Origin of the sequence: Acinetobacter sp. ANC 4648, from assembly GCF_002135345.1 — a bacterium.
GTDB lineage: Bacteria > Pseudomonadota > Gammaproteobacteria > Pseudomonadales > Moraxellaceae > Acinetobacter.
This window is the reverse complement of sequence record NZ_NEGI01000006.1, coordinates 57,672-115,342: the sequence shown is the minus strand read 5'-3', so window position 1 is coordinate 115,342 and position 57,671 is coordinate 57,672. Positions and strand designations below refer to the sequence as shown.

At 37.2% G+C, this 57,671-nt stretch carries 45 protein-coding genes, 1 tRNA gene, 1 other RNA gene and 4 pseudogenes (2 of these 51 cut by a window edge); 27 read left to right on the top strand and 24 right to left on the bottom strand.

Annotation, left to right across the window (positions count from 1 at the left end; all coding sequences use genetic code 11):
• The 3 genes from B9T27_RS11550 to B9T27_RS11540 form a co-directional block, all read right to left on the bottom strand.
• A protein-coding gene (locus B9T27_RS11550; RefSeq protein WP_086206972.1) for an AAA family ATPase crosses the window boundary here: on the bottom strand, window positions 1–1,168 show its beginning. Its footprint begins 2,435 nt before the window's first position; only the first 1,168 of its 3,603 coding nucleotides appear in the window; it begins with the start codon at window positions 1,166–1,168; its stop codon lies off the left edge, out of view.
• 8 nt (window positions 1,169–1,176) lie between these two features.
• Entirely contained in the window at window positions 1,177–2,430 is a 1,254-nt protein-coding gene (locus B9T27_RS11545) for an exonuclease SbcCD subunit D (RefSeq protein WP_086206971.1), read from the bottom strand.
• A 96-nt stretch (window positions 2,431–2,526) separates the two neighbouring features.
• Window positions 2,527–2,886 carry a hypothetical protein gene (locus tag B9T27_RS11540; protein WP_086206970.1) on the bottom strand — a complete coding sequence of 120 codons (360 nt, stop codon included), beginning with the start codon at window positions 2,884–2,886 and terminating at the stop codon, window positions 2,527–2,529.
• A 364-nt stretch (window positions 2,887–3,250) separates the two neighbouring features.
• On the opposite strand from B9T27_RS11540, the gene B9T27_RS11535 reads away from it, so the two are divergent.
• Window positions 3,251–3,697: an ABZJ_00895 family protein gene (locus tag B9T27_RS11535; protein ID WP_086206969.1), complete on the top strand. Its 447-nt coding sequence runs from the start codon at window positions 3,251–3,253 to the stop codon at window positions 3,695–3,697.
• Window positions 3,698–3,777: 80 nt separating this feature from the next.
• Window positions 3,778–4,689, top strand: a complete 912-nt coding sequence (locus tag B9T27_RS11530) for a TIGR01777 family oxidoreductase (RefSeq protein WP_086207071.1) — start codon at window positions 3,778–3,780, stop codon at window positions 4,687–4,689.
• On the opposite strand, the gene thiO is transcribed toward B9T27_RS11530, so the two are convergent.
• A complete protein-coding gene (thiO, locus tag B9T27_RS11525) occupies window positions 4,672–5,787 on the bottom strand; it encodes a glycine oxidase ThiO (RefSeq protein WP_086206968.1) in 1,116 nt (371 codons plus the stop codon). The genes B9T27_RS11530 and thiO overlap by 18 nt on opposite strands.
• 53 nt (window positions 5,788–5,840) lie before the next feature.
• Window positions 5,841–6,854 (bottom strand): porphobilinogen synthase, encoded by a 1,014-nt coding sequence (gene hemB / locus B9T27_RS11520; protein WP_086206967.1) that lies wholly within the window; start codon window positions 6,852–6,854, stop codon window positions 5,841–5,843.
• 118 nt (window positions 6,855–6,972) lie between these two features.
• Here hemB and B9T27_RS11515 point away from each other — a divergent pair, with 118 nt between their 5' ends.
• The 3 genes from B9T27_RS11515 (at window position 6,973) to B9T27_RS11505 (ending at window position 10,495) form a co-directional block, all read left to right on the top strand.
• Window positions 6,973–7,500, top strand: a complete 528-nt coding sequence (locus B9T27_RS11515; protein WP_086206966.1) for a thioesterase family protein — start codon at window positions 6,973–6,975, stop codon at window positions 7,498–7,500.
• Window positions 7,501–7,813: 313 nt separating this feature from the next.
• Window positions 7,814–8,962: an HlyD family efflux transporter periplasmic adaptor subunit gene (locus B9T27_RS11510; RefSeq protein WP_086206965.1), complete on the top strand. Its 1,149-nt coding sequence runs from the start codon at window positions 7,814–7,816 to the stop codon at window positions 8,960–8,962.
• A 6-nt stretch (window positions 8,963–8,968) separates the two neighbouring features.
• Window positions 8,969–10,495, top strand: coding sequence for a DHA2 family efflux MFS transporter permease subunit (locus tag B9T27_RS11505; RefSeq protein WP_086206964.1), 1,527 nt, complete (start codon window positions 8,969–8,971; stop codon window positions 10,493–10,495).
• A gap of 350 nt (window positions 10,496–10,845) precedes the next feature.
• On the opposite strand, the gene B9T27_RS11500 is transcribed toward B9T27_RS11505, so the two are convergent.
• A complete protein-coding gene (locus B9T27_RS11500; protein ID WP_086206963.1) occupies window positions 10,846–12,423 on the bottom strand; it encodes a sensor domain-containing diguanylate cyclase in 1,578 nt (525 codons plus the stop codon).
• Window positions 12,424–12,719: 296 nt separating this feature from the next.
• Window positions 12,720–13,078, bottom strand: a transfer-messenger RNA (tmRNA) gene (gene ssrA / locus B9T27_RS11495).
• Between the two features lie 129 nt (window positions 13,079–13,207).
• Between ssrA and glpK the strand changes: the two genes are divergently transcribed.
• The 4 genes from glpK to B9T27_RS11475 all read left to right on the top strand — a co-directional run bounded on the left by glpK (window position 13,208) and on the right by B9T27_RS11475 (window position 18,520).
• Window positions 13,208–14,689, top strand: a complete 1,482-nt coding sequence (glpK, locus tag B9T27_RS11490; RefSeq protein WP_086207070.1) for a glycerol kinase GlpK — start codon at window positions 13,208–13,210, stop codon at window positions 14,687–14,689.
• Window positions 14,690–15,095: 406 nt separating this feature from the next.
• On the top strand, window positions 15,096–16,289 hold the full coding sequence (gene sbmA / locus B9T27_RS11485) for a peptide antibiotic transporter SbmA (protein WP_086206962.1): 1,194 nt from the start codon (window positions 15,096–15,098) through the stop codon (window positions 16,287–16,289).
• 273 nt (window positions 16,290–16,562) lie between these two features.
• Entirely contained in the window at window positions 16,563–17,591 is a 1,029-nt protein-coding gene (locus B9T27_RS11480; protein ID WP_228146212.1) for a hypothetical protein, read from the top strand.
• 92 nt (window positions 17,592–17,683) lie between these two features.
• Entirely contained in the window at window positions 17,684–18,520 is an 837-nt protein-coding gene (locus B9T27_RS11475) for a hypothetical protein (protein ID WP_086206961.1), read from the top strand.
• A 283-nt stretch (window positions 18,521–18,803) separates the two neighbouring features.
• Here the strand turns inward: B9T27_RS11475 and B9T27_RS11470 are convergent, their stop codons facing one another.
• Window positions 18,804–19,382, bottom strand: coding sequence for a DJ-1/PfpI family protein (locus B9T27_RS11470; protein ID WP_086206960.1), 579 nt, complete (start codon window positions 19,380–19,382; stop codon window positions 18,804–18,806).
• A gap of 201 nt (window positions 19,383–19,583) precedes the next feature.
• Window positions 19,584–20,519 carry an aromatic amino acid DMT transporter YddG gene (gene yddG, locus B9T27_RS11465; protein ID WP_086206959.1) on the bottom strand — a complete coding sequence of 312 codons (936 nt, stop codon included), beginning with the start codon at window positions 20,517–20,519 and terminating at the stop codon, window positions 19,584–19,586.
• A 489-nt stretch (window positions 20,520–21,008) separates the two neighbouring features.
• Between yddG and B9T27_RS11460 the strand changes: the two genes are divergently transcribed.
• Complete coding sequence (locus tag B9T27_RS11460; protein ID WP_086206958.1) at window positions 21,009–21,527, top strand: hypothetical protein; 519 nt, start codon at window positions 21,009–21,011, stop codon at window positions 21,525–21,527.
• Window positions 21,528–21,582: 55 nt separating this feature from the next.
• On the opposite strand, the pseudogene B9T27_RS11455 reads toward B9T27_RS11460, so the two are convergent.
• From B9T27_RS11455 to gatC, 4 genes and pseudogenes are all read right to left on the bottom strand, one after another.
• Window positions 21,583–22,053: pseudogene (locus tag B9T27_RS11455) on the bottom strand (hypothetical protein).
• A gap of 335 nt (window positions 22,054–22,388) precedes the next feature.
• A complete protein-coding gene (gene gatB / locus B9T27_RS11450; protein ID WP_086206957.1) occupies window positions 22,389–23,840 on the bottom strand; it encodes an Asp-tRNA(Asn)/Glu-tRNA(Gln) amidotransferase subunit GatB in 1,452 nt (483 codons plus the stop codon).
• Window positions 23,840–25,318 (bottom strand): Asp-tRNA(Asn)/Glu-tRNA(Gln) amidotransferase subunit GatA, encoded by a 1,479-nt coding sequence (gene gatA, locus B9T27_RS11445; RefSeq protein ID WP_086206956.1) that lies wholly within the window; start codon window positions 25,316–25,318, stop codon window positions 23,840–23,842. The genes gatB and gatA overlap by 1 nt, the downstream gene beginning before the upstream one ends.
• A gap of 51 nt (window positions 25,319–25,369) precedes the next feature.
• Window positions 25,370–25,684, bottom strand: a complete 315-nt coding sequence (gatC, locus tag B9T27_RS11440; protein WP_086206955.1) for an Asp-tRNA(Asn)/Glu-tRNA(Gln) amidotransferase subunit GatC — start codon at window positions 25,682–25,684, stop codon at window positions 25,370–25,372.
• A 133-nt stretch (window positions 25,685–25,817) separates the two neighbouring features.
• Between gatC and B9T27_RS11435 the strand changes: the two genes are divergently transcribed.
• The 6 genes from B9T27_RS11435 to B9T27_RS14915 all read left to right on the top strand — a co-directional run bounded on the left by B9T27_RS11435 (window position 25,818) and on the right by B9T27_RS14915 (window position 30,567).
• Entirely contained in the window at window positions 25,818–26,858 is a 1,041-nt protein-coding gene (locus tag B9T27_RS11435) for a rod shape-determining protein (RefSeq protein WP_086206954.1), read from the top strand.
• A 15-nt stretch (window positions 26,859–26,873) separates the two neighbouring features.
• Complete coding sequence (gene mreC / locus B9T27_RS11430) at window positions 26,874–27,731, top strand: rod shape-determining protein MreC (RefSeq protein ID WP_086206953.1); 858 nt, start codon at window positions 26,874–26,876, stop codon at window positions 27,729–27,731.
• Window positions 27,718–28,215: a rod shape-determining protein MreD gene (gene mreD, locus B9T27_RS11425; protein ID WP_086206952.1), complete on the top strand. Its 498-nt coding sequence runs from the start codon at window positions 27,718–27,720 to the stop codon at window positions 28,213–28,215. Before mreC ends, mreD begins: the two co-directional genes overlap by 14 nt.
• A complete protein-coding gene (locus B9T27_RS11420; protein WP_086206951.1) occupies window positions 28,203–28,769 on the top strand; it encodes a Maf family nucleotide pyrophosphatase in 567 nt (188 codons plus the stop codon). The genes mreD and B9T27_RS11420 overlap by 13 nt, the downstream gene beginning before the upstream one ends.
• Before the next feature lie 40 nt (window positions 28,770–28,809).
• Window positions 28,810–30,264, top strand: a complete 1,455-nt coding sequence (gene rng, locus B9T27_RS11415; protein ID WP_086206950.1) for a ribonuclease G — start codon at window positions 28,810–28,812, stop codon at window positions 30,262–30,264.
• Window positions 30,265–30,393: 129 nt separating this feature from the next.
• Window positions 30,394–30,567, top strand: coding sequence for a PA1571 family protein (locus B9T27_RS14915; RefSeq protein WP_171263386.1), 174 nt, complete (start codon window positions 30,394–30,396; stop codon window positions 30,565–30,567).
• 23 nt (window positions 30,568–30,590) lie between these two features.
• On the opposite strand, the gene B9T27_RS11410 is transcribed toward B9T27_RS14915, so the two are convergent.
• Together B9T27_RS11410 and B9T27_RS11405 are read right to left on the bottom strand one after the other, a co-directional pair.
• Complete coding sequence (locus B9T27_RS11410; RefSeq protein WP_086206949.1) at window positions 30,591–32,000, bottom strand: WS/DGAT/MGAT family O-acyltransferase; 1,410 nt, start codon at window positions 31,998–32,000, stop codon at window positions 30,591–30,593.
• Between the two features lie 175 nt (window positions 32,001–32,175).
• Window positions 32,176–32,907, bottom strand: coding sequence for a phosphoadenylyl-sulfate reductase (locus B9T27_RS11405; RefSeq protein ID WP_086206948.1), 732 nt, complete (start codon window positions 32,905–32,907; stop codon window positions 32,176–32,178).
• A 193-nt stretch (window positions 32,908–33,100) separates the two neighbouring features.
• Between B9T27_RS11405 and thrH the strand changes: the two genes are divergently transcribed.
• The gene (gene thrH, locus B9T27_RS11400; RefSeq protein ID WP_086206947.1) at window positions 33,101–33,718 is read left to right on the top strand and encodes a bifunctional phosphoserine phosphatase/homoserine phosphotransferase ThrH; all 618 of its coding nucleotides are present in this window, start codon (window positions 33,101–33,103) and stop codon (window positions 33,716–33,718) included.
• A 75-nt stretch (window positions 33,719–33,793) separates the two neighbouring features.
• On the opposite strand, the gene B9T27_RS11395 is transcribed toward thrH, so the two are convergent.
• Both B9T27_RS11395 and B9T27_RS11390 read right to left on the bottom strand, forming a co-directional pair.
• Window positions 33,794–35,005, bottom strand: coding sequence for an OmpP1/FadL family transporter (locus B9T27_RS11395; protein ID WP_086206946.1), 1,212 nt, complete (start codon window positions 35,003–35,005; stop codon window positions 33,794–33,796).
• Window positions 35,006–35,343: 338 nt separating this feature from the next.
• Window positions 35,344–36,849 (bottom strand): long-chain fatty acid transporter, encoded by a 1,506-nt coding sequence (locus tag B9T27_RS11390; protein ID WP_086206945.1) that lies wholly within the window; start codon window positions 36,847–36,849, stop codon window positions 35,344–35,346.
• Window positions 36,850–37,641: 792 nt separating this feature from the next.
• Here B9T27_RS11390 and B9T27_RS11385 point away from each other — a divergent pair.
• Window positions 37,642–38,823, top strand: a complete 1,182-nt coding sequence (locus B9T27_RS11385; RefSeq protein ID WP_086206944.1) for a porin — start codon at window positions 37,642–37,644, stop codon at window positions 38,821–38,823.
• 51 nt (window positions 38,824–38,874) lie between these two features.
• Here the strand turns inward: B9T27_RS11385 and B9T27_RS11380 are convergent, their stop codons facing one another.
• Window positions 38,875–39,855, bottom strand: a complete 981-nt coding sequence (locus B9T27_RS11380; protein ID WP_086206943.1) for a LysR family transcriptional regulator — start codon at window positions 39,853–39,855, stop codon at window positions 38,875–38,877.
• Between the two features lie 103 nt (window positions 39,856–39,958).
• Here B9T27_RS11380 and B9T27_RS11375 point away from each other — a divergent pair.
• The 6 genes and pseudogenes from B9T27_RS11375 (at window position 39,959) to cntB (ending at window position 47,439) form a co-directional block, all read left to right on the top strand.
• A pseudogene (locus B9T27_RS11375) lies at window positions 39,959–41,070 on the top strand (tartrate dehydrogenase).
• 21 nt (window positions 41,071–41,091) lie between these two features.
• Window positions 41,092–42,634, top strand: a pseudogene (locus B9T27_RS11370) (BCCT family transporter); the annotation flags it as partial.
• Between the two features lie 118 nt (window positions 42,635–42,752).
• A complete protein-coding gene (locus B9T27_RS11365) occupies window positions 42,753–43,715 on the top strand; it encodes an alpha/beta hydrolase (protein WP_086206940.1) in 963 nt (320 codons plus the stop codon).
• Between the two features lie 50 nt (window positions 43,716–43,765).
• Window positions 43,766–44,881, top strand: coding sequence for a carnitine monooxygenase subunit alpha (cntA, locus tag B9T27_RS11360; RefSeq protein WP_086206939.1), 1,116 nt, complete (start codon window positions 43,766–43,768; stop codon window positions 44,879–44,881).
• Window positions 44,882–44,975: 94 nt separating this feature from the next.
• Window positions 44,976–46,427 (top strand): NAD-dependent succinate-semialdehyde dehydrogenase, encoded by a 1,452-nt coding sequence (locus B9T27_RS11355; protein ID WP_086206938.1) that lies wholly within the window; start codon window positions 44,976–44,978, stop codon window positions 46,425–46,427.
• 52 nt (window positions 46,428–46,479) lie between these two features.
• Complete coding sequence (cntB, locus tag B9T27_RS11350) at window positions 46,480–47,439, top strand: carnitine monooxygenase, reductase subunit CntB (protein WP_086206937.1); 960 nt, start codon at window positions 46,480–46,482, stop codon at window positions 47,437–47,439.
• Window positions 47,440–47,731: 292 nt separating this feature from the next.
• Here cntB and B9T27_RS11345 read toward each other — a convergent pair.
• Window positions 47,732–47,807, bottom strand: a tRNA-Arg gene (locus B9T27_RS11345).
• A gap of 74 nt (window positions 47,808–47,881) precedes the next feature.
• Entirely contained in the window at window positions 47,882–49,252 is a 1,371-nt protein-coding gene (locus B9T27_RS11340; RefSeq protein ID WP_086207068.1) for an amino acid permease, read from the bottom strand.
• Window positions 49,253–49,556: 304 nt separating this feature from the next.
• Here B9T27_RS11340 and prpF point away from each other — a divergent pair, with 304 nt between their 5' ends.
• Complete coding sequence (prpF, locus tag B9T27_RS11335) at window positions 49,557–50,744, top strand: 2-methylaconitate cis-trans isomerase PrpF (RefSeq protein ID WP_086206936.1); 1,188 nt, start codon at window positions 49,557–49,559, stop codon at window positions 50,742–50,744.
• A 539-nt stretch (window positions 50,745–51,283) separates the two neighbouring features.
• Window positions 51,284–51,868, top strand: a complete 585-nt coding sequence (locus B9T27_RS11330; protein WP_228146211.1) for a 1-acyl-sn-glycerol-3-phosphate acyltransferase — start codon at window positions 51,284–51,286, stop codon at window positions 51,866–51,868.
• A 141-nt stretch (window positions 51,869–52,009) separates the two neighbouring features.
• Here the strand turns inward: B9T27_RS11330 and B9T27_RS11325 are convergent, their stop codons facing one another.
• From B9T27_RS11325 to trpS, 4 genes and pseudogenes are all read right to left on the bottom strand, one after another.
• On the bottom strand, window positions 52,010–52,345 hold the full coding sequence (locus tag B9T27_RS11325; RefSeq protein WP_086206935.1) for a hypothetical protein: 336 nt from the start codon (window positions 52,343–52,345) through the stop codon (window positions 52,010–52,012).
• A gap of 444 nt (window positions 52,346–52,789) precedes the next feature.
• Window positions 52,790–54,496: a flotillin family protein gene (locus B9T27_RS11320; protein WP_086206934.1), complete on the bottom strand. Its 1,707-nt coding sequence runs from the start codon at window positions 54,494–54,496 to the stop codon at window positions 52,790–52,792.
• Between the two features lie 14 nt (window positions 54,497–54,510).
• A pseudogene (locus B9T27_RS11315) lies at window positions 54,511–55,169 on the bottom strand (YqiJ family protein).
• Between the two features lie 512 nt (window positions 55,170–55,681).
• Window positions 55,682–56,695: a tryptophan--tRNA ligase gene (gene trpS / locus B9T27_RS11310; RefSeq protein WP_086206933.1), complete on the bottom strand. Its 1,014-nt coding sequence runs from the start codon at window positions 56,693–56,695 to the stop codon at window positions 55,682–55,684.
• A gap of 201 nt (window positions 56,696–56,896) precedes the next feature.
• Between trpS and B9T27_RS11305 the strand changes: the two genes are divergently transcribed.
• On the top strand, window positions 56,897–57,671 hold the 5' portion of the coding sequence (locus B9T27_RS11305; protein ID WP_086206932.1) for a DUF808 domain-containing protein. The gene runs 152 nt beyond the window's last position; only the first 775 of its 927 coding nucleotides appear in the window; it begins with the start codon at window positions 56,897–56,899; its stop codon lies off the right edge, out of view.

Genomic DNA, 57,671 nt, shown 5'->3' with positions numbered 1-57,671 from the left:
TCAGTTTATTAAATTCTGCACCAATAAAATCCCTTTCTTGAATACAGCTCCGAATTTTCTTTAACGGATCCATATGGGTGATTTCAAAATTTTGTAGGGTTTTGAGCGCCGTTTCAGCCTGCTGATAGCTTTGCTGTTCATCGTAAAATTTTTTGGAAATGACCTCAAAAGACTGCTGTAACTGCTGAATTTGTGGTGCAAGTTGTTGCTGAGTTTTTATAAGTTGAGTCTGCTGAAAAACAACAGAGCGAATACTTGAGAATATTTCTAAATGGTTGAGTTGCTGACGTTCAGGTGCTAATTGTTGCTGGATAATGATTTGAGCATCATAATTTTTTTGTTTTTCTATAATTTGATAATCTAACTTCTGCTTTTCTTCAAACCAAAGTTGTTGTTTGGCTAATTTAGATTTTTCAGTATCTAACTTTTTATATTCAGTATCAACCGAGGTAAATTGCTGATTCAGCTCGGCAACAGCTTCATCTGATAAAATTTCAATATGGCCAAGCACATTCTCTAATTCTTTACGCTGATTGGCGATGGCTTTAGTTTTTTCATAGGCCAATTGACCAATTTTTCCAAAAATATTTGAATTGGTGAGATATTCCAGTAATTCACCACGTTCGTTATCACGGGCTTTTAAAAATACAGTGACTTCAGATTGGGCTAATAATACGGCACGAGTAAATTGTTCAAAACTCAATTGAGTAATTTTATTAATGGCAGCATCGACTGCTTTGGCTTTATCTGCAATTACAATACCGTCAGTTTCACATTTTAAATAGCGTTGTACACTTTGCAATTTACCATTGGCATTTTCACGGGCACGCTTAATTTCCCAACGTGCCAAATAGTGTTTTTGATCTTGTGCAACAAAACGAAGTTCTGCAAAACCATGTGCAGTACCTCGACGTAAAACAGTCAGTGGCGAGTTTGTTAAAAGCTCCGATCCATCAACATCTTGTAGCTTACCGTCACTATCTTTCAAACGTGGAATTTTATTAAACAATGCTAAACACATGGCATCTAAAATGGTTGATTTTCCTGCACCTGTTTTTCCGACGATGGCAACGAGTCCAGCACTGGCTAAAGGTTCAGTGTCAAAATCAATAAAATGTTCTCCAGAAAGAGATGCCAAATTTTTTATGCGAATAGATAAAATTTTCATGGCAATCCTTAAACCGAATGTTCATCTTCAAGTGTTTTCTGTGCATCATTTACCAAACTCATAAAGTCTTTTAAAACCTCATCATCTACTGAATAGCCTTGTTTCTCCCAAATTTGTTGAAATAATTTCTGTGGAGTGGGTGGCTCAAGGTTCATCGTTGAAGTCTCTGTATTGTCGGTATCATGATTTAAATATTGACGTGAAATACGCACCAGACGATAACGATCTTTGGGTAAAGCATCTTCAAACTGTTGTCTTAAATTGGGTTGTGGGGGAGTCAAAGTATGGTATTCGATATCGACATATTCACGATGGTCAATATTGCTAATTTCACCACTGGCTAAAGTTTTGAGTTTTGCAAAAACCTCATTTAGCTCACCTTTGATTTTATGCAGTTGCACACTACGAGGAATCGAGATTGCTTCAAATTGAAACCGTGATTCATCTTCTTTAGTTGGGTCAATAGTCACATCAACCACTTGATGCTTATAGTTAATTTCACTAAAGGAGAGTGGTATAGGCGAGCCACTATAGCGTATATGTGGATACTGAACTTTTTGTGGTTTATGTAAATGTCCAAGCGCGACGTAATCAATTATCTCATCAAATAAGCTAGTAGATAATGCTTCTTCATTGCCAATAATAATTGGGCGCTCTGAATCGGAGGTTTCGCCACCTTGCATATGCGCGTGTGACATTAAAATTAGGGCTTGATTCTCAGTTTTACGCTGTTTCGCTTCTGCAATGAGTTGTTGATGTAAGTAGGCAATCGCACTTTGGCTATTACTAGTTTGTTCATTAATACCAGTGATTTCTGCAGCGCGTAAAAAAGGTAGGCTTAAACACCAAGCGACAATATTTTTTTGTTCATCGTAAATGGGCAAAAGTAATCGGTCTAAATCGAGTTGATTTTCACTATTTTTTTGTACTACACCTATGGCTTTAGCATTGTATTTTTCTAAGAGTGGCTCAACCTGTTCAATCCGATAACCTGAATCATGATTGCCAGCAATCATGAGGGTTTGCATGTGTGGCGCAAGATCATGTGCATCAGCTAAGAATTGATACAGTTGTTTTTGAGCAGCGGAGGCAGGATTAATTACATCAAAAATATCACCTGCAATGAGCAGGGCATGTGGTTGTTTTTCTTTAATCTGAATTAGCAACCATGCTAAAAACTGTTCATGTTCATATTGGCGTGAATGGTTATAGAAGAATTGTCCCAAATGCCAATCAGATGTATGTAAAAAACGAACTGTCATAATTTTGTCCTATGCTCCGAAGAGCATAGTAGCGAAACTTAGCAATGCTATTCTAGTCTTTAAATTAATTTATCATATTAAAAGCTGGTGTTTGGCTTATTTCGCCTTTGCTGGGCATACACCATCTTCAGTGCCATTTTTATGGATTTCGTAGATGCAGCCATCATTCATACGAACTTCTTTAACAACATAGTAATTCTTCGCAGTTGGTACTTTATCAATATAACAAGATTCACCCTTTGGGGTTTCAGAACACCGTTTTAAATTTACATAAGAATCATCTTTATCCGTCGTATTTTCAATTATTTCACCTTTTTTGACTAACTCTGCATAATTGCGAGCTACTGCTTCCTGCATTTGATCAAGCTCTTCTTGAGTTTGTGTTTTTTGAGCATGAAGACTACTTAAACTCAGACAGAGTATTAAAAATGCTGAAAATTTTTGTAGCATGTTCATTATTTTAATTCCTTTTATGTATGTGGACACACTTAAACCAGATTCGTATTTTAGACCTACAGATGAAGTTGTAAATCGTAGATAAAATAAAGCCGACGATTCGAGTGATATTAAATCGTCGGCCAAAATACTTCATTCATTTTGATTTAGGCTGCTGTTCCAAATCTATGTTTGAAGTATGAGTTTATGGGTCTCATAGGAGCCAAGGTCAGCGAAGTTTTCTACGGATGCCGGTGTAAAAAACTTGATTGCTGTGATCCTTATAACTATATAACGGTATGACTTTTGAATTGGTTGACAAGAAAATCAAAAAAAATCAGAAAAACTTTCTATAATGTATTTTTAAGCTATTTCGGTCGTCATCATGGTTTCTCTAAACAAATATTATGTGTGGTTTTTTATACTTTGTTTCGTGTTAAGCCTTGTTTCTGGCGTGCTTATGGTATTTCTGCCGAATCAAATCGCAGGAATATTAACGGCAATGCCTTATTTGATTGCCATGATTATTGTCTTGTATCGGTTTTTAAAACAACAACAGCGTGCACCGACTCATCAAGAACGGAAAAAATTAACGCTTGGATTTACCCTAATATTTTGGGGGTATAACTTAATCGGGATGCTTGTAGGTGCAGTTTATTTTTCGAGAAATGATCCAGAGGTTTGGTCAACTTTTGTAATGTATATGCAAAGCACTCAATTTTTGTTGACCACGTTGATCATGATATTACTTTTTGCAATTCCTTTATATTTAATTACGTATTGGTTTTATGGTAAACAAGCACAAAGAATGGCAAATAAAATGTTTCCATAAAACCTATTTTAAAATGATTTGCTTAAATATTAAGCTTGGCTTATATCTAAGTTGAGATCAATAAGAGAGACAAACTTATGTTGAATCAGCAGACTGTTTTAGTCACCGGTGCTACAGGATTTATTGGTCAGCATCTTATTCAATATTTATTGGCACAGCATTATCAGGTCATCGGTCTCACTCGGCAGAAAAATAAAGCATCCAATCATCAAAAATTGAGTTGGGTTTCATCTTTCGAACAAATTAAAAGTAATAATATTGATTATGTCGTGAATTTAGCAGGGGAAAGTATTGGGCAAGCACGTTGGACTGATCATAGAAAAAAACAGTTAATTGAAAGTCGAGTGAATATGACTCACTGCTTATATCAATGGCTGGCTCAAGCTAATATTTTTCCAAAGCTGATTATTTCAGGTTCTGCCATTGGCTTTTATGGTATTGATCCATTAGAGAAATGGCAGGATGAGTGTGATGAAAATTCTCCATCGCAGCCGATTTTTATGTCAGAACTTTGCCAGCAATGGGAAAAAGCAGCTTTGAGTTATATAACACAAAATACAAAAATTATTCGCTTGGGAGTTGTATTTGGACAAGGTGGTGGAATTCTTCCAAAAATGTTACGGCCCATTAAATTAAATGCAGTCGGGAAAATTGGTTCAGGCCATCAACCGATTACTTGGGTGCATATTGATGATGTTATCAGAACAATTCAGTTCTTGTTTAAAAGTAGTTCTATCCAAAAGATTTATAATGTTGTCGCACCAGATCATATTCATCAATTGCAATTTGTAGAAATTGCAGCAAATATTTTAAAGCGGAAACCAATGTTACCTTTGCCGAGTTTTATGATGCGCCTGATGATGGGGGAGCAGTCACAATTAGTATTAAATGGGCAATATGTCAGACCTCAAGCATTACAGCGTGAAGGATTTGACTTTAAATATCCTAATTTAAGCATTGCTCTGCAACAAATTTTAGCTATTGACAGGTAGTTGAAGTCGATTAGTGCTGTAGGCAAGAGGCGAGATCAAAGTCGGTTGTTTTAAGATTAACTGTCTCAGTATGCGTGCAGATGCCGGCCCCATACACAAACCATTACGATAATGTCCAAAATTCGCCCATAAATTTTCGAATTCAGGCATTTGTCCAATATAAGGAATCCCAGTAGGTGAACTTGGGCGTAAGCCTGCCCATTGTTTAACAATCGGAAAATCAGCAAGCTCGGGTACCATTTCAACACAGGCTTTAAAAATATTTTGTTGGGTTTGTAGCGATGGTCGTTGGTCAAAGCCGATATGATCCATACTAGAACCGCAGACGACATGGCCATCTAAACGGGGAATAAGATACATGACTTTATTCATACACATGGTTGGTAACCAATTTTCTGGAGTTTTAAACAGTAGCATTTGTCCCTGAACTGGTTGAACAGGAATATTAAAATTTAATTGTTCTGACCAATGGTTTGACCATGCTCCAGTAGCAATCACATAGTGATCTGCATAAATTTTTTGTCCATTTTGTGTTTGAATAGATTCAATTTGTTGATTGTTTTTTTGAAATTTATCGATCCACGTATTTTCATAAAATTGTACTTGTGGATGCTGTTTCAGATAGGTGATGAGTGACTTTAATAAGCGCGGATTGCGGATATTGGCCAGTTGTGGAAAATAAAGGGCGTGTTTAAAGTGTCCTGAAACATGTGGATTCACTTTTTTAAGTTGTTCTTGTTGTAAATATTCACAATGTTGCATGGGTTGTTGGTGCTGATCTTTATAATTTAAACCAATTTCAAAATCATCTTCATCAAAGATCAGCATTCCAGTTTCATTGATTTGAAAATTAATGCCAGTGTGCGGTAGTAATTTTTCATTCCATTCTTGATAAAAAGTTTTACCAAATTGCGCCAATTGATTGACTGCTTGCGGATATCGCCATGGATACATGGGGGAGAGAATTCCCCCACCAGCCCATGATGCAGCATTACCAGCGTGTTGCTGATCAAAAATACTAATGCTACAACCTTCTTCTACAAGTTCAAGAGCAGACAATAAACCACTTATCCCTGCTCCAATAATGGCGATATGCATCATGCATCCAATTTTAAAAGGTGAGTCAGTACAGCTTTTTACAGAAATAACAATTAATGAATTTCTTTGAGTTTACGTGCTGCATCTTCTGCAAAATATGTCCAAATTCCATCTGCACCAGCACGACGGCAACACATCAGCGATTCCATGATTACGCTATCAGATAACCAACCATTTTGAATGGCGGCAGCTAACATCGCATATTCACCACTGACTTGATAAACAAAAGTCGGTATGCCAAAGGTATCTTTCACTTCACGCACGACATCTAAATATGGCATACCCGGTTTAACAATCACCATATCTGCACCTTCTTGAATATCGAGTGCAATTTCATGCAATGCCTCTGCACGGTTGCCAACATCCATTTGGTAATTATATTTATTGCCACCTTTTAGATTAGAGGATGAACCTACTGCATCACGGAATGGACCATAGAAACTAGAAGCATATTTGGCAGAATACGCCATGATACTGGTATAGATGTGGCCATTGGCCTCTAAAGCTTGACGGATTGCACCAATACGGCCATCCATCATGTCACTTGGTGCAATCACATCTGCACCTGCTTCCGCATGGCTTAATGCTTGTTTAATTAGACAATCAACCGTCTCATCATTAAGTACATAACCAGTTTCATCAATGATGCCATCTTGTCCATGGGTCGTATATGGATCAAGCGCACCATCGGTAATTAAAACCATTTCAGGTAATTCTTTCTTTAAAAGGCGTAAGGTGGTTTGTACTAAACCATCGGTATGCCATGCTGCTTCAGCATTTAGGCTTTTATCTTGTTGTGGTGTAACGGGAAATAAAGCCAGTTTAGAGACTCCAAGCTCAAGGAGGGTCTCCGCTTTTTTGAGTAATAAATCAGCAGAAAGACGCTGAACATTGGGCATACTCGGAATATCTTGAGTTTGATTTTGTCCTGGAAGTACAAATACTGGATAAATTAGATGGTCAGTAGTCAAATGCGTTTCGCTGACCATGGCTCTTAGTTTGTCATTCTTGCGAATACGGCGCATGCGAGTTGCAGGAAAAGCAGGACGATTGAACGTATAGGTCATAACAATCTCAGTGATCAGTATTAAACTTTTATATATTGTAGCCTTATAATCATATTTTTGGGAAACAGCAGTCAGTTTTTTCTCAATATCCGAATTTCGAGCAGGTTTTTAGTATTTTATGAGTGATTCTCCTAAAAGTGATTCGTCTAAAAGTGAATCACAAAAAAAATGGACCGGTAATATCCATTTAGGTTCCAAGGTCGATTTAAATGTGGTCTTAAACCAACTTACCCAAGCATTTAATGGTTCTCCTTATTTTTCGCATAACACCATGCAAATGCGGGTCGTTAATGGTGAAATTGAAGGCTATATTGAAATGAAACCCTTTTTGATTGGCAATGTGGCCTTTCAAATTCTACATGGTGGAGTTGCTGCGACTTTACTCGATAGCATTGGCGGAATTGTGGCAATGGGCGAATTATATCAGCGTTCAGAACCTGAAACTTTAGCGGATACGTTGAAGAAAGTCGCGCGTTTAGCAACCGTCGATATGCGTGTCGATTATCTTGCACCAGGACGTGGCGAGTATTTTATTGCCAAAGCAGAAACACTGCGTATGGGACGAAAAGGGTGTACCATGCGGATGACTATGACCAATAATGAAGGCAAAGCTATTGCGACGGCTATTGCCTCTTACGCCTATTAATTAATCGCTTGGTTTGTAACAAAATTTAAAAATAAGTCATCAAAAGGATATTTTGATGACTTATTTTTTCTTTAAAAAAAGAATAATATCGAGGATTATCAAATTATTTAATCGAAATAAACTCGAGAGTTATATTTTTATTCTCGTAATATGATTTTTAACTGTAAAATTAGCTCTCAAAATTTTAAGCAAATCGACTTTCTCATAAATCTCATCTCTCAGTCATTTTGAAGCAACTGATCAAAGTTTGTTTTTACAAAATGCTTTAGGAGGTGAATGTGACCAAGTCCATACCTAGACCTAGGAACATGCGATGACGGATGCTCAAAATACCACTGCACCCCCAAATGAATCAGCCGATACCGATGTAGCGATGAAATCCAAACGTAAAAAAATGTTGACGATTGTGACTTTGGTCATCATTGTTGCTGCGGTTATTTATGCAATTTGGGTTTTTATTTTTAGTGGTTCAGTGAATACAGATAATGCCTATGTTGGTGCTGAAACGGCTGAAATAACATCGATGGTCAGTGGTCAGGTTGCTGAGGTTCGTGTGAGCGATACCCAACAAATTAAAAAGGGTGACTTGCTGGCAATCATTGATAACCGTGATGCCAAAATTGCTTTAGCACAAGCACAAGCAGAATTGGCCAAAGCCCAACGTCAATATACGCAAAGTTCAGCCAACAGTAGCTCTTTAACTTCTCAAATTTTAGTGACTAGTGATGATATTAACAGTGCCAAAGCACAAGTTGCTCAAGCACAAGTTGCAGTTGAACGTGCACAGGCAGAATTGGCACGTCGGACACAGTTAGGCGCATCAGGTGCAATTTCTAAAGAAGAGTTAGCCACATCTCAAAGTGCATTCAATACCACGAAGGCAAATCTTGAAGTCGCGAAAGCAGGTCTAGCACAAGCTGAGTCGAAACGTAAAGCAGCTGAAAGTAATTTAGCGGCCAATGAAGCGTTGATTAAAGGTGCAAACAAAGCATCAACTCCAGATGTATTGGTTGCTCAGGCAATGGTAGATCAAGCATTGCTAAATTTGCAGCGGACTGAAATACGTGCGCCGTTAAATGGTGTTGTTGCACGACGTAGTGTTCAGGTTGGGCAGCGTGTTGCGCCAGGTTCAATTATGATGAGCATTGTGCCAATTTCAGATGTTTATGTTGATGCCAATTTTAAAGAAAGCCAATTGGAAAAAGTGCGTGTTGGGCAAAAGGCTATATTAACCTCTGACTTATATGGAAAGAGTGTTGAATATCATGGCACTGTTGTGGGCTTCTCTGGAGGTACTGGTGCTGCATTTGCTTTAATTCCGGCACAAAATGCGACAGGCAATTGGATTAAAGTGGTACAGCGTTTACCAGTACGCATTCAATTGGACTCGAAAGAATTAGCGAAACATCCATTGCGTGTAGGTTTGTCTATGGATGCAACCATCGACTTGTCTTCGAAGTAATCACTTATGAATAGCACAGCACTGTATGGTGATTTGAAAGGCGGCAAATTATTGCTCGCAGCTTTCGTATTGGCTTTAGCTAATTTTATGGTGGTTCTAGATATGACCATCGCCAATGTTTCTGTGCCACATATTACGGGAAGTCTTGCAGTATCGAGTTCGCAAGGCACATGGGTGATTACCTCTTATGCGGTTGCGGAAGCAATTTGTGTACCTTTAACAGGCTGGCTCGCTGGGCGTTTTGGTGCTGTTCGGATCTTTACCATTAGTTTGATTGGTTTTACAATTTTTTCTATATTTTGTGGATTATCCAATAGTCTTGCAATGTTAGTTATTTGTCGTATTGGGCAGGGGATTTTCGGTGGTCCAATTATGCCACTTACGCAAATGTTGCTGATGCGAATATTTCCACCTGAAAAACAATCTCAGGCGATGGGGATGTGGGCAATGACCACGGTTGTTGGTCCGATTCTTGGGCCAATTCTTGGGGGGACGATTAGTGACAACCTCTCTTGGCACTGGATTTTCTTTATTAATATTCCAGTCGGAATATTTTGTGCGGTTGGTGCAATGCGTTTATTAAAAGTCGCTGAAACCCCGATTGCAAAATTAAAAGTTGATAGTATTGGCTTAGCACTATTAATTCTTTGGATTGGTGCGTTACAACTTATGCTGGATTTAGGCCATGAGCGTGATTGGTTTAATAGCGGTTTTATCTGTGCTTTAGCGGTGATCATGGTAGTTGGCTTTGTGGTCTTTGTGATCTGGGAAATGACCGAAAAGCATCCTGTGGTGAATATTCATATCTTCAAACATAAAGGTTTTACCATTGCCACTATGTCATTAGCTTTTGCTTTTGGTGCATTTTTTGGCAGTATCGTGCTTATCCCACAGTGGTTACAGTTTAATTTAGGTTATACCGCGACATGGGCTGGTTATCTTACTGCAACTATGGGTTTTGGTAGTTTAACTATGTCACCGATTGTGGCAAAACTTGCAACTAAACATGATCAGCGTGCTTTAGCCAGTTTCGGGTTAATGATTTTAGGCGGAGTGACCTTAATGCGTGCATTTTGGACGACCGATGCTGACTTTATGTCTTTGGCGTGGCCACAGATTATTCAGGGCTTTGCCGTTCCATTCTTCTTTATTCCGTTAACTAATCTTGCTTTGGGTGCAGTGCGACCTGATGAAATTGCATCAGCCGCAGGGTTAATGAACTTTGTCCGTACTATGGCGGGGGCAATTGGTGCATCAATTGCAGTAACGATTTGGGATGATCATAGCAAATTGGCACGGAGTGAAATTGTATCGACTATGCATGTTGAGCCGACACAGCAGCAATTGGTTCAGCATGGATTAAGTTCTGAAAGTGCATTAGGGCTGATTTCTAGTTTAGTGGATAAAGAAGCACTGACATTGTCGGTGAATCATGTTTTTTTAATTTTTGCGATGATCTTTATTTTTGCAGGACTTATTATTTGGCTTTGCCCTAAACCAAAAGGAAATGTTGGAGCAGGGCATGCACATTGATTATCGTAAAATTTAATTATGGAAAAATAGAGTCTAGTAAGTAGTCACCTTGTTTTGGAAACGTGTTGAATTAGTTATTAAAAACTCAGTTTATTTGATAAATTGGGTTTTTAACTTTTTATGTTGCTCATAGACTTAAATGTCTAATAATATTTTCTTAGGGCTGTGAAATCTTGGCGATATTTTCTACTTTTATGAAGATCTAGCTATTCTCAGATTTAATATATGTTTAAAATCATGCTTTATTTTTTTATATAAAAACATAGGTTTTAAAATAGAGCTTAGATAAAAAAATAAAACTAAATCATTAATCTATTCTGATTATTTGTGGCATAGCTTCAATATAAATTTTAAACTTTGTAACGGATACAGTTACGTCCTTCGGTTTTTGCTTTGTATAAATATTCATCTGCTATTCTAAAAACCTTATTTATATCAGTTGATGTTTGAGGCCAATGTGCTATTCCCATAGAAATAGTCACTGCTGGAATATCATCTATCGGGCTTTTTTCTAGTATTTCTCTAACTCTTTCAGCAATATTAAGACTTAATTTCTGGTTGTGAATAGGAGAAATAATAATGAACTCCTCACCACCCACTCTACAACAAAAATCAATATCTCGAAAATTATCTTTAATGCGTTGAGCTGTTATTTTTAGGACTAAGTCACCTTGTTCATGTCCATATTGATCATTAATTTTTTTAAAGTGATCAATATCAATAGCAATAATTGCAAAAGGCACTTTTGATTTCATTAATTGATCGATATGTAATTCCATACCTCTTCGATTATATAAGCCTGTGAGAGGATCTGTGTTAATATAGTGGTTTAATGTAGATATTTTCCTTTTGAAATTATAAGAACTTTGCAGAAGTGATCGTTTAAAATTTCGAACTTCAAAATACCAAGGATCAACATTTTTGATTTGTTTATCTATATCTGGCTTATTCAGATTGCTGGCTATTGTGGCTAAACGATTTAAGGGAGTAGAAATTAAATCAGATATTCGCCAAATGATAAAAAAGACTAAAAGATAAAAAACAAACATATAGGCAATAATTTTATAAATTAAATTAGGTATTTTTTCTAAAAGTTTATTTGTTGGTTGCTGGGAAACGACAATCCAGTTCGTACATTCTACTTTAGCAAAACCAGCTAAATTATCGACACCCTGACTATTGGTTAATCTAATTTGTCCAGAATCATTGCTGGTCATGAAGTCTAACCCAGTATTATTTTCTGCCAGTGTTCCAATTCTATCTTTATTAGGATGGAAGATGATTTTTCTAGAATTATCTAATACATACATATAGCTGTCTTTATATCCGTACTTACTCGTGAGTAACTCATTCACGATATTTGGATCTTTTAAATAAATTGCTCCTCCAATAAAGCCAAGATAATTTTTATCTTTATCGAAAATAGGTTGTGAGATGAAAACAATTAAATTATTCCGTATTGAATAATAAGGACTAGTTATGACTGTATTTTTTGTTTTAATAGATTGCTGAAAGCCCAGTGTCGTATTAATTACATCTTTGTTTAATGCTATTTGAGATGGAGCATAATTTAAAATTTTTCCATTTTTATCAGAGACAATAACACTATTAAAAAAATTCGATTGAAATTTAAGTCGATCAACTTCAGATTGTACAAATTGAGTTTTATCAAAAGAATCGCCTAATAAGTTGGCACTATAACTGAGTTCTTTTAATATCATCTGAAACTGACTATTGGTATTATGGGCAATTTTAGATGCATACTCTTTATTGACTGATAGTGATATATCAATTAATTGTTTTTTTTGGATATAGTAATTTACGAATAATGAAGCTGTGAAAAGAATAATTACACAAAATATTGCTAAAAATAGAATTAGTTTTCTAAGATTTAATTTTAATGCAAATATGACTTTTTTCAATTTCATTAGATAATTTGTAAAATATCATTCGCTTGAACTTTATACTTTTTTTGTTTTATTCGCTATAAAAATATAATTATTTTTATAGCGAATAACAAGTCTTAATTTTATTTACTGTGGGGAGCTTATAAGTTTTTTTAATTTTATTTTGAATGAATTTATAATTTATGAGTATTTAAAATACTACACATTTAAATTAAATTTCATAGATCCGCTTTATTCTGAACATCGGAAATGTATTTTAATTATTAAATTAGGCATAAAAAAAAGCACCTAATTAGGTGCTTTTTTTTAAAGAATTTTGGTGGAGATGGCGGGAGTCGAACCCGCGTCCGCCAGCATTACGCTCGAGAATACTACATGCTTAGATATCGTCAATTATTTTAACCCGTTGTGACCCGACGAACAGGGTACTAAGGCGATCCTCTAAATTTAGTACAAAGCCCCGAGGCGTGGCTTTAATACGGACTTGTGTGCGTGCGCTTCAGTCGGACTCTCTAACCACAAGTATTCGGAGAGGCGGACAAGCTGCCCTTAGGCAGCTAGAGCGTATGATTCGTCGTTTGCGACTAAAAAATGCAAATTTGATTTACGAGAGAAAATGCGCTCTCGGCATGCATCTATGAGTTTCATCACCAGCGTCGAAGCCAGGAACATCCCCAAAGTACAAATTGATGATAGCATAATTGTAGAAAATTACTATGCATTTTATCATCATCAATCACAACATGATGCGAATAAATACAAAATTAAGGTAAGATCACTTTTTTTAAGAGTAAAAATAAAAAATATGAGCTATTTACTTGCACTCGATCAAGGAACGACATCTAGCCGAGCAATCATTTTTGATGAACATGGAAAAGTTCATGCAACAGCTCAAAGAGAAATCCAAATTAAAACCCCACATTCAGGTTGGGTTGAACAGGATGCACAGGAAATTTGGACCACACAAATTGCCGTGGTACAGCAAGCTATCGCATCTGCCCGATTATTAGCTAAAGATATTAAGGCATTAGGCTTAACGAATCAGCGAGAAACGACAGTTGTTTGGGATAAACGAACAGGTCGTCCACTTGCACCAGCAATTGTTTGGCAAGATCGTCGTGCTGTAGATTGGTGTAATCACCTACTACAAAAAAATTTAGCAGATAAAATTCATAAGACTACGGGTTTACGCATCGATCCTTATTTTAGTGCAGGTAAATTGGTGTGGTTACTTGATCATGTGGATGGCTTACGTGAATTGGCACGTCAGGGCCATGTTGCTTTTGGAACGATTGATAGTTGGCTTATTTGGAATTTAACCCAAAGTGCAGAACATGTCATTGAAATGAGTAATGCTTCTCGAACCATGCTTATGAATCTAAAAACACAGCAATGGGATGAAGAATTACTCGAATTATTTAATATTCCAAGGTCTGTTTTACCTCGAATTATTTCCTCAGATACGTATATTGCAGATACAGCACATGGATTACTTGGTGCAGATATTCCAATCACAGGCATATTAGGCGATCAGCAATCGGCACTGTTCGGGCAGTCGTGTTTTGAGGTTGGAACAGCAAAGAATACCTATGGAACAGGGTGTTTTATGTTGTTTAATACGGGTTCAGAGATTCAATATAGCCAGAATCAGTTACTCACGACATTGGCATGGAATTGTCAAAATCATACCAACTATGCGTTAGAAGGTAGTGTCTTCATGGCTGGCGCGATTGTACAATGGCTTCGGGATGGTTTAGGAATCATCAAAAATAGTGCTGAAGTCGAATCACTGGCGTGTCAAGTGAAAGATACCGATGGTGTGGTGTTAGTACCTGCATTTACAGGGCTGGGAGCACCACATTGGGATAGTGAGGCGCGTGCATTACTTTGTGGTATGTCACGTGGAACTAATAAATCGCATATTGCTCGTGCCGCATTGGAAGCGATTGCTTTTCAAGTCTCTGATGTTTTAACAGCGATGCAGTCGGATATTAGCAAGCCCTTAAAAGAATTACGGGTAGATGGTGGTGCCAGCCAAAATGACATGCTAATGCAGTTTCAGGCTGATATTTTAAATGTACCTGTTTTACGTCCTAAAATGTTGGAATCAACTGCATGGGGTGCGGCCGCAATGGCGGGATTAAAAGTTGGTATGTTTTCTAATTTAGATGAGATTTCAAAATCATGGCAGCTTGATCGCTATTTTGAACCAAATATGAGTGAGGATCAACGTCAATTTCATCTAGATCAATGGAGTGATGCTTTAAAACGGGCGAAATCGAATTAAACCACACTGTTCTTTTAAAGCTCAATTTTCAAAATATTTAAAGATTGGGCTTGAATGATCATTTTTAGTTTTAAATGAATAGGCGATTAGTGAATATTGATTAGTGTGTGATTAACGCTGAGTGGGCTATTTTGTGAAGGTTATGCTTTCAAAAATTAAGCCGCACTTTTCAGGAATTGCTCCAAAGTAAAATAATCATCTTAATTTCAATAAACTCACTCAAGTGTAATATGATGAATTGACAGGTTAAGAACATGATTTTGAGCTGAAGTGCTTGAGTCAAATATATAAAATATAACCGAAGAAAATAAACAAAACATATTAAAAAGTTTTAAGCAAAATTAAGCTTTTAAGATTAGTATCAATTCAAAGTGGTTAAAATAATATTTAAGGATAGTTACGCTGAATGTTTAAGTCATTTTTCCCGAATCCACGCTGGTTTATTAGTACGTTGGTGATTTGGTTTATCGTTAATTTAGTTTTATGGTACTCAGGTGGAAATACTTGGGGGACATTTATTGGCTTTCCTAAAGGTTATGCAACAGCAGATTTACCTGTGGATGTAACGCGTTTTTGGTCAGCACAATTTTTGTGGTTTTATCTCTGGTTTTTCGTATCGACGGCAATTTTTGCAATTTTTTGGCATATTAAATCGAATAATTCTTGGCAAAAATGGTCGGTGTGGGGCTCGGCATTTATTTTATTCAATATTTGGTTTGGCGTACAAGTTGGTGTATTGATTAACGCATGGTACAACCCATTCTACGATTTAATCCAAAAAATGCTAGAACATGGTGGGAATGTTAAAGATTTGTATTTAGGGGTTTTGACCTTTTTGTATATCGCAATGGTTGCAGTGACTTTGTCGATCTTAAACTCATTTTTTGTTAGCCATTATATTTTCCGTTGGCGTACTGCAATGAATGAATATTATACGGCGCATTGGAAGCAGTTACGGCACATTGAGGGTGCATCGCAGCGTATTCAGGAAGATACCATGCGTTTTGCCACCACAATGGAAAACTTAGGCGTTAACTTTATTAAAGCAGTGATGACTCTGATTGCCTTTTTACCGATTTTGTTTAAATTGTCTGAACATGTTACAGCTTTGCCTATTGTAGGTGCTATTCCACATTCTTTAGTGTGGGCAGCGATTGTTTGGGCATTGTTTGGTACGGTGGTATTGGCTGTAATTGGTATTAAGTTGCCAGGCTTGGAATTTAATAATCAGAAAGTAGAAGCCGCTTATCGTAAAGAGTTGGTCTATGGTGAAGATTATGAGGAACGTGCTGATCCACAGACTTTAAAAGAGTTATTTAGTAAGGTGAGATTTAACTATTTCCGTTTGTATTTCCATTATGTCTATTTTAATTTAGCGCGTATTTGGTATTTACAGTTGGATAATATTTATAGTTTATTTGTATTATTTCCGAGTATTGCGGCAGGCAAGATGACATTGGGTTTAATGTCGCAAATTAATAACGTATTTGATCAGGTACGTAGTTCATTTCAATACTTGATTAGTTCGTGGCCAACGATTATTGAGTTGTTATCGATTTATAAACGCTTAAAATCATTTGAAGCGGTTTTAAAAGATTAAGTTCTGAATTTTCTAAGAATCTAATAAAACCTGCAAATTGCGGGTTTTATTTTGAGGCTTAAATTAATTTAAACTATTAAAAAATGTATATATAAATGTTCAGTAGTCAGTGTTTTGTTATAAATGGTGGTTTAGTTTGGCATTTATGCTTCAATTGTAAGTACAAATTCAAATTAAATAATGGTGAATAATTAGTAAAATCAATGTCATACATTTTGTCTTTTATGTGGTTTTGATATATTTTCTTTAATTCAGCATTATTGAGAAGCATCAGTGAATTTCAAAGCACTTATCCTGACGGGCAGCGTAGTCGGCATGGCTTTACATGGCTGTACCAGCATGGGCGGTTTAAACTCCGATTCACTGCAAAAATTTAGCTCCGCTCAGGAGCTGATTGATAACAAAAATATAAATGCGAGCAATGGCGCAGCAAAAGAGTATGTTTATTACTGGGATCCGAAACAAAGTAATCAGGACGTTCAGTCGTTAATTCCTAAAAAATATTTAAGTAGTTATTGCAATGCCAAAGGTGGGAAGTTTTCACTTTTACAGAAAAGTTCGATGAGTCTGATTAAAGAGTCTTGGACGAAAAAGTTATTATCAACTTATAGTAGTGTTCATCAAGGGGTTGGTGCCTATCAGTGTCTGCAAGAGGATGGTCAGCGTTGGATTGTTTCTATTGAGCCTGTTGCTGAACGAAAGCTGGATACGAGCGGTGAGACCCGTGTAGTGAGTTTACACACCAAAATGATGACTGCAGATGAAGTGAAAAAATTTTATAGCAGTAGTATAGTTAGTACTGTAATAGTTAAAAAGACTAAAGCCGATACTCAAGTTAATAAAAACATAGTTGCAAATACCGCTGCTCAAAAGAAAGCAGAGGAGAAAAAAAATAGTCAGCAAGCGAACCAAAATCGTAATCAGCAACCTGAAATAGCGGTGAAACCAGCTGAAAAAGTTGTAGAAACAGCAGTAAAACCAGTTGAGAAAATTGTAGATAAACCACAAACACAACAGATGAAATTATTTGTTGCGGCACGTAAGGATTTAAACAAAGGTCAAAATCAGATAAATGCCTGTAATAATGCGGAAAAAGCTTATAATTATGGGAAATTGTATGGTTCAAGTGGAATTAACGCTTATGCTGAATCTGGAGTGTTATTCGCACGTTGTTTAACTAATGTACCGGCATATAGCAGTAAATTTTCTAATCCTAAAGCTAAGGCTGCAGGTATTTTGCAAAATTTAGCCAGTAATCAGAATCATACTGGGGCGAAGCATATGTTGAAGCAGTTGAAATAAGGCTTCTAAAAGAGCGTTTAGTCAAATTGAAGAATTAAATTAAACGCTCGATAGATTTGATAAAACAAAAATAATATATAAGGATCATCGCAATGAGTGAGTCGGTGAAGCATTCTATTTATTTTGAACAACAATTGTTAGATCGAGAAAAACGAAAAATAGAAGTCAATATCAAACAAACACCTTATTTTTATAATGATGCAGGGCGACCAACATATTTGTCTACCTTACCGAAAGGGTTAAACTCACTCGAAGTGGATAAATTTAAAATAATGAAATGTAAGGGACGTGAATATAACGTTTCTAAAGAGTTGGGGACTAAGGTTAACTCTAAATATGGCCTAGAGATACAATTAGAGTTTGATGGCATACAGTTCGAGTATGAACCTATGTGGGCCACGAGAAAGAATGCTGCAGCATTTGGAATTACACTGGTAAAACAGGGACAGGCAATCAAAATAGAGAGTCATGTTGCAATGCTTTCACAAATTGAATATGAATATGGCATGTTTGCAGGCCATTGGTGTCCTTATTTAGATTCAGGAAGAAGCGTAGGCGAAGGAAAAACTTTATTTCCTTTTGTTTGTACTGACTTAGAACACCATGATTTCCCTCATATCTTTGCATCGACAGATCGAGAGCTTCCATTGGTAGTTTCGGTTGCGCGTTATTGGCCAAAACTCGGGAAAATTTATTTAGCAGATTTGTGGATTCCTATGGGGCAGGCTTTATATATTCCATCAAAGCCTAGATTACATGGTCAGGAATTTATTGATTTACATAATAATCGTAATGCTGCGCAAGCGTGTTGGGGGCAGTTAGATAAAAATACGTTAAGTACGCATACGATGTTGCAAACTGAAAATACCTATTTTTATTGGTATTGGAATAAACATCCGACCATACATCGGCAGTTAATGAATCGTTAAGCTTTGCCTTTGCTTTGAGCATGATTTATTTTTAGTTTGAATAGCGTATTTAATTCGTATTTCAAGACACGAGTTAAAGTATTTAGTTGAGCGAGTGAATAATCATAATAATGCTAGGTAAAATATATATTGATGCTGTTAAAGCCAAGTTGTTTTGGGCGAAAGCAATCAGTAGTGAAGGTACTCATAACATTTAATCGTTGGGCTTACTCGTGGCTCACTCCAGCAACGAGTTATGAAGTGAGCAAAACCTATTTTTATATGAATATTATTTTGACTAAAATTAGAGACGAATCGTTGCGCCTAATGTTTTAACAAACTGTGCTAACCAAGCTGGATGTGCAGGCCAAGCAGGGGCAGTAATAAGATGTCCATCCGTAATGGCTTCAGTCACAGCGATATCTGCATATTGACCGCCTGCAAGTTTAACTTCCGCCGCACATGCAGGGTAAGCCGAGCATAAACGACCCTTAAGTATATCAGCAGCAGCAAGTAGCTGTGCCCCATGACAAACAGAAGCAATTGGTTTTTTTGCTGCATCAAATTCACGGACAATGGCAATAACACGATCATTCATACGTAAGTATTCTGGTGAGCGACCACCTGGAATGACCAGTCCGACATAGTTCTGAGTATTGACTGAAATAAAGTCATAATTAATCGCAAAATTATGTCCGCGCTTTTCACTATAGGTTTGTTCACCTTCAAAATCGTGAATGGCTGTTGCGATACTGTCACCCGATTTTTTGTCAGGACAGACCGCATGTACGATATAGCCTAAGCCAGTAAGAAACTGAAAAGGAACCATTACTTCATAGTCTTCGACATAGTCCCCAACTAGCATTAATATTTTTTTAGACATGTTTTTTCCTCTTTTAGATATAATTATTTAGATCAAACATAGCACAACAGGATTGTATTTTTAAGACGCTTATTATTTTCTTTAGTCGAATAATTTTTACAGTAAACAGCAATTGATTACACTGAGTGATAATTTATAAATGGTATTTTCGAGTTAAAAGTAATCAACCTATTGGCTTTTCATTCACATCTTTATATTGAATCAGTTACAGCTATATTTCATCTTTACAGCACTGAGTTTTACTTTGATCGGTTGCCAGTTGGTAGAGATCCAACAAACTAATGAACCCAAAGTCACTAAAATAGCGCCACTCCAAAAATTGCTGGATAAACTGGTCTTTAAAATCAGCATAGAAATGAAGGGTGAGAAAACAGGGCTAAAATAGGAGAGGGTAACTAAAATAGTTATATTCCCTTTGATAATACCAATATTCCACGCTGCATAACCCAATGCAGTCACGATAGATAAAATAGCCATATAAATCAGTGTGGTTGAGTCTATGCTAGGTATACTTTTAATCTCATGTAAAAATAGCATTTTGAGCCAAAGTACAATCGCAATAACCAGAAAAAATAGTGCAATTGGATTGTGACCATTACTATATTTTTTGGTGATGACACAATACAGTGCCCATAAACTTGCACCGAGTAGCGCTAAAATATAACTGATTGGGTTTTGCTGAATATTATGTAATACCGATGTCCAACTAAAAGTCCCATTGCCCGTTTGAATAAGAATTATGCCGCTTAAGCTAATTATGAGACCAATTACCACTAAAAAATTAAATTTGAGCTCTTTAAATATAATTAAAGTTGCAATGGTTAAGCTTGGCCATAAATAGCCGACCAAGCTAATTTCGATGGCTTGTTCAGAGGTTTGTGCGAGCGCAATTGCATAAGAAAAACAGAGCTCATAAACCACAAATAAACTGGTGGCAAAAATAAGATAATATTTAGAAATTTGTTTTAAGTTCGGGATACGAAATAAGAGTAATAAAATGATGGCACTGAAGGTATACATACAGGTAACCGCTAGATCAGCTCCAATTTTAGTACTGATTGTTTTGAGTAATCCAACGATAGAAGACCATTGTAAGATTGCAGTAAAGCCAATGAGCGTTGCGATATTTTTTGACATTCTGCACTCAAAAATAGTGTGGAAAACTAAAGTGGTATATTTGCGTTAATTATACTGTGAAAAAGGTTGTTTGAAGAGAGATTTTTAATAGATTTTTTATAATAATCTTTATGGTTATTTTTGGTTTAAGTTATTGATATTAAAATGTAATTATTTATTTTTATGAGTTGTACTTTTGGATTATCTTGCTCAATAGCTACTAGCTGTTGTTTTGTTGCAGCTTAATAAGGAAGGAGGGTGTTTTAGATACATTGTGAGGCTTACAAATTTATCCAAACATACTTCTTTAAAGGACGGAATTTTAAGCCGAATTTAGATCATATTATCGTCATTTATTACTATCAAATAGTAAAGCATTATCTATTTTTTGAGTTTTTCCAACGATACTGTTTTACTTCTAATTTTGCGCTTGTAAGTTACATAGTCATAACAGGTGAAGGGATAGCTTATATGGTACAAAGAATTTGATTTTGTATGAGCATTCTCCTTATGTCACACCGTATTTTTGTTGTTATTCGCCAACGCGTTTCATTGACGAGCCGTTCTGTATTCATGGCTGTGACCTTGTTGGGTGCTACGCAATTCGCAAGTGCAGGGCAAACCGTTGATCAGTTAAGTGATTGTTTAGTGAAAGCCACAACGGCAACGGATAAAACCACGGTGTTGCAATGGACGTTTGTGGCTTTATCTACCCATCCTGATTTAAAGAGTTTTAGTAATGTGACGACTGAGCAAAAAAACCAACTTGATCAAAAGTTTGCTCAGGTTTTACAACATGTAATTGTAGAACAATGTTCTGCTCAGACTAAAGCTGTGATTCAGGCGGAAGGTATACAAGCTGTTGGTGAAAGTTTTCAGCAGTTAGGGCGTAGTACAGGTGAAGAGATTATTAAGAACCCTGAAGTAAAACAGCAATTGCAGGGTGTGGTTCGTTATTTGGATTTGAATAAATTGGTAATGACTTTTTTAACGCCTGATATTTTGGGTAAGTTGGGGCTTGGGAAGTAAGTGATTCAAAAAGCCCCTCTAAAGTTGATGGGCTTTTGCAACGGAATCTAAAATTTTAGTGTAATGAACATGTTTTACCATTGTTTTCATAACGGTCAACCTTATATTTATCACCATTCCAACGTAAAATTTCGAAGCAAAAACCAGAGCCGTCATTTTCAATATCTGGCCAGCCATCTTTTCCTTTGGTTTTTAAAAATTCGGGCATGCCTACTTCTTTAAGAATAGTTTACCATTGGCCTTTTTTCTGTTGTGCAACGATGTAGTAGCCTACACCTGTATTACCATAACACATGGTACTCTGGTCTGAAATGACCGCATCTTTTAGACCATCGCCATTTAAGTCTTTATATATGGTAATTCCACCTGTATTACATTCGCCTTTCCAACCATTTTTTGTTTTGGCGAAGCCCGCTGCTTTGAATATTTGACTGGTTTCTTTTACAGGAATATTGAGTTTAGTTTCTGCAAAAGTGGTTGTACTAAGGAGAGCAAATGTAGTGAGTGTAAGGATGGCTATTTTCATTTTTTGCCCTTTGATTTTTTGAAAGATGTTAATGTTTTTAAATTTATAAAATGTATTTAGTGTAGTGGGTTTTGGCAATTAAATAAGATCTTGATAAAAAAATCAAATTCTTTACTCACTTCATCCCCACTTGCTCGAATTGATTATCAAAGAGGCAATCATAAGCTAAAAAAGAAAAGCCAAGAATTTAGAAAAGAAAATATTAAAAATGTGGCTAAATTTCGAAAGGTGTTAAAAAAATTTACCAGCTATATTTATATTAAAGATAATTATATTGAAATAAATATTTAAAAAAACCCGCTCTAAAGCAGGTTATTATTTAAAAATAAATCGAATCAACCAATCAATTTTTTCATTAACTCATTTACTTGCGCAGGGTTAGCTTTCCCCTTAGACGCTTTCATCACTTGACCAACTAGACCATTGAAAGCTTTCTCTTTACCCGCTTTAAACTCTTCAACCATCTTTTCATTGGCTGCAAGAACATCTTTAATAATCGCTTCAATTGCACCAGTATCGGTTTCTTGCTTTAAGCCTTTTTCAGTAATAATGGCATCGGCAGTTTTACCTTCATCCCACATAAAGCCAAACACTTGCTTCGCAATCTTACCGCTAATAGTGTTGTCCGCAATACGAGCAACCATGCCACCCAACTGCTCAGCAGAAACAGGCGAACTTTGAAGTTCTAAGCTAGCTTTATTTAAAGCAGCAGAGAATTCACCCATTACCCAGTTCGCAGCCAATTTCGCTTGCTTCGCACCACCAGCAGCAACTACAACAGCTTCATAAAAATCAGCCATTTCACGCGACAAAGTCAAAACATGCGAATCATATTCAGTTACACCATAACTTTCTACAAAACGCGTACGACGTGCGACAGGCAACTCAGGAAGTTCCGCACGAATACGTTCAATTTGCTCATCTGTAATAATTACAGGAAGTAAGTCAGGGTCGGGGAAGTAACGATAATCGTTAGCTTCTTCCTTAGAACGCATTGAACGTGTTTCCATTTTTACAGGATCGAACAAACGCGTTTCTTGCGTGATTGAACCACCATTTTCCAAAATGTCCATTTGGCGTTCAATTTCAACATTAATCGCTTGTTCAATGAAACGGAAAGAGTTGATGTTTTTCAATTCACAACGTGTACCAAACTCATTGCCTGGACGACGTAAAGACACGTTACAATCACAACGGAACGAACCTTCAGCCATGTTGCCGTCAGAAATACCCAACCATCGCACCAAAGTATGAATGGTTTTCACATAAGCCACCGCTTCTTCAACTGAACGCATATCAGGTTCGGAAACAATCTCAAGCAAAGGCGTACATGCACGGTTTAAATCAATACCTGTCATGCCTGCAACAGCACCATGAATTGATTTACCTGCATCTTCCTCTAGATGAGCACGTGTCACGCCTATGCGCTTCACAGAGCCATCTTCAAGCTGAATATCCACATGACCTAAGCCAACAATTGGATTATCCATCTGGCTGATTTGGTAGCCTTTCGGTGAATCTGGGTAAAAATAATTTTTACGTGCAAACACAGAGGCTTGATCGATATAAGCATCAATCCCTAAACCGAAACGAACCGCTAAATCGACAACAGCTTGGTTGAGTACAGGTAATACACCCGGCATTGCCAAATCTACAAGGCTGGCTTGCGTATTTGGGTCTTGACCAAATTCAGTCGAAGAACCTGAGAAAATTTTAGTATTGGTTTGTAGTTGGGTATGGATTTCTAAACCAATGACCACTTCCCAACCATCAATAAGCTTCGCCATTATGCTTTCTCCTCAGCAATTGCTGCACGTTTGGTATGCCAATCGGTTGCTTGTTGGTACTGATGTACCACAGACAATAATTGAGATTCTGACCAATAGTTACCAATAAGCTGTAAGCCAACAGGTAAGTTATTTGAATCAAAACCAACAGGCGCATTAATTGCAGGTAGACCGGCCAAGTTAACTGCGATGGTGTAGATGTCACCTAAGTACATTGCAACCGGATCTAAAGACGCACCAATTTTATAAGCGGTAGTTGGCGCTGACGGTGCAGCAATCACATCGACACTCTCAAATGCTTTTAAGAAATCTTGTTGGATTAAACGACGTACTTTTTGTGCTTTTACATAATACGCATCGTAATAACCCGCAGATAACGCATAGGTACCAATCAGGATGCGACGTTGAACTTCTGCACCAAAACCTTCTGAGCGTGAACGTTTGTACAAGTCTTCTAAATCAACAGGATTTTCACAACGGTAGCCATAACGCACACCGTCATAACGTGACAAGTTTGAAGATGCTTCAGCAGGCGCAATCAAATAATAGGTTGGTACATAGCTTTCAACCATGTCGAGATCAATCTCAACCAATGTCGCGCCCATGTTTTCCAATTTTTTTAGTGATTCTTCAACACGTGCTTTAACATCCGTAGCTAAACCCACCACGTTAAAATATTGTTTCGGAATACCAATGCGTAGGCCTTTAACTGCTGTCGCATTGAGGTTCTCAACATAATCATCAACATCTGTTTCCATAGAAGTTGAATCTTTTTGATCATGACCTGCAATCACATTCATTAAATAGGCACAGTCTTCCGCAGAACGTGCTAGTGGACCGCCTTGGTCTAAAGATGAGGCATAGGCAATCATCCCGAAACGAGAGACACGACCATAGGTAGGTTTCAAACCAGTTAAACCACAGAAAGATGCAGGCTGACGAATTGAACCACCAGTATCTGTACCCGTTGCAATCGGAGCAAGATCTGCCGCGACTGCCGCAGCAGATCCACCAGAAGAACCACCCGGAACATGGTTTAAGTTCCAAGGGTTTGCAGTTGCGCCGTAGTAAGAGTTTTCAGAAGTCGAACCCATGGCAAATTCGTCCATGTTCACTTTACCTAAAGTGACTAGACCTGCTGCTTTGGCTTTTGCGACCACCGTCGCATCATAAGGTGAGATAAAGTTATCCAACATTTTTGAACCGGCTGTGGTCTTAATGCCTTGGGTACAGAAAATATCTTTATGTGCTAAAGGAATACCAGTCAAAATACCCGCTGTTCCAGATTTTAGTACAGCATCTGCAGCATCTGCTTGTGCCAAAGCTTGTTCAGCTGTAACTGTGACATAAGATTTGACTTGCGTATCAATCTTTGCGATACGGTTTAAATAGTGTTGCGTCAACTCGCGTGAAGAGAACTGAGCGTTTTTTAACCCTTCAGTCATTTCACGAATCGATAAGCGGTGTAAATCAGTCATGAGTACAATTCTTTACGATTAAATTTAATAATAGGTTTATTTGCTTGAAAATTATTCAATCACGCGAGGTACGAGATACAAACCATCCTGAACGGCAGGAGCAATGGCTTGATATTCTTCACGATGATTGCTTTCAGTCACAATGTCTTGACGTAAGGGTTGAGCATGGTCGAATGGACTTTTTAATGGCTCAACACCTTCGGTATCAATGCCTTTTAATGTTTCCATCATTCCCAAGATTTTATTTAAACTTTGAGCATATTCAGCAGATTGCGTATCATTCAGCGACAATCGAGCAAGATTGGCAATCGCTGAAACTGTTTGTGCATTTAAGTCTGCAGGATGCTGAGCATCTGTTGTTGACATGATGTCTTACCTAATCAGTATTAAAAAAATTCAAAATATCATGCGTTATAATAAGCGATTGACTTGTTCAAAGCATCACATTTAGTTAAAGTTGCCATCTTGCGCCCACATAAAGTTTAACTGAGAACGCCCCGTGATTCTAAAACGACTAATTGGCTTGTTTTCGCCAGATCTTGCCATTGATTTAGGCACTGCTAATACACTTATTTATGCACCAGGACGGGGCATTATATTAAATGAACCGACAGTTGTGGCAATTCGTCATAGTGGTTCACAGAAAATTGTTGCTGCGGTAGGTTTAGATGCGAAGCGAATGCTTGGCCGTACCCCCGCAAATATTTCTGCAATCCGTCCGATGAAAGATGGTGTGATTGCAGATTTTGAAGTCACTGAAACCATGTTAAATCAATTTATTGGCAAAGTGCATGAAAAACGTTTGTTTCCACCCGCACCTCGTGTCGTAGTCTGTGTACCTTGCAAATCGACATTAGTTGAACGTCGTGCGATTCGTGAAGCAGTATTCAATGCTGGTGCACGTGATGTACGCTTAATTGAAGAGCCAATGGCAGCTGCAATTGGTGCAGGTATGCCAGTGGAACAAGCGTGTGGTTCTATGGTTGTCGATGTTGGTGGTGGTACTACTGAAATTGCGATTATTTCACTTCAAGGCTGTGTGTATGCAGATTCATTACGCATAGGTGGTGATGTATTTGATGAACAGATCATTAATTATGTGCGTAAAGCGCATGGTTGTGTGATTGGTGAAACGACCGCAGAAACGATTAAGAAAGAAGTTGGTATGGCGATTACAGAAGGCGAGACTTTAGAAATTGAAGTTCGTGGCCGTAATCTTGCTGAAGGTGTACCGCGTGCGATTACAGTCACTTCAGATGAAATTAGCCAAGCAATTGCAGATCCATTACAAAGTATTGTTTCTGCAGTGAAATCAGCACTTGAACAAACACCACCAGAATTATCTTCAGATATTGCTGAGCGTGGCATAGTGTTAACGGGTGGTGGTGCATTACTGCGTAACCTCGATAAATTGCTGGCTCGCGAAACTGGATTGCCTGTGGTTGTTGCAGAAGATCCATTGACTTGCGTTACTCGCGGTGGCGGTAAAGTATTAGAGTTCTTTGATAATCCGAATCACGATATGCTTTTTGTAGGCTAAGCTAAGGACGAGGCGGTGCAACCGAATCTCTTTTCAAGACAATCGCCATCTTTTCGCTCGTTTATTATTGCAGTGATCACATGTTTTGTTGTGCTGTTTTTCAACTGGCGCATGCCACATGTGATTCAACCTGCAAGAGATGTTTTGTATGCGGCATATAATCCTATTTATGCCCTTGCAAGTTATCCAGTATTGTCGAAAGAATGGCTGAATCAACAAACTAAATCTGAAGCACAGCTACGCCGTGAAAATACGGCTATGCAAGCTGAGTTGCTGCAAGCACAAGTGCGTCTGCAAAAACTCTCCGAACTCTCTGCGGAAAATACCCGATTACGTGGTCTTTTAGATACACCACTCATCATTGATGGGCGTATGGAAATTGCTGAGGTGATTGGTACAGATGCAGACCCATTACGTCATATCATTGTGATTAACCGTGGTGCGAGCAGTCAACTTAAAGTTGGTCAAACGGTATTAGATGATAAAGGAATTATGGGGCAGATTATTAATGTCTATCCGCATAGTAGTCGCATCATGTTACTGTCAGACAAAGAGCACTCACTTTCTGTACGCTTAGAAAGCTCTAGTATGCGTGCGATTGTCACGGGTACCGGTGATCTGGGACGTTTGAAAATGGAATATGTGCCCACCAGTGCTAATATTAAAGTGGGTGATAAAGTGTATAGTTCTGGGCTAGGACAGCATTTCCCCGCAGGTTATTTAGTCGGGACGGTGTCTAAAGTGATGCGGCATAATACGGGTGAATTTGCGCAAATAGATGTACAACCTGCGGCACAGTTAGCGGGAGGACATCATGTTGTGGTTCTTTTTTCTGATTCCTTAGCGATGGAGCAGCCCAATGTTGACCGCTAAGAAATTGTCATCTGATCATCAACTTAAAGATCCGTTATTTGTTATTGTCGTTTCGATTGTTATTTGCTCCATTCTAGTAGTTTATCCATTGTCTTATGCTGTTGCTGGATGGCGACCATTATTCATGTTGATGCTCACGCTATTTTGGGTGTTGTGTCAACCGACGTGGTGTGGTGTTTGGTTTGCATTTGCAATGGGGCTATTTACAGACTTATTGTTTGATGCACCTCTAGGTTTAAATGCATTAAGTTATGTAATCATTACATTTATGACCCGATATTTTATTCGAGAAAGACGTGTCTTAACTTTTAGTAATATATGGATTATTGCATCTTTCGCGATATTGGCATATTTGCTCTTTATGTTTATGGCACAAGTGATGTTAGGTGTACATTTTTCTATTGCACGTCATTGGCAATCCCTTCTCACCAGTATTTTATTCTGGCCAATTTTATATTATTTGTTAAAAAAATGGCGAATTTAATACTGGCCTCTAGCTCTCCGAGACGTCGAGAGCTACTACAACAACTGGGATTAGATTTTAGTATTTATAGTCCAAATATTGATGAGTCGGTCTTCGAAAATGAACCAATAGAAGACTATGTCAAAAGGTTGGCAGAAACCAAAGCAAAATCTGTTTTAGCACAATATCCTACAGTAAATATTCTTGCTGCTGACACCAGTGTGACAATTGATGCTAAGATCATTGGTAAGCCTGAATCTAAACAGCATGCTTTTGAAATTTGGTCATTATTATCGGGTCGAAAGCATGAGGTTTTAACCGGTATTTGTGTTGCGAATCATGAAAAAATAATCAGTAGAGTGGTTCGGACTCAAGTTGAATTCCAAAAATTAAGCCACAATGATATGGAAGATTATTGGGCAACAGGTGAACCTCTCGGTAAAGCAGGTGCATATGCACTACAAGGCATTGCTGCACAATATATACCCCGTATAGAAGGGAGTTATAGCAATGTTGTAGGTCTACCTTTGCATGAGACAGTACAGTTATTAAAAGCGGTTAAGGCATTAAATTAACCCCTGACAAGAATTTTTATAATGTTTTGAGCCTTTTATTATGTCTGATGAGTTATTAATTAACGTCACACCGATGGAGTGTCGGGTCGCGCTAATTCAAAATGGTACAGTCAATGAATTATTTATAGAACGGACTGTTAAACGTGGTTTAGTGGGAAATATCTATAAGGGTAAAGTTGTTCGGGTTCTTCCTGGCATGCAAGCCGCTTTTGTGGATATTGGTCTATCTCGAACGGCTTTTTTACATATCAATGATATGGTTTGGCCACGCAACCAACCAATACCCAATGTATATGAACTTTTACAACCTGGACAAATTTTGACTGTTCAAGTCATGAAAGATATGCTGGGAACTAAAGGTGCACGTTTAAGTACAGATCTATCGATACCTTCACGTTATTTGGTCATGATGCCTTATGGTAATCATATTGGTGTCTCTCAACGTATTGAATCAGAACAAGAACGTGATCGATTGCGCTCGATGATTGAACGTATTCAAGCAGAGCATAAGCTGCCGGGTTCGGTAATTGTGCGTACTGCAGCTGAGGGTATTGAAGAAGCTGCGATTGCCCAAGATATGGCATATTTAGCGAAACTTTGGGAATATATTCAACGCAAGCAAAAGAGCATTTTAGTTCCATCGACTATTTTTGAAGAGTTACCTTTACCACAGCGTGTGATTCGTGATTTAGCCAATGAAGATACAGCCAAGATCTCTGTTGATTCACGTGAAATTCATACGAAATTAAAAGAATTTGTGGATGAATTTGTACCGAATATGCAGGATCGTTTGGTTCATTATCCTGGTGAGCGACCAATTTTTGATTTGTATAATGTCGAAGAAGATATTCAAAAAGCCTTACAAACGCGGGTTGCTTTAAAGTCTGGTGGTTATTTAATGATTGACCAGACTGAAGCAATGACAACGATTGATGTGAATACTGGCTCCTATGTGGGTGGGCGAACACTGGAAGATACTGTATTTAAAACCAATATGGAGGCAACACAGGTCATTGCTCGTCAATTACGTCTGCGTAACTTGGGTGGTATTATCATCATCGATTTCATTGATATGCAAGAAGCACAGCATCGTAATGAAGTCATGAGCCAATTTGAAAAAATGCTAGAACGTGATCACGCTAAAACCAAAATTACTCAGGTGTCTGAACTGGGTTTGGTGGAAATGACACGTAAAAGAACGCGAGAATCTTTAGAACATCTACTTTGTGAGTCATGTCCAACCTGTCAAGGACGTGGATATGTTAAAACAGCAGAGTCTGTTTGTTACGAAATTTTTAGAGAAATTTTACGTTATACTCGCGCATTTGAATCTCAGAGTGGCTTTACTGTTATTGCCCATCCATCCGTGATTGATCGCCTCTTAACAGCAGAAGCCCCAGCAGTCGCTGATTTAGAGCATTTCATCAATCGCGTGATTAAATTTCAAGTCGAAAATTTATATACGCAAGAGCAGTACGATATCATTCTCAGTTAAATTTGTAACAGAATATCGTTAAACACTTGTTACATCTAAAATTTTACTTTCATTGGCAATTTTACAATACTAGTGATAACAAGTAGCCAAAGACTTTCTCTTTAAATTGTCTTAGCAAGTGAGATTAAAATGAATATAAGTGAACAAGTGTTAACGCGCGGTTTGAAGCATGTATTAGAAAGCCAACAAAAAGATACCTGCGTGATGTTGGATGATCATGGCAAAGAAGTGCAAATTACCAAAGCAATGGTAGTTAGTGCTTGTCATCAGTTATTGAAGCAGTGTCGTAGTATTCAAAAGTAAGGGGCCTTTATAGCCCCTTGATTTTATGCCTGTTGTATTAAGTTATTTTCTTGAGTGATCGAATCTATTTTTGTTTCTTTAGCTGTGGTAATAATTTTTTCAAAACGCTGTATTTCATCTTCTAAATGAGTCAGTAAATTTTGCATTTTGGGTAAAGCATTTCGACAGCCAGTTAGACCGACTTCTAATTTATCCAAATAACTGGTCATGGTGATGTTTAAGGCCTGTCCATCTAGAACAATTGAAGCAGGATACAAGGCATCAAGTTTTGCACCATTCCAATACAAAGGTTCACGAGGGCCTGGAACGTTAGAAATAATTACATTGAAGGCTTGGCGTTTCGGCATTAGACCAGAAGCGATATTGAATCCTGCAGGGCCATAAACAAAAGCACTATAATTAAGAATTTGATTTGCATTCATGCGTTTAAAACGATTTTTTGCATTCTGTACACTGCGTTTAATGATATTTAAACGTTCTAAAGGATCTTCCTGATGTGTACCTAAATTTGCCAAAATCATGGTGATACGGTTGCTCATATCAGAGTCATCATCACGGACTGAAGCTGGTACCATTGCAATTAATGGTTTTTTCGGTAAAGCATCTTGAGTAATTAAATATTCACGAAGTGCACCAGAACAAACAGCAAGTATCACATCATTAATTGTGACACTAAGCGCTTTAGAAATATCTCTAAAACGATCAAGTTCAAAAGATTGTGCTGCAAAACGACGCGATGAGCTTACACGTTGATTAAATAAACTCGCTGGTGCTTGAAAGCTTGAAACGTAGTCAGGGTTTTTCCCCATTTCTTTAAAAACAGTTTGGAACAGTTCTTGGGTTACTTTAGGGGTAGCTTCGAGCTGGCCTTTTATCGTGGTTAATACTTTCTTAAGTTTACTCGACTTGGTTTCTTTTAAGCGTTTAGAACGAGGTCCTTCAACACACCATGGCGGTACAATACTTTTATCTTCAGGATTTTTCGAAAGTGATTTTTCGACTAAGCGCATGCCTGCAATTCCATCGACCATGGCATGATGGATTTTAAAGTACATAGCAAAACGATTACCTTCAATTCCCTCAATGATATTACAGGTCCATAAGGGTTTCGCACGATCAATTAATGCACTATGTTCTTGAGAAATATAAACTAAAAGTTCACGAATACGACCTGGATGTGGCAAGGCAATATGGCGAAAATGATGGTCGATATCAAATTCTTCATCTTCATCCCAAAACAAACCATTTAAATGATTGTTAAACGGTGCGATAGGTACAGATTTAGATTTACGAATATCGGCAACGAGGTCTTGAATAAAGGTGGATGGTGCATGATCTGGAATTTGAAATAAAAATAAACCACCAACATGCATCGGTTGTTGGCGTTTTTCTAGGGTTAGAAAGATTAAATCAATAGGGTGTAATGGGCGCATAATTTTGGTCTGCCTCACTGCAAAGTCCATAACAGCTCGTTTATGAGTGTTGGTTTCTTGGAATTATAAATCTTAGATTCAAGTATAAATCTTTTTAGTGACTAATATCTAAGGATATTGATGAATCTGTCGTTTATAAAAAATCACTGAAATATCAGTGATTTTTGTTGACTTATTACTTTATATTGCCAGCGTGTAAGCCACACTCTTTATGTGTTGCTTCCTCCCACCACCAACGACCTTCACGTTCATGTTGATTGGGTAATACGGCACGTGTACAAGGTTCACAACCAATCGAAATGAAACCTTTTTCATGCAGTGGATTATATGGAATTTCCATCATACGAATATAATTCCACACATCGGCGCTAGACCAATTCGCCAGTGGATTATATTTAATTAACTGCTTGCCTTCACCTGAAAACCCGATATCTGCTTGTACTACTGGAATTTCATCACGTGTACCTGGGCTTTGGTCTTTACGTTGACCCGTAATCCAGCCATCTAATGTTGCTAGTTTTTTGCGTAAAGGTTGAACTTTACGAATACCACAACATTCTTGATGCCCATCAGTAAAGAAACTAAATAGTCCTTTATTTTTGACCAGCGTTTGTACTGAGTCAGATTCGGGAAAACAAATTTCGATATCGATATTGTAATGTTTACGTATTGTTTCAATGAATTGATAGGTTTCAGGGTGTAAGCGTCCAGTATCTAGGCTAAACACACGAAATGGTTTGCCCAAATGTGATGCCATATCAATGAGTACCACATCCTCAGCACCTGAAAATGAAATAGCGATTTCACCCGCTTGATTTAAAGCCAATGCTAAAATTTCAGAAGGGGATTGATCAGCATATTCAGATGCAAGTGCATCGACGAGATCAATAGTCGGAATGGCAGTCATTTCTGCTCCTGGCAACTAGCTTGGATGCTATGTATAGTTTGAAATTCATTCTATTTTAAAGTAAATGAAATATACTGCTTAGCAATAAAAAATAGATACTTATGAATAAAATTGATTTTAAAATCGACAGCTACAAAAGCAATTGTTAATGCTATGATAGTGTCAATTTTTTAACCAATATTTAGGAGAACCCATGGAAATCGTTTGTCTTGATCTTGAGGGTGTATTAGTTCCAGAAATATGGATTAACTTTGCAAAAAAAACTGGAATTAAAGAGCTGGAAGCAACTACTCGTGATATTCCAGACTATGATGTGTTAATGACGCAACGTTTAAATATTTTAAAACAACATGGTTTAGGTTTGAGTGATATTCAAGCTGTTATTGCAGATATGGGACCTTTTGAGGGTGCGAAAGAATTTGTTGAATGGGTGGGTACTCATTTTCAGTTGATTATTCTTTCCGATACTTTCTATGAATTTGCACATCCGCTAATGAAACAATTAGGATGGCCAACTATTTTTTGTCATAAATTAGTAACTGACGAAAAGGGCATGATTACTGCGTATAAATTACGTCAACCAGATCAAAAACGCCAAGCAGTAAAAGCCTTACATGCTTTAAATTTCCGTGTTATTGCAGCAGGTGATTCTTATAATGACACCACTATGCTGGGTGAAGCGAATCATGGTTTCTTGTTCGATGCACCTGAAAATGTGATTGCAGAATTCCCACAATTTCCTGCGATTCGAGGTTATGCTGCATTAAAAGAGGCGATTCGTGATGCTTCGGTTCGGGAAATTCCGGCTTAATCTTTAAAACTAGAATAAGAAAGGGACATTAGTTGAAAATAATGTCCCTTTTATTTGATTTAACTATTTAAAAAATTAGAAGCGATAGCCAATTTTCATACCGTAAGCGAGAGCGTGGTTGTCCCCAAACTTACCTGCTTCAGTATGCGCGCCTGTTACAGCATCAGCATCGCCAAGCCAGAAGTATTTAACACCAGCTTGAATAAAGTAATTTTCAGCAGGGCTATATTGACCACCCAAGCCTACACTCCAATAACCTTCAGTTGGGCCTAAAGTCGTTACAGGATTGCCTGCACCAGAATCCCATCCCACTGAAATATTTGCTCCCCAATGCTCATTGAGTTTACGACCAACACCGACATTGGCAGAAATTTGATCATCATTGTAATCAATGAGGTTAAAGCCATTCGGTTTACCTACGGTAGGACCTGCAATTTTCGACAACTGAGCAAATTTATAAGGTTGTACGGCAAAATTAGACCAATCTACCCAACGTAAATTTACAAAGGCAATCGTATTTTCCATAATGCCTGTTTGGAAGTCTAAATTCACAGATTGTGGTGTTGTTAATTCAGTTTTTCCAGTTGTTTTGCTAATTGCTGTCATGGCGCCATCTAAAATAGGAACACCAGTGAATCCAATCGCACCAAAATTTTCATAGGCATTCATTTCATGTTTGATTTCAGAACGATATGTTACAGAAGCTTTTAATGCAATTTCTGGAATTTGGTAAGCAGCACCCGCCAACCAACCTACAGATTCATCTTCACCTGTTTTAAGGTCATAACCATTAAATACACTATATGTTGTGCCACGAAGTTTTACGTTACCTTCAACTGTTTGGTACACAGCACCAGCATATACATTCCAGTTTTCATTCGGCTGGTAGCCAATGATTAAATTTAGATTTTGTGTATCTACTTCAGCAGTTGTGCCACCTTTAAATGGTACTGGGCGATTTTCTACAAAATTATTATTACCCGAATATTCTGCATCGGCACCGAAGGGCTGATCATAAATCAAACCTACAGAAATTTTATCAGTCGCTTGAAGTTTTAATGCGGCATGGGGGAATAAGTAAGTACCTGCCATATCTGCTGCATTATTACCCGCTTTGTCTTTTCCTGATACATTAGGATCAAGTACTGAAACACCAGCTTCAAAGTAATTACCCGGTTGTAAAAATGCTGAGATTGATTGACCTGAACGATCTAATCCGCCTGCAAGAACAGAAGTTGTAGGAATTAAGCTGAGTAAAATAGCAGAATGAATGGCTGAAAGCTTCATATTCTCTTTTCCCTGATATTGTTTTGTATCAAAATGTTGTGGGAAAGTAACATAATTTGAAAAAGAGTAAATACTCAGTGATGCTAGAAAATGAACTAAAGAATTCAAAGAATAAACTTGAATAGAGTAAAAGTACTAATTTTTTTGGTATATGTTAATGATTTTTAATAAATAAATTAGAGTAAATATTTTAAAATAGGAAGGAGAGCTGTAAGTGCCTGTTTGGTTGAATTTAGAACGTATAGGCTCGTGTGCTAAGAGTAAAGATAATAAAATTAAAAAAGACCATTGAGAACAATGGTCTTTTGAATTAAGTAACGGCGGTTATTTAAATGCTTTTAGAAGCGGTAACCCATTTTTAAACCGTAGGCGATAGCAGTATTACCAGTGAATTCTGCAACATATTCGCTACCATCAGCTTGAGCACCAGTTTGAGCTTTTGCATCGCCTAACCAGAAGTATTTTACACCACCAGCAATGAAGGTCGATGGTGTTGGGCTATATTGAACACCTAAACCGACATTCCAAAAACCTTCCGTTGGACCTAAAGTTGTAACAGGATTGCCTGCACCTGAGTCCCAACCAACAGATACATTACCTGCCCATTGCTCATTTAGCTTACGACCTACACCTGCAGTCGCTGACCATTGGTCATCTGAATATTTAACTAAGTCGAATCCATTTGGACGACCAACTAACCCACCAATTGCTTCAGATACTTTGCCAAATTTATATGGTTGAATTGAAAAATCTTTCCAGTTCACCCAACGGATATTAGCAAAGGCAACAGTGTCCGCCATAATACCTGATTGTAAATCTAAGTTTACAGATTGTGGTGTTGTAATTCTTGTTTTACCTGAAGATGCTGCAATATTGGCAGCAGCGGCAGCACCAGCTGGACCTAAGAGTGAAAGTGCAGGAAGTGTAGGCATACTTTCATTAATTTCAACATCATGATCAATTTCAGAACGATAAGTTACTGCTGCTTTTAAGGCAATTTCAGGAATTTGATAAGCAGCACCTGCTAACCAACCCGTACCGCCAGTTTCTTTAATTGATGCATCGTAACCATTGTAAAGGCTATATGCTTGACCACGAAGGCTAACGTTACCTTTAACAGTTTGGTAAACACCACCACCGTAAAAATTGAAATTTTTAGTTGGTTGATAACCAAAAATCATTGAAATATTTTGAGTATCTACTTCAACTTTAGTATTGCCTTTACCAAGTGTTGAATTTACTGCCTTTAACCCAGCATCTACTTGGCTTTCAACACCTTGTTTAACTAAGGTATCAATTTGAGTTTTGGTTGAGGCACTACCGTTATAAGCTGTCAGTGTTTGAACAAATTTTGCTTGCCCAGCAGGAGATGCTAAGTCTACACCTTGAGCTTTTAATAAGGCACCTACACGCTGTTCAGCTGTTAAAGCACCAAAGCTTTTATCAATCGTAGATTGACGAATTCCCGCTAAAGTTGCTCCTGGTAAAATTGTATTTGTTGGATCAGAAACAAATACATTCTTACCTTCATATGCAGCATCTGCACCAAAAGGTTGGTCATACAAGAGACCAAAAGAAACATGATCAGTTAATTGTAATTTGATTGCAGCAGAAGGAAAATAATAATCATCACCCATATCGCTAATATGGCGACGTGTTTCACTTGTTCCAGCTTCACGGCCTTCAACCGTTGGATCTAGAATTGAAATCCCAGCTTCAAAATAATTATTAGGTTGTAAGAATGAAGAAATAGATTGGCCTGAACGATCCAAGGCAGCGGCAAAAACACCAGTTGCTGGCAAAGTAGCAAGTAAAATAGCTGTAGTTAAGGTTTTTAATTTCATTTTAAGCTTTCCCTAAATTTATAAAATGAACATTTTTTAAATGCTTGGCATTCACTATATGAAAAAATTAGACTTTCTATATTTGAAATCTAAATTTAATTCTGGTTACAAAATATCATATAAAAATTAAGAGTAAATACTCTATTTAGGAAAAATTAAATTTTTTGTAAACGCGTGCGTTCAAAGATTAAGCAATTAAAAAAATATATTTGCATAATGTGAGAAAGAGCTAAAATAGTTTACATTTTATTCAGAAATTCTATGATTCCTATGAATTAAAATTTATAAACAGAAAAATGAAATTAAAAAAAATTGCTTGATTTCAGCCGATATTCATTAAATTTAGAGTATTTCGTGTTGCTCTTTTGGGATTGTTGTTACTAAATTAAAATTGTATTTTTGAGTTACTCATGTAAACGAACTTCATTTCAAGTTCTATTTTAGGATAGATCTTAATCTGATTTATTCTTTGAGAATCTTCATAAAGGTATTTTGAATAAAACCAGACATTAAAATTTGAAGTTTGTAAGGCTATCTTTATCCGTTACTATTTTATTTAGAGACAATCAATAATCATGATGAGAACTAAAATTCATAGCAATCACTCTAACAGTATTTTGCTATTCCTAATAAAAATTATTTAAATAAATCATTAATTTATGCTGAATAGACTGCTTTATTTATACTTTAATTCTTATTAAACACATTTCGTGAACCCTGAATCGATAATTACCTTATTGATCCAAGTGCAAAAACTATTCATTTTAGCCTCTTTTGTCAGGGATGCTAAAAATGAAAAGATACCTATTGCCGATTATGCTATGTTCTTTGTTTACCAGTTCAGTGAGTTTGGCTGATGGGCTTTCAGTTGGAGATGCTAGCGTTGACACAGGGCAGTTGAAACTTTCTGGTGCGATTCGTACGCGCTATATAGCTAAAGATTATGCAAATCAAGCAAATGAGGGAGCGAACAAGGATTGGAAACTCTCTGATATTAAATTGGTTTTAAGTTATGAAAATCCAAACTGGATTGCTTCAATCGACACTAGATGTTATCAATATGATTCTTTGTGCGATGCCGTATTCTTAAAAGATGCTTGGGCAGGCTATAAGTTCAATGATGAACAGCGCTTAACAGTAGGCTTACAGTTCGTAGATTTTGGTTATGATCGTTTGTGGGGAAATAGTTATTATGAAACTATTTTGAATACTGTTGGCCTAGAAGATATTCAAAATTTAGGGATGAAATATCGATTTAAAAATGCAGATTATAATTTGGCCCTCGGTTTTTATCCACGAGATGGTGGTAATTATAAAGGGACGTCAAAAGATTCAAGTCGATATTCGGGTAACTTCGTTCAAGCTGATGACTTAAAGGCGGGCACAGATATTGAAGAAAAAAATATGTGGATTGGTCGTGCCTCCAAAAAAATTGATTTAAATACAGAATATGCTTTAAAAACAGAGGTTGGTGCTTCGTATTGGCATTCCGATTTAGAAAATAAAAGAACGCATATGGATGGCCGTCGTGATGCATGGAATATTTTTGCATTAACAGAATTGAATGCATGGCAATGGTTATTTGTTGCTGGTGCGCAAGACATAAAAAATGCAGATGATTTACATCCACAATATTCAACCATTGGCGCATTTGATTTTCCCTATCAAGTCGCAAACAAAGCTAAGTTTTTAGTGAATGAGTTTAGTTATACGGTAAATAAACCTCTGTTTAAACTGGAAAATATCAAACCTTATATCTCTTATAGTCAATTTTTAAAAGATGAATCTAATTTTAAAGATTCAGAACGTCTAATGGCCGGGGTTTATTTCAATTACAAGGCGATTGGCGTACAGGGTGAATATATTTGGAGTAAAAATGATCCCATGACGGGGAGTGGAAGTAATGGTTTAGCGCAAGGTGATAGTAATCGTTGGAATCAATTGTTCTATTTATCTTTAGGTTATTATTTTTAATATTATTGTTTCAATTGAAAAAATCGCCCATTAGAGATGGGCGATTTTTTGTTATAAAAAAACTTTTTCAGTGAGAGGGCGAATATTGTCTATAGGTGAAATTAATTCACCACGATTTAAGTTTTGAATTAACTGTAATCGGTTTGATAGTTCATGTTGAATAAATAAAATACAGGTTTGCAGTTTAGATGAAGTTTTCAATCGAGATGGATAAACAGCCCAAATATCAGCATCTTGCCAATACTCAGGCAAAATATGTTGTAATTGTCCTGAAAGCAACTCCTCTGCAACATCCCAGATAGAGCGCAAAATAATACCTTGTCCATCAATGGCAAGTTGATGAATGATCTCACCATTATTTGAAACAAAGCGTGGCCGAACATGCGTCACAATATCTTCGCTTTGGTGTCTTAATTTGAGTAATACAGAAGATTGATCGCGTTCACTAATGGTTAAACAGTCGTGATGCTGCAAGTCTTCAACCGTTTCAGGAACACCATTTTTGATTAAATAACTCGGTGATGCACATAGAATACGAAAGTTTGAAGCTAATTTTTTTGCAATCATGTTGGGTGCAATTTCATTACCAATTCGGATATCGAGATCAATGCTGTGTTGGATTAAATCTTTTGTATTATCAATGGTATTGAAATGAATTGTGAGTTTAGGATACATGTTGAGTAGTTTAGACAGAATTGGCGCGACATGTTTACGGCCAAAACCAAAACTACTTACAATATCTAAATGTCCAGTTGGCGAACTCTGAGGGTTATTGACCAGTTCACTCAGTTCATCAAATTCATCCAATATATGGGTTATTTTTTCCAGTATTAATTTACCGTCTTCGGTTAGGCTGACATGCCGTGTACTTCTATGGAAAAGCTTGCAGTTTAAATTTGTTTCTAAAATATTGATCCGCTTACTGACATAAGCAGGGGATGATCCAAGTTCTTCCGCTGATTCGACAAAACTTCGACGCTTTGCTACAACACAAAAAACCTTGAAATCCGATAGGTTAGGTAAATTGTTCACGATCCGTGTCCATTAGACTGATGGTTTGAAGGTTGATCATTTTAGGTGAAACGATCATGTTAATAGCTGTTAAGGAGTTCACTGATTAGAGTCAAGGGATAGTATGAAAAAAATGTATAAAATTGCCACTATTGCAGGTGATGGCATTGGCTTAGAAGTTTTACCAGAGGGCGTGAAAGTTGTAAAGGCTGTCGCTCAAAAGTACGATATTGAACTCCAAATGGACGCTTTTGATTGGGCAAGTTGTGACTATTATCTAGAGCATGGCAAAATGATGCCAGATGACTGGTTTGAGACTTTACAGCAATACGACGCAATTTTCTTTGGTGCTGTCGGTTGGCCAGATAAAGTTCCAGATCATATTTCACTCTGGGGCTCTTTATTACAATTCCGTCGTCGTTTTGATCAATATGTCAATTTACGTCCAGTGCGTTTAATGCCCGGAGTGAAATCACCACTCGCTGATAAAAAGCCTGGCGATATTGATTTCTTTGTCGTTCGCGAAAATAGTGAAGGTGAATACTCAGCAATAGGTGGTAAGGCATTTGAAGGTACAGATCGTGAATTTGTACTGCAAGAAGCGGTATTCACACGTCATGGTGTAGACCGAATTTTAAAATATGCCTTTGAGATGGCAAATACCCGAAAAGCTAAAAAAATCACGGCAGCAACCAAATCGAATGGTATTGCGATCAGCATGCCATATTGGGATGAGCGTGTAGATGAAATGGCAAAAAAATATCCAGCTGTTAAAGCTGATAAGCAGCATGTCGATATTTTAGCCGCACGTTTTGTGCTTCAGCCAGAACGTTTTGATATTGTTGTCGCCTCTAATTTATTTGGTGACATTCTTTCTGATTTAGGCCCCGCATGTACGGGAACAATCGGTTTGGCTGCATCAGCGAACTTAAATCCAGAACGTCATTTTCCATCATTATTTGAGCCTGTACATGGTTCTGCACCAGATATTTTTGGTCAAAATATTGCCAACCCTATTGCTGCAATTTGGTCGGGAGCAATGATGCTTGAGTTTTTAGGCAATGGTGAGCAAGCATTTGAAGATGCAAGCAAAGACATTATGCAAGCCATTGAGCATGTATTAGTCTATGGGCCAAAAACTACAGATGTTGGCGGCACTGCAAAAACGCATGAAGTTGGTGATGCGATCGCATCATTGATTGGTAAAAATTAATGGACTTAGTTGTAATGGAATAAAAATCTATTTTAAACGGATTTATTGATATGGAAAATCAAAACCCAAAAGTTTATACAGATAAAGTACTTGCTATAACAAGTTTATTGTTTGTATTTATCTTGGTCGCTGGATTAGCGATTTATTCAGAAGAGTCAATTCAATTAGCTGCCAAATTAATGTTGTGGACAACATCAATTTTTACCACACCAGTTTTACTCTTTGCATTTTTATCCATCATTTTTACCATGATTTTGGCATTTAGTAAGTATGGGAAAATCAAGCTTGGTGAAGGGAAACCTGAATACAGTACTTTATCTTGGATTTTTATGTTCATTTTATCGGGCATTGGGTCTTCAAGTTTGTATTGGGGGTTTTTAGACTGGGCATATTACTATCAGACACCGGGTTTAGGTCTCACGCCTGAATCTGCTGAGGCATTAAAATATAGTGTTGCTTATTCATTTTTCCATTCTGGCGTCAGTGCATGGGCGATATATGCTTTAGCATCAGTCTCATTGTGTTATAGCTTCCATGTGCGTAAAAATAAAGGCCTCAGCTTGGCCTCTATTATTGAAGCGGTCACGGGTTTTAAAGCAACGGGCGTGGTTGGGCGTCTAGTCGACTTGTTGTTCTTACTCTGTATGTTTGGAGCACTCACAATTTCTTTAGTGCTGACTGCGGTGACATTTACCAATATCCTTTCATTGTTGACGGGTATTCCAAATACTTTCGCCACTAAAGTGATTATTATTTTGGCTGTATCTATGGTATTTGCGCTGAGCTCATATGTAGGTATGGAAAATGGTATGAAGCGTCTAAGCCATGCTGTCTGTCTCGGTGTCATTCTATTTGCTGTGTATGTACTAATTTTTGGGCCAACACAATTCATCTTAAATAATTCGTTGATGAGTTTTGGCTTAATGGCAACAAACTTTGTGGATATGAGTTTATTTACAGATCCAATGGGAGATGGAAAATTCACACGTGAATGGACTGTATTTTATTGGTTATGGTGGATTTCTTATGCACCAGGTGTTGCACTATTTGTGACGCGTGTTTCTAAAGGACGAACCATCAAAGAAGTTATTTTGGCGATGGTCATTGGTGGTAGCGTCGGTATTTGGTTTATTTTCGGTGTATTTGAGAACTTTAGCGTCTATAACTTTATTCATGGTGCAGTGAATGTACCCCATGTATTGAGTCATCAGAGCGGTGAAATTGCGATTGGCCAACTTCTCAGTTTATTGCCTGCTGGCCAGTTTATGATGTGGATATTCCTTGGCATTATGGTGGTGTTTTTGGCGGCGCATATGGATGCAGTTGGTTATGCTGTCTCGGCAACATGTACCCGTGGTTTGCAAGAAGGTCAAGATCCTTCACCTAAAGCACGCTTGTTTTGGTGCGTTATGCTGACATTAGTTCCAATTGCGATGATTTTCTCTAAAGCCCCGCTAGATACGATGAAAACTGCAACTGTTGTCACTGCATTACCCTTTATTGTGATTATTTTGATTCAAACTTATGGCCTAATTAAATGGTTAATTGAAGATTATTCAAAAATTCCGTCACATCTGATTGATCAGAAAAATTTTGAAGATTATCGCGCTTATGCAGATGAGCCAGAATATGCAACCAAAAAAATTGATCTAGAGGTTATTACGTCAGTAGAACTGGGACGTGAAAGTATTAAAGAGCAAATCTCATGACAGCCCAAATGACGACAGAATATGTTTTAAGTGAAGAAATGCAAAGCCTAGTTTACTGGAGTAGTGTTTACAGTGCTGCAGATGCAGATCTTGATTCAAGTCGGGCAGCTTATGATGCAATGTGTCGACATTACACTTTACCTAGAGATGGCAAGATTGATATTGAAGATCATCACCTTGAAAATGCAGGCCAGATGGTTGATGTTCGATTATATCGGCCTAAAAATATCAAAGCACCAGCTACGGGTTGGCCTTGTGTTCTATATTTTCATGGGGGAGGTTTTGTTGTTGGTGGTCTAGATTCACATGAATTTTTACTGAGTTATATTTGCCAAGATTTGAATATTATTGTGCTCAGTGTAGATTATCGTTTAGCGCCAGAACATCGTTTTCCAGCAGCTTATGATGATTGTCAGTTTGCATATACATGGCTTAGAACGCATGCCGAGCAATGGAATGTTGATGCAGATAACATTATTGTTGCAGGGGATAGTGCGGGTGGAAACTTAGCTGCTGCAGTGACTGTGGCTTTACAGCACACAGCTCAGCAGGCCAAAGGTTTAGTCGTGATTTATCCCATGCTCACGACTCGTTTTGATTTACCTGCATATAAGTTACATGCACATGCTCCGTTATTGACTGCTGCGGATGGTGAATACTATTTACGTGAATATGCACCAGATGCTTCACAGTGGAATGACCTTCGTTTAGCACCATTACTTGCACATGATTTTTCAGATATGCCTGAAAGTTTCATTGCTATTGCAGAGTTTGATCCTTTATCTGATGACGGGAAGTATTTTTCAGAAAAACTAACACAAGCAGGGATAGAAAATCGTTTTTATGTTGCCAAAGGCATGCTACATGGCGGGTTGCGTTTAATGCGTGATTGTCCTGAAGTACGGCATCTTTATCAACAAATGTTGGAAGCGATACAAAAGATGATTGAAAAATCTTAAGTTGTTTAAAGAAATTTAAAGTTATGAATAAAATGGATGGAGTTAAGAACATGAGTTCAATTGAAACATTACCGCAAGACTTTTGTGTAAACCCTGATAATGCTTGGACTTTCCCCAAAGTATTTTATACATCATCACAAGTATACGAACGTGAAAAAGAAGAAATTTTTGCAAAAAGTTGGATTTGTATCGCGCATGGAAGTGAACTTGCCAATTCAAATGATTATATTACACGTAAAGTTATTGATGAAAATATTGTCATCATTCGTGGTAAAGATAGCGTTTTAAGAGCATTTTATAATGTTTGCCCGCATCGTGGTCACGAGTTATTAAGTGGCAGTGGTAAAGCTAAAAATGTCATTACTTGTCCATATCATGCTTGGACATTTAAATTAGATGGTAGTCTTGCACTTGCGCGGAACTGTGATCATGTTGAAAATTTCGACAAAGAAAAATCAAGCATGGTACAGCTCAAAGTTGAAGAATATGCGGGTTTTGTTTTCATTAATATGGATGAAGATGCAACTTGTGTAGAGGATCAATTACCTGGTTTTGCAGCGAAGCTAGCAGAAGCGTGTACGGTAGTTAAAGATCTTAAACTTGCTGCACGTTTTGTCACAGAGACACCTGCAAACTGGAAAGTAATTGTAGATAATTATTTAGAATGTTACCACTGTGGTCCAGCTCATCCAGGTTTTGCTGACTCGGTACAAGTTGATAAATATTGGCATACGACGCATCAAAACTGGACTTTACAATACGGCTATGCCCGTTCTTCGGAAAAATCATTCAAAATTGATCCATCTATTACTGATCCTGAGTTCCATGGTTTTTGGACTTGGCCGAGTACAATGTTCAATGTACCGCCAAGCAGTAACTTCATGACTGTGATTTATGAATTCCCTGTTGACGCTGAAACGACACTGCAACATTATGATATTTACTTTACCAATGAAGAGTTAACTCAAGATCAAAAAGATTTGATTGAATGGTACAGAAATGTATTCCGTCCAGAAGATTTAGATCTTGTAGAAAGTGTGCAACGTGGTTTGAAATCACGTGGATATCGCGGTCAAGGTCGTATTATGACGGATAAACAACGTTCGGGTATCAGTGAGCATGGAATTGCGTACTTCCAAAATTTAGTTGCGAAACATCACCAATAATTGAGTATGAAGAATAACAGGTGAAGAATGAGCCCATTCTCGTTCTTCATTTGCTTAGATTCTAACTTGAGTAAGAAAGCATTAGGATACAAATATGTCAGCATTACAAGATAACGATTTATTTCAACAACTCGCTTTTGTTGATGGCCAATGGGTTGAAGCTCAAGATAAAGACCGTGTAAAAGTGACAAATCCAGCGACTGATGAAGAAATTGGCTCGATCCCAAATATGGGGCAAGCAGAAGCTATAGCAGCAGTTGAAAGTGCATATAGTGCTTTACAATCTTGGAAGGCTTTAACTGCACAAGCAAGAGCAGATTTATTGTTAGCATGGCATAAGTTAACGTTAGAACATGCTGCTGAATTGGCTCGTATTATGACGATTGAGCAAGGTAAACCCCTTGCCGAAGCTTTAGGTGAGGTGAAATATGCAGCTTCATTTATTCAGTGGTTTGCCGAAGAGGGTAAACGAATTTATGGTGATGTCATTCCAACCACGAATGCAGGTCAACGATTCTTAGTCACTAAAGAACCTGTAGGCGTGGTTGCAGCAATTACACCGTGGAACTTCCCATTGGCAATGATTACGCGTAAAGCAGCACCAGCACTTGCTGCGGGTTGTACCATTGTCATTAAACCTGCCAATGAAACTCCCTATTGTGCATTGGCATTGGCAAAATTAGCTGAAAAAGCAGGTATTCCTAAAGGTGTCATTAATGTTGTAACAGGTAAATCGGCTGAGATCGGTTCAGTATTTACTTCACATGAAAAAGTTAAAAAATTAACATTTACAGGTTCTACACCAGTTGGCCGCTTATTAATGCAGCAATGTGCTCCAACCATTAAAAAATTAGCATTGGAACTGGGGGGGAATGCACCACTTATTATTTTTGAAGATGCTGATTTAGATAAAGCTGTACAGGGTGCGATGCTAGCGAAATATCGTAATGCGGGTCAAACTTGTGTATGTGCAAATCGTATTTATGTTCATAAAAATGTCTATGAAGCATTTACTGAAAAATTCATTGCAGCAGTTAAAACCTTGAAAGTTGGCAATGGCTTAGATGAAGGCACTCAGATAGGTCCTTTGATTAATGATAAAGCTATCGTTAAAGCACAAAAATTGATTGATGATGCATGTGCTAAAGGTGCCTCTATTGTATGTGGTGGTAAGCGCCATGAGCTTGGTCATAGCTTCTTTGAACCAACAATTCTAACCAATGTTAATCAATCAATGGACATTGTTGATGAAGAAATTTTTGGCCCTGTTGCACCACTCATTCGCTTTGAAACTGATGAAGAGGTGGTGGCTCAAGCCAATAATACAATTTTCGGTTTAGCTGCATATATTTATACAGAAAATATCTCACGTATTTTTAAAGTTGCAGAACAACTTGAATACGGCATGGTGGGAATGAACTCCACTGCCATTTCAAATGAAGTCGTGCCTTTTGGTGGTGTGAAACAATCGGGTGTAGGTCGTGAAGGTTCTAAATATGGTTTAGAAGAATTTATGACCATTAAGTATTTATGTCTTGGTATTTAAGTGAAGTTGAATTGAGCAACATTATTCAGCGATAAAAATTTAGGATTTAAAGATGACGAATAGTTATCAAATGTTTCCGACTGTAGTGACAGCGGTAGAGCAACTGACCCCTTTAATTAAACGTTTTACATTTAAACGTCAAGATGGTGAAAATTTTCCAGCTTTTACGGGGGGTAGTCATATCATTGTGAAAATGAATGACAAACTCTCGAATGCTTATTCTTTAATGAGTGATGTGAGTGATTTATCGACCTATCAAGTCTGCGTCCGTAAAGATGTAGAGGGTAAGGGGGGATCAGTCTTTATGCATGATCAGTGCTTTCAAGATTTTCAACTCGAAGTTTCTGAACCCAAAAATTTATTTGAACTTTCACAAACGGGTGAAAAGCATATTTTAATTGCAGGTGGAATTGGAATTACGCCATTTTTACCGCAAATGGATGAGTTGGCACTGCGGAATGCAAAGTATGAATTACATTATGCATTTCGGGCACCAGAGCATGCCGCATTATTAGATGAATTAAAACAAAGTCAGCATGCTGATCACGTATTTAGTTACATCGACAGTGATGGTGTAAAACTGGATTTGAATGCACTCATTGCCAATCAACCAAAAGGCACACATGTATATGTGTGCGGCCCAAAGCCAATGATTGATGCAGTCATTGATACGTGTAACCGTAATCGTTACCGCGATCAATATATTCATTGGGAACAATTTTCATCTACAACACCTGAAAATGGTGAAGCTTTTACAGTGATCCTTGCAAAATCTAATCAACGTATTGAAGTGATGGCAGATCAAACGATTCTTCAGGCCATTGAATCCTTGAATATTGATGTGGAATGCCTTTGTCGAGAAGGTGTTTGTGGAACGTGTGAAACTGCTATTGTGGCGGGTGAGGCTGAGCATTTCGATCAATACTTGAGTGGTGAAGAGAAGTCATCTCAACAAAGTATGATGATTTGTGTTTCTCGCGCAAAAGGTAAAGAAATTACTCTGAATCTTTAAGTTTTTTCATTAACAATTGAGCTTCGGCTCAATTGTATTTTATAGCATTAGGTTGTTTTGTATTTGTTTTAATATAAAATTAAGTAGTAAGGATTATTCATCATTATAGAATTTATATCTTCGTTGAAAGAGTGTTAATTATAAAATATTAAAAGATTTTTTTCGCTATTTTTATATGATAAAAATCTAGAATTGATTTTGAAAGTTTTCATTAAGTCAGTATAATTTATAGCATAGAAAGCTAGACTTTAAATATAAATAACATGATTACGAATAAAAATAAATTAAAAAATGGTGCGCTCTGCGGGACTCGAACCCACGTCGGTCGCTTAGGAGGCAACTGCTCTATCCAGTTAAGCTAAGAGCGCAGACAGGAGATAATTTACCGCATATGCATATGAAAAAAAAGCTATTATTGGAATAATAGCTTTTAAAAGAGTATTTATTTTTTCTCTTGTTTAATTTCATTTGGATTTAAAAGATCAAATAAAATCAACATAAGTGTAATCCAAACAGGAATCATGAGTACAGACTCCTTGAAACCTTGATTCCACATGATATATAGCACAACGCCAATAAAGATAATCACAATATAATTACTGAAAGGCGCCCATAGTGCTGGATATTTACTGGTTTGCTTAGTGAGCTTAAGTGCGCGTCTAAATTTCAAATGGGTTAATGAAATCATCAACCAATTTAAAACTAAAGCACCAACAACGACATACATTAAGTGACTTAAAGCATCTTCAGGCAAATAGTAATTTAGAGGTACACAACCCAAAATTAAGAAGGCTGAAAACAAGACTGCTGGAATAGGTACACCTTGCTTATTGGTTTTGGCAAATATTTTGGGTGCATTGCCTTGCTGTGCTAAGCCAAAAAGCATCCGACTATTGGCATACATACCGCTATTATAAACAGATAGAGCCGCTGTCAAAATGATGAAATTGACTAAATGTGCTGCCCATGCAATTCCAATCATGCTGAAAACCATGACAAATGGGCTTTTATCTAGACCACCAAAATTTAATTGATTCCATGGCACAAGTGACAACAGAATGACCATTGACCCGACATAGAAAATTAAAATACGTGGCACAACTTGATTGATAGCTTTTGGAATGGTTTTTTCAGGATCTTTGGCTTCCGCGGCAGCCATGCCGACTAATTCAATCCCGCCAAAACCAAACATTAGGAAAGCAAGCATATAGAACAAGCCATCAAAGCCATTTGGAAAAAAGCCACCATGTGACCAGAGGTTTGAAAAAGCAATGCCTGACGTTACATCTGCATTTAAAATCAGATAGATCCCAAAAATAATCATTGAGATAATGGCAGTGACTTTAATAATTGAAAGCCAAAATTCAGATTCACCGTAAAATTTAACATTAGCGAGGTTGACTAAGGTAATAATCACAAAGAAAACTAACACCGATATCCATGCGGGAATTTCAGGCCACCAATAATTAATGTATTTGCCTACAGCTGTAAGTTCGGTCATAGCAACGAGAATATACAGAAACCAATAGTTCCAACCTGTTAAAAAACCAGGGAATTTTCCCCAGTATTTATTGGCAAAATGACTAAATGAACCTGAGACTGGCTCATGTACGATCATTTCCCCCAATTGACGCATAATTAAAAATACAATGAAACCGCCAATTGCATAACCCAGAATAATTGATGGACCTGCTTTTTCGATGACTTGCGCAGAACCTAGAAATAAGCCTGTCCCAATTGCACCGCCCATGGCGATGAGTTGGATATGCCGATTTTTAAGCCCCCGCTGAAGATTTGTAGACTCGTTGCTCAAAGTTTTCAGCTCAAAAGAAATGATTCGCACGATTGTAATTGATTGGTAACTGTTAGCCTAGTACATCGCATGGATCTGTTGTTAAACTGTCAAGTCAATCTAATTAATTTAAAATAAAATATTGAAATATCAGTTTTTTAGTTTTTATAAGCAACAAAAAAAATTACTTATCAAATAAATATTTTTAGTGATTTTTATACTTAAGTCATGTGGCCAATGCTTTTTTTTTTTAACAGGGTAATATAAATTGAATGATAATTCAGTATTTGTAACAATAACGATAAACCAAAGGAATGACAGACAAATGAGTTTTGCTCCTCAAATTAAAGTGCCAGCAACATATCTTCGCGGTGGAACCAGTAAAGGGGTTTTCTTTAAATTAGATGATTTACCCGAATCAGCTCAAATTGCTGGAAAGGCCAGAGATCAATTATTACTTCGAGTTATTGGTAGTCCAGATCCTTATGGTAAGCAAATTGATGGCATGGGAGGAGCAACCTCAAGTACCAGTAAAACTGTGATTCTTGCTAAAAGTAATCAGCCTGAACATGATGTTGATTATTTATTTGGCCAAGTCTCTATTGATCAAGCTTTTGTTGATTGGAGTGGAAATTGTGGAAATTTAACCGCAGCGGTCGGTTCTTTCGCAATTTCTAATGGATTGGTAGATGGAGAAAGGATTCCTGAAAATGGTGTATGTACCGTTCGCATTTGGCAAGCCAATATTAAAAAAACGATTATCGCACATGTACCAGTGACGAATAGTCAGGTACAAGAAACGGGTGATTTTGAGTTAGATGGAGTGACATTCCCAGCTGCAGAAGTACAAATTGAATTTTTAGATCCAGCCGATGATGGTGAAGATGGCGGAGCAATGTTTCCTACAGGCAATGTGATCGATAGTTTAGTTGTACCTGAAATTGGTACGTTCCAAGCAACTTTTATTAATGCAGGCATTCCAACTATTTTTCTAAATGCTGAAGATCTGGGTTATGACGGCACTGAATTACAAGATGCAATTAACAATGATATTGATGCTTTAACTAAATTCGAAAAAATTCGTGCTTATGGCGCAGTTAAAATGGGTTTGATTCAAGATGTTGCAGAAGCAGTCAGTCGTCAACATACACCTAAAATAGCTTTTGTTTCGAAGCCAAAAACATATACTTCTTCAAGCGGAAAAATTGTGAAGGACACTGATGTCGATTTATTGGTTCGGGCTTTGTCGATGGGTAAATTACACCACGCCATGATGGGCACAGCAGCAGTAGCAATAGGTACTGCTGCAGCCATTCCAAATACCTTAGTGAACTTGGCTGCGGGTGGTGGAGAGCGTGAAGCGGTACGCTTTGGTCATCCATCAGGAACTTTAAGAGTCGGTGCGCAAGCCTTGATGGACAATGGTCAGTGGGTGGTAAAGAAGGCAATCATGAGCCGAAGTGCACGTGTATTGATGGAAGGTTGGGTCAGAGTTCCTGCAGATAGTTTCTAATATAGATTTAAGCCAATAGAAACCTCTTAATTTTTAGAGGTTTCTATTCCAGCATTTGCGTTATTAAATATTAATGCAATTTCTTATGTTGATTTAACTGTTTTATGAGTGAAAAATTAAAAAACAAATAAACAGGCAATATCCTCTAACAATAAAAAATTTGATGATGAATGAGGCAATAAATTGGATACTGGAAAATATAAATTGTTTGAGTTTAAAGCTCAGCTGAGCTCGTAACCTAAAATATATTTTGTTAGAAAATATATTAAGTAATATATAGTCATGATTAATTATCCCTATTTATTTTGATAATTTCTATAAAAAATGGGATTAAATTAAATCTTTTCATGAGCTCAATAATTAATATATGCAAATTTTGTCATAAATCGCTCAATATTTAATTTTTTTTGAATAAAATTGAATCAAACGATATTGCGTACACTTATATATTAATCGCTGATTAATTGTGCATATTGATCTTTCTTATTTCATAGGCATTGCTACAATTCGCGCGAAATTATTATATCGCGGTGCATTTTGTGTTCGAAAAGTTAGCTGAACAAAGTTTGGGGTTAATGGGCTGGGAAATTGATAATCATTGGCCGTTGGATTTAGATCAATGTGTGATGATTGCTGCACCACATACCAGTAACTGGGATGCGCTATATGCAAGACTTGCATTAAAAGCAATGGGTGTACATGTACGTCTCACCATTAAAGACAGTTATATGAAATTTCCATTGGGGCCTTTTGTTCGTGCTATGGGGGGAATTGGTATTGATCGTCGTGCTAAAAAAGAGGGTGAAGCTCGGCCAAGTATGGTCGAGCTAATGAGTGATTTATTTAAGACTCATCCTAAATTGGTGATGATCATAACGCCAGAGGGGACACGTGCCAAACAAGAACAATGGAAAACAGGCTTTTATCATGTGGCAATAGCCGCAGGTGTACCCATTGCTTTAGCTTATATGGACTATGCGAAGAAAAAAACTGGGGTAGGAAAAATTGTGTACCCTACAGGAGATTATGAAAAAGACATGGCTGAAATTATGGATTTTTACGCACAAATCAATCCCAAATTCCCTGAATTATTTAGCGTAGATACACGTTATCATTCAAAGTAGATGAATTAAAAAGACAGGGATTAACCCTGTCTTTTTAATATGATTTTTTGTAGATGACACATTATTCGGCAAAATATTTTACGATTTGGGCATGATCTTATTACTTGGGGTTTTATAAGATGAAGTGACTTTCATTCTGCATTATTCAGCCAAGCTAACGTCTTTTTTCACGCCACCTAAAGACTCGCATGCAGATTTATAAATATCATATTGTTGTTGAATGACTTGCTCTAAAGGGATACTAAATAACACATCACCCGACTTATAACTATCGACATAAGACGTTGCTTTATCTTTACTCACTGCGAGCGAGTGTTCATGGTAACTAGTGATAGTACTGTGATTTAATTCTGAACTTTCAATGTTTTTACACTCAAATTGATTGAGTATTTTTTCAGCCACTTTGATTTCGCTAGATGTGCCTATTGCGCATCCCGTTAAGAGTAAAACACCACTTAATAAAAATGAGGTTTTCATTATATGAATTATATGAAAATGAAGTGTGAAATTGTATGCGCATTCAATGAAATTATATAGCCTATTTTAAATAGGATTTAAAATAATTAAATAAATCTGATGGAAGTTGAAGCGCTTAGTTTAGATTCAGCCGAGTGCTATGATTTGCTCGATACTCATTAAAATTAAGAAACGGTTCGAAGTAACAAGTAAACGAAGAACAAGTTGCTTAAAATATTGCTCGGAAATTTTATAAAGGAATTGAGCTTTGAAAATTGAGGCTCAATACTCAGATAGGAATGTAAATAATTATTTAGTTTTAAGTCGTCGTGATTTTGGGTAAAGTTTGTTTTTAAAGCATGTGATGATATTCATTCAACACGTAATATTTGTGTATTTACAATAACGATAAAGCCTCAAAATTGAGGCTTTATCGTTATTGAGCGTTAGATAACTAGAATATGATTATTCTGATTTAACTTTTAAGCTTTGGGTTAAACCATTGATATCGCCACCTTGAATGCCTAATTCATTCATTAAACTGTCAATGAGTGGGGCTTGAGAACGGTAACGCAGGGCACTGTTGACCACTTGATCTGAGAGAGCTACTTGACCTTGTTCAGCACCTTCGCTATTCACCGAAGCACCCCCAATATTACCCAAACCACTGACTTGAAGAATCTTGATGTCATCAATATTCTCCATAGGTTTAACACTTTCACGAATGATTTCTGGTAAGTATTTTAATAAGGCTAAACGAATCTGCATTTCAACTTGTTCCGAAGACAGAATATTATTGGCTTCGTTAACTGCGCGTGTGCCTGCGGCATCCACTTGATATTGTTTTTCTTGCGCTTGAGCAAGTAAAATTTTTGCATCAGCTTCACCTTTTGCCTTGAGGCGTACTTTTTCAGCATCGGCTTCAGCTGCGATACGCACTGCTTCGGCTTCATCAGCCGCCGCTTGTTTGGATGCTTCAGCAGCCACAGTAATGGCGATTGCATCTGTTTCTGCAATCTGTTTTGCCCCCACCAGTTCAACTGCTTTAACACGTTCAGCTCGTTGTGTTTCACGTACAGTTAAGACTTCTTCTTCAGCTTTAACGGCAGCAGCACGTGCTTGATCTGCCAATGCTTTAGCTTCTGATTCGGCACGAGATTTCTCTGCAATCGCAATAGCACGATCTTGTTCAGCTAATTCAATCGTTTTCTTTTGCTCAACTTGTGCTTTTTGAATTAATTGTGCTTTTTGAATATTTTCATTTTCAATATCTCGTGCAGATGCAATACGCTTTAATTCGACTTCACGATTTGCGGCAATTTGAGCCTCTTCAGCTTCACGTTTTTTCGCAGATTCTTGTGATGCAATTTCAGCAAGCTGTTCTGCACGACGAATAGAAATTTCACGCTCTTGTTGCATTTTTGCATATTCTTCTTCACGCAGAATTTGTAAACGTGCTTGTTCAGCTTGAAGATTTTTTGTTTTAATAGCTAAATCAGCATCTTGTTCAATATCGTTACGCTTTTTACGACGGTCTTCAATCGTTTCAGTTAGTTTGGTCAAACCTTCAGCATCAAATGCATTTTGCGGGTTAAAAAATTTAAAGCTGGTTTGGTCTAAGCCAGTTAAAGAGACCGTTTCCAATTCTAAACCATTTTTAAATAAGTCTTCAGAAACGACTTGTTGTACTTTTTGGACGAAATCAACCCGTTTTTCATGTAATTCCTCCATGGCCATTTCAGCTGCAACAGAGCGTAAAGAGTCGACAAATTTGCCTTCAACTAGGTCTTTGAGCTCTTGTGGTGACATGGTTTTTTTACCTAATGTCTGTGCAGCAGTGGCGATCGATTCTTCCGTGGGTTTAACACGGACATAAAACTCTGCCATTACATCGACACGCATACGGTCACGTGTAATGAGGGCTTGATCCGCCGCACGTTTGACCTCTAAACGGAGTGTATTCATATTGACAGGAATTACTTCATGTAAAACAGGGAGTACAATTGCACCACCATCCAAGACAACACTTTCACCACCAAAACCAGTACGGACAAAGGAAACTTCTTTACTGGAACGAGTGTAAAGTCGGGCAATAATCACTCCAATAATAATAAAGGCAGCAAAGATAGTACCTGCAAAAATGAGTATTTGATAAAAAGAAGAATTCAACATTTATTATCTCTTGTCTAAGTTATTGATGTGGAAATTGCGATAGCCTGAAAGCCAATCTTGGTTTTATGGGTAAGGATGACATCTTGACCTTGGTAAAAAATTATATCTATTTCCGGTTCAACCAAAATGTAATGCGTTTGCCCAAATTGATCTTTAACTTTGGCTTGAGCAGGGTAATTTTGTTTTGCGTTGCCTAAAAAATGTGGGCTGTACGACCAATCAGCTCTTCAAGTTTAATGGCTGTGGTTTCATCTTTTGGTAAAATTTTTGAAATTGTAGCAGCGCTGAGTCGAATGAAAGGCATACAGAGTATTAAACAGGCAGGGGCAATGATCCATAAGGGAAAGTAGCTTTGGGTGAAATGATAGAAAATGGCTTGTACAATAAAACCAAACAATGCATAAACAGTTAGAAAAATGATCAGCCAAATCAGAACTGGAATTCTACCTAAATACAGCCAATCTAAAAATTGTAGTAATCCACTTTGTTCAGCATTAATTTCTAAATCAGGGTGTTGTGATCCAATAATTTGCTCAGGAATGAATTGATCTAAAAAACTTTGGGTACTAAAGCCAATGAGGAGTAAAAGACATTCAAATATGCCCAAAAAGAGCATGAAACATAAACTTACGCTAAAAAAAAGATTGGATGGATTTATAAATAATTCCCACATATAAAATGCTCTTTTAAGTTTTTGTATTCGTTTGATTGATTATTTTAAAAATCGTCAATCAACTTATTATTTTTGAATATAGACGATGTATTGATCATTCATTAATGTTATTAAGCTGTTGAGTTTATATAAAAAAATTAATTTTTCAATAACAATTGAAAATCAGTATATGGATTATAGATTAAAGTATTTAAATGTTTTTTATACAAATTAAAAAAATCTATCATGCTAAGTTGAGTTTCAAATATAAATACGGGCAAAATTAAGATAAAAAAATACGCAATGATTGGGGTGATCATTGCGTAGAACAACGAATCTGAATAAACAGTTCCGGTCTAAGGAGGATGTTATGAATTTAGGGGTTATTCATAACTATGGGTAAATGATAATTATTCTGGGTTGAAAGTTCATGAGTAGATAAGTAAGTAAATGTTAATTCTCGTAAAAAATGTTTTATTTTCTAATATTTTAAAAAAAGCCTTTCAAATGAAAGGCTTTTTTATTATTGTTGATTAGAAGTGAAATACACCTAATCCATTTTTGACTTCATCTAAAGTATTTTGCGTAATGATACGGCATTTTTCTGTACCTGTTTTTAAGATATCCATGATGTAATCAGGGTCTTTAGCCAGTTCCATACGACGTTCGCGAATTGGAGTAATCAGTTCTTTTAATACGCCTTCAAGGCGTTTCTTTACCGTACCATCGCCTAAACCACCACGACGATAATGCTCTTTTAACTCCGCAACTTCTTCTTGGTTGGGATCAAAGGCATCTAAGTAAGTAAATACAATATTACCTTCCACTTGACCTGGGTCTTCAATACGAAGATGGTTGGGATCGGTATACATCGCATTAACTGCTTTCTTAATGTCTTTATCTGAAGCATCCAAAACAATGGTGTTGCCTAAAGATTTTGACATTTTGGCTTTACCATCAAACCCAGGTAAACGGCTCATATTTGAAAGCAAGACTTTACATTCTGGCAGAACATCATGACCGATTTGACGATTTAAACGACGTACAATTTCATTGGTCTGTTCAATCATCGGAATTTGATCATCACCGACTGGCACAACACTGGCTTTAAAAGCAGTAATATCTGCGGCCTGTGCAACCGGATAGCATAGGAAACCAGCAGGAATGTCACGTTCAAAACCACGTAGTTGAATTTCAGCTTTGATGGTCGGGTTACGTTCTAAACGTGCAACCGTGACAAAGTTTAAATACAACATGGTGAGTTCATTTAGTGCAGGTAAGCAAGACTGAACACAGATGGTTGTTTTGGTTGGATCAATACCAACAGCTAAATAGTCTGTAGCCACTTCAATAATGTTACGACGGACTTTTTCAAAGTTATCGGCATTATCTGTGAGCGCTTGAGCATCGGCTAACAGTAAGTGTTGATGATGCGAGTCTTGTAAACCTACGCGAGAGCGTAGTGAGCCAACAAAATGCCCTAAATGAAGTTGTCCAGTAGGACGGTCGCCCGTTAAAATGACAGGACGATTGTCTTGATTACTCATGATCTATTCCACAGCCGCTCTAAAGACGACATCAATTGTTTCTACGAATGACGCATATTGTACGGTATAATTTTTTTTTATGTCAGCGGAAATAGACAGCTTTCTTAAAAATAAAGCGTTGTCTAAAACAACAAAGAGAATGTATAAAGCGCTTATTAATTTAATTAAAATGTGCAAATAAAAGTAATTAGGATAAAAATTATGGCCAGTAGTTTATTAATATTATTAGATGATATTGCAACAGTATTAGATGATGTCGCTGTTATGAGTAAAATGGCTGCGAAAAAAACAGCCGGTGTGTTGGGGGATGATTTAGCACTCAATGCTCAGCAAGTGAGTGGAGTGCGTTCCGATCGTGAACTTCCTGTGGTGTGGAGTGTTGCAAAGGGTTCTTTTATCAATAAACTAATTCTAGTGCCTCTTGCCTTGTTAATCAGTGTGGTTGCACCTTGGCTAATTAATCCATTATTAATGCTGGGTGGTCTATTTTTATGTTATGAAGGCGTCGAAAAAGTACTGCATAGTTTACAGCACAAAAAAGTGCATACTGAAGCAGCAGCTGAAGCTGAATTAGAAACGATTGAAACGGATTTAGAGACTTTTGAGAAAGATAAAGTTAAAGGTGCAGTTCGTACCGATTTTATTTTATCTGCTGAAATTGTAGTGATTTCTTTAGGTACAGTTGCCACCGCTGCATTTGGGACGAAAGTGATGGTACTGTCTGTTATTGCAGTATTAATGACTGTGGGTGTTTATGGTTTTGTTGCCATGATTGTAAAAATTGATGATCTTGGCTTGTATCTAACCCAACAAGCTTCGAATACTAAGCAAATTATTGGTCGGGGACTATTAGCTTTTGCACCAAAGTTGATGAAAACCTTGACCATTGTTGGAACAATTGCAATGTTTTTAGTGGGTGGTGGCATTATTACACATGCGGTCTCTTCATTGCATCATTTGACTGAAGAAGCAGTTG

What these genes read in the sequence shown, in the direction of transcription:
- B9T27_RS11545 (WP_086206971.1), bottom strand. Translation starts at nt 2,430, where the DNA reads ATGACAGTTCGTTTTTTACATACATCTGATTGGCATTTGGGACAATTC.
- B9T27_RS11540 (WP_086206970.1), bottom strand. Translation starts at nt 2,886, where the DNA reads ATGAACATGCTACAAAAATTTTCAGCATTTTTAATACTCTGTCTGAGT.
- B9T27_RS11535 (WP_086206969.1), top strand. Translation starts at nt 3,251, where the DNA reads ATGGTTTCTCTAAACAAATATTATGTGTGGTTTTTTATACTTTGTTTC.
- thiO (WP_086206968.1), bottom strand. Translation starts at nt 5,787, where the DNA reads ATGCATATCGCCATTATTGGAGCAGGGATAAGTGGTTTATTGTCTGCT.
- hemB (WP_086206967.1), bottom strand. Translation starts at nt 6,854, where the DNA reads ATGACCTATACGTTCAATCGTCCTGCTTTTCCTGCAACTCGCATGCGC.
- B9T27_RS11515 (WP_086206966.1), top strand. Translation starts at nt 6,973, where the DNA reads ATGAGTGATTCTCCTAAAAGTGATTCGTCTAAAAGTGAATCACAAAAA.
- B9T27_RS11510 (WP_086206965.1), top strand. Translation starts at nt 7,814, where the DNA reads ATGACGGATGCTCAAAATACCACTGCACCCCCAAATGAATCAGCCGAT.
- B9T27_RS11505 (WP_086206964.1), top strand. Translation starts at nt 8,969, where the DNA reads ATGAATAGCACAGCACTGTATGGTGATTTGAAAGGCGGCAAATTATTG.
- B9T27_RS11500 (WP_086206963.1), bottom strand. Translation starts at nt 12,423, where the DNA reads ATGAAATTGAAAAAAGTCATATTTGCATTAAAATTAAATCTTAGAAAA.
- glpK (WP_086207070.1), top strand. Translation starts at nt 13,208, where the DNA reads ATGAGCTATTTACTTGCACTCGATCAAGGAACGACATCTAGCCGAGCA.
- sbmA (WP_086206962.1), top strand. Translation starts at nt 15,096, where the DNA reads ATGTTTAAGTCATTTTTCCCGAATCCACGCTGGTTTATTAGTACGTTG.
- B9T27_RS11475 (WP_086206961.1), top strand. Translation starts at nt 17,684, where the DNA reads ATGAGTGAGTCGGTGAAGCATTCTATTTATTTTGAACAACAATTGTTA.
- B9T27_RS11470 (WP_086206960.1), bottom strand. Translation starts at nt 19,382, where the DNA reads ATGTCTAAAAAAATATTAATGCTAGTTGGGGACTATGTCGAAGACTAT.
- yddG (WP_086206959.1), bottom strand. Translation starts at nt 20,519, where the DNA reads ATGTCAAAAAATATCGCAACGCTCATTGGCTTTACTGCAATCTTACAA.
- B9T27_RS11460 (WP_086206958.1), top strand. Translation starts at nt 21,009, where the DNA reads ATGTCACACCGTATTTTTGTTGTTATTCGCCAACGCGTTTCATTGACG.
- gatB (WP_086206957.1), bottom strand. Translation starts at nt 23,840, where the DNA reads ATGGCGAAGCTTATTGATGGTTGGGAAGTGGTCATTGGTTTAGAAATC.
- gatA (WP_086206956.1), bottom strand. Translation starts at nt 25,318, where the DNA reads ATGACTGATTTACACCGCTTATCGATTCGTGAAATGACTGAAGGGTTA.
- gatC (WP_086206955.1), bottom strand. Translation starts at nt 25,684, where the DNA reads ATGTCAACAACAGATGCTCAGCATCCTGCAGACTTAAATGCACAAACA.
- mreD (WP_086206952.1), top strand. Translation starts at nt 27,718, where the DNA reads ATGTTGACCGCTAAGAAATTGTCATCTGATCATCAACTTAAAGATCCG.
- B9T27_RS11420 (WP_086206951.1), top strand. Translation starts at nt 28,203, where the DNA reads ATGGCGAATTTAATACTGGCCTCTAGCTCTCCGAGACGTCGAGAGCTA.
- rng (WP_086206950.1), top strand. Translation starts at nt 28,810, where the DNA reads ATGTCTGATGAGTTATTAATTAACGTCACACCGATGGAGTGTCGGGTC.
- B9T27_RS14915 (WP_171263386.1), top strand. Translation starts at nt 30,394, where the DNA reads ATGAATATAAGTGAACAAGTGTTAACGCGCGGTTTGAAGCATGTATTA.
- B9T27_RS11410 (WP_086206949.1), bottom strand. Translation starts at nt 32,000, where the DNA reads ATGCGCCCATTACACCCTATTGATTTAATCTTTCTAACCCTAGAAAAA.
- B9T27_RS11405 (WP_086206948.1), bottom strand. Translation starts at nt 32,907, where the DNA reads ATGACTGCCATTCCGACTATTGATCTCGTCGATGCACTTGCATCTGAA.
- thrH (WP_086206947.1), top strand. Translation starts at nt 33,101, where the DNA reads ATGGAAATCGTTTGTCTTGATCTTGAGGGTGTATTAGTTCCAGAAATA.
- B9T27_RS11395 (WP_086206946.1), bottom strand. Translation starts at nt 35,005, where the DNA reads ATGAAGCTTTCAGCCATTCATTCTGCTATTTTACTCAGCTTAATTCCT.
- B9T27_RS11390 (WP_086206945.1), bottom strand. Translation starts at nt 36,849, where the DNA reads ATGAAATTAAAAACCTTAACTACAGCTATTTTACTTGCTACTTTGCCA.
- B9T27_RS11385 (WP_086206944.1), top strand. Translation starts at nt 37,642, where the DNA reads ATGAAAAGATACCTATTGCCGATTATGCTATGTTCTTTGTTTACCAGT.
- B9T27_RS11365 (WP_086206940.1), top strand. Translation starts at nt 42,753, where the DNA reads ATGACAGCCCAAATGACGACAGAATATGTTTTAAGTGAAGAAATGCAA.
- cntA (WP_086206939.1), top strand. Translation starts at nt 43,766, where the DNA reads ATGAGTTCAATTGAAACATTACCGCAAGACTTTTGTGTAAACCCTGAT.
- B9T27_RS11355 (WP_086206938.1), top strand. Translation starts at nt 44,976, where the DNA reads ATGTCAGCATTACAAGATAACGATTTATTTCAACAACTCGCTTTTGTT.
- cntB (WP_086206937.1), top strand. Translation starts at nt 46,480, where the DNA reads ATGACGAATAGTTATCAAATGTTTCCGACTGTAGTGACAGCGGTAGAG.
- prpF (WP_086206936.1), top strand. Translation starts at nt 49,557, where the DNA reads ATGAGTTTTGCTCCTCAAATTAAAGTGCCAGCAACATATCTTCGCGGT.
- B9T27_RS11325 (WP_086206935.1), bottom strand. Translation starts at nt 52,345, where the DNA reads ATGAAAACCTCATTTTTATTAAGTGGTGTTTTACTCTTAACGGGATGC.
- B9T27_RS11320 (WP_086206934.1), bottom strand. Translation starts at nt 54,496, where the DNA reads ATGTTGAATTCTTCTTTTTATCAAATACTCATTTTTGCAGGTACTATC.
- trpS (WP_086206933.1), bottom strand. Translation starts at nt 56,695, where the DNA reads ATGAGTAATCAAGACAATCGTCCTGTCATTTTAACGGGCGACCGTCCT.